This window comes from Pleomorphomonas oryzae DSM 16300 (genome assembly GCF_000422965.1).
GTDB lineage: Bacteria > Pseudomonadota > Alphaproteobacteria > Rhizobiales > Pleomorphomonadaceae > Pleomorphomonas > Pleomorphomonas oryzae.
On sequence record NZ_AUHB01000007.1, the window covers coordinates 57672 to 113941 of the forward strand.

Sequence of the window (56270 nt, forward strand, 5' to 3'; positions counted from 1 at the left end):
GAGTTCTATCATCTTGAGAAGATGTGGGCGCCCGACCCGGCCCCTCAAACCGGCCGTCGTTGAGGTGCCCGCCCGGAAAGATTCCGTCTTTCTTGGCAAAGCGGCTGCCTGAACTGGAACAAACCGCTCGGAGAAGCTTTCCGGAATTGCGGATGCTCCAAAACGGTTCGGAAGCTTCTCATGACCCCGACGCGCGGGGCCGTTGGCCCCGCCGATATGGCGCGTGCGCCTGATAAGACAGAGACTGATGCGCATCGCCATTCATGCTGTTGGAAAACTGAAGGCCGGCCCTGAGCGGGAGCTCGCCGACCGCTACCTCGACCGTGCCGACAAGGCTGGCCGCGCCATTGGGTTTTCCTCGGTCACCGCCCGCGAGATCGTCGAAAGCCGCGCACGCGAGGCAGTGCAGCGCAAGGAAGAAGAAGCACGTGAGCTTCTGACCGACCTGCCACCGGGCGCCCTGCTGATCGCCCTGGACGAACGGGGTGATTCGCCGACCTCCGAGCGATTCGCTCAAATGCTTGGTGAGGCCCGCGATCGCGGTACGCCCAACACCGTTCTGCTCATCGGCGGACCGGATGGCCATGGGCAAGAGCTGCTGTCACGCGCCGGCCACCGCATTTCCTTTGGCCGGCTGACTTGGCCGCATCAAATCGTCCGCATTCTTGCCGCAGAGCAGGTCTATCGTGCAGTCACCATCTTGAGTGGCCATCCCTATCATCGGCCCTGACCTGTCCGACGTTTGTCCCATCGATCCTTGGTTGACGAAGCGTTAACGGAAAGGCCGATAGGTTCGGCCGCTCGACCGCACAGCCACCGGACAGCTCATCGTCTATGCCGCCCCAAACGCGACGTCCCGGAGCCTGCCGCCTTGCCATCGCCGCCATCGTCGCGGCGATGCCTAGCTATGCCATGGCTCAGGAGGGCCTGCCGCCCGAGGCAACGGCTTTTGCGCCGGCAACCAGCTCAATCCGACCGGCCGCGTTGTCCAACAGCACCGTCGACTCCGATCAGGTAGAAGCCGAACGGGCACTGAAGGACCAGGAACTGGCCAAGCTTCGCAGTTCCATGGAGTTGTCGGCTGAAAAACAGGCGGAGATTGCCGCCGAAATCGCCGGCCTGTCCCGCGATCAGCAGGCTCTCAACGATCAGCTCGTCACCTCGGCAGCCCGTGTTCAGGCGCTTGAGCAGTCGATTACCGACAGCGAAGAGCGTCTGGCCCGCGGTGCCGATAATGAGGCCCGAATCCGCGCCTCGCTCGTTGCCCGCCGGGACGTGTTGATCGCCGTGCTGTCTACCGCCCAGCGTATTGGCCGCCAACCGCCGCCGGCGCTGGTCGTCAGCCCTGAGGATGCGCTGAAGGCCGTGCGCTCGGCGGTCGTGGTCGGCGCCGTGCTGCCGGAGATTCGGCTTGAAGCGGAAGCCCTGCAATCCGATCTCGATGCTCTCGTCACCGAAAGAACCCGCGCCGCCGCCGAACGCGATCGTCTCAGGGCCGATGCCGCGGCCATTGCCGAGGAGCGGCAGCGTTTAACGCTGCTCATTGACAAGAAAAAAACCGAGAGCGAAGCACGATCTGCCGACCTCGCGGCCGAGAAGGCCCGCGCCGAGGAACTGGCCAAGCATGCCCGCAGCCTCGAAGAGCTGATCGCCGGCATGAAGAAGGCGCTGCCGGCAAGCCGCATCGAATCATCTCCCCCCACGGCAGCTGCGCCTGGCAGCGGCCGTCTCGGACCGGCTATCGCCTTTGCAGACGCCAAGGGACGATTGATTCTGCCTGTGCGCGGCGTCAATCTGCAAACCTTCGGCGACGACAACGGCTTTGGAGGCGTCTCGCAGGGCCAGTCGATCGCTACTCGCGCCGGTGCTCGCGTGGTTTCGCCGGCCGATGGTCGCGTCGTCTACGCCGGACCGTTCCGTTCTTACGGACAGCTCTTGATCCTCGACGCTGGCGACGACTATCATATCGTGCTTGCCGGCATGGAACGGATCGACGTCCAGCTGGACCAATTTGTTTTGACGGGCGAGCCTGTCGGTGTCATGGGAAACCAGCGGCTGGCCAGCGCCGCCGCGCTGGATGCCAGCGTCACGCAGCCCGTGCTTTACGTCGAATTTCGCAAAGGTGGAACTTCGATCGATCCCTCCCCCTGGTGGGTCGCATCGCAGGATCGGAAGGTCAGCGGATGATCAAAAAACTGTCGCTACTCGCAGCGGGTGCCGTTCTTGGTGCCGGCGTTACCACCCTGACCCTCGAGCACCGTCTGCCCGGCTTCGGGTCTGCCGTGGCTGCTGGCGTCGATACCTATCGCCAGCTCAACCTGTTCGGCGACGTGTTCGAGCGCATCCGGTCCGACTATGTCGAGGAACCCAATGAGCCCGACCTGATCGAAGCGGCGATCAATGGCATGCTCACGTCGCTCGACCCGCATTCCAGCTATATGAATGCCAAGAGCTATCAGGACATGCAGGTCCAGACCAAGGGCGAGTTCGGCGGGCTCGGCATTGAGGTCACGATGGAGGACGGCGTCGTCAAGGTGGTGACGCCGATCGACGATACGCCTGCCACAAAGGCCGGTATCCGCGCCGGTGATCTGATCACGGCCATCGACGGTACCGACGTGAAGGGCCTCACCCTCAACGACGCAGTCGACAAGATGCGGGGACCGATCAACTCCTCGATCACCCTCACCATAGTGCGCGGCACCGACAAGCCATTCGACGTCAAGATCGTGCGTGACGTCATCAAGATGCAGTCGGTGCGCTACGAGGTGAAGGACGATGTCGGCTATATCCGCATCTCCCAGTTCACCGCCCAGACCTTCGACGGTCTCAAGACGGCCATCGACAAGATCGACGCCGCCATCCCCGCGGACAAGCTCAAGGGCTATGTGCTCGACCTGCGCAACGATCCGGGCGGCCTGCTCGATCAGGCGATCGCCGTCTCGGACGCCTTCCTCGACAAGGGCGAAATCGTCTCGACACGCGGCCGCCACGATAGCGATACCCGCCGCTACGCTGCCAAGGCTGGCGAGCTGGTGGGCGACAAGCCGCTGATCGTGCTGATCAACGGCGGTTCGGCATCGGCGTCGGAGATTGTCGCCGGCGCGCTGCAGGATCACCGCCGGGCGACAATTCTGGGCACGCGTTCCTTCGGCAAGGGATCGGTGCAGACCATCATCCCACTGGGCTCGAACGGCGCCATCCGCCTGACCACCGCCCGTTACTACACGCCGTCCGGCAACTCGATCCAGGCCAAGGGCATCCACCCGGACATCGAAGTGCTCCAGGACCTGCCCGAGGACCTCAAGGATCAGGTCACCGAGACCAAGGGCGAAGCTTCGCTGAAGGGTCACCTCAAGAGCGAGACCGAGGGCGCTGAGGGGTCTGGCAGCCAAGCCTACGTGCCGCCCGACCCCAAGAACGACAAGCAGCTCAACCTGGCGCTTGACCTGTTGCGTGGGCTTCAGGCCAACGCCGCCTTCCCGCCGAAGGGCGACGACCCCGTCGCCAATTGACGGACCGATAGCCGAAAATGCCGGGCCGGAGTTCATCTCCGGCCCGTTGTCATTTCAGCGGCATACCGTGATGCTTCGGATTGAACTAAGCTGCTGCGGTTGACCGAATCAGGGCGGTCGCCAGTAGCCGGATCGCACGCGCCATGAACGACCTGACCAACCCCCTTGGCTTCGGCGGCCCCAGCGGCCGAAAGCTTCGCCTACCGGTGGGCGCCATTGCCGCCGTCATCACGGCGAGCCTGTTTGCCGGCCTTGCCGTCTGGCTGATGGTGGTGAGCGATCCGCTTGGTGGCGAGCCCTATGCCCGGGCCAAGATCGAGACGTCCGAGACCGGCTATGCTCGTGCCGATATCGCCACGGTGGGCGTCAAGTCGGGCACTGGTGAGTTGTTGCCGCCACCATCCGAGATCAAGCCGGACGCCGGCGTGATGGTTGAGGGCCCCACCGACGCCAAGGCGACGGTGGCGCTGCCGATCGAGGCCGACGCCGCGCTCATCGAGACATCGCCTTTCGGCCCGCTGCCGCGCGTTGCCGCCGATGGCCGCAAGCCGGTCGATGTCTACGCTCGCCCGGTTCCGAGCTTCGTTGGCGCTTCGCCGAAAATCGCCATCGTAGTCGGCGACCTCGGCCTCAGCCAGACCGGAACGCAGGAAGCGCTCGCCAAGCTGCCGGCCGAAGTGACGCTCGGCTTCGCCCCTTATGGCGCCAGCCTCGACCGCTGGACCGCCAAGGCGCGGCAGGACGGTCACGAACTTCTGCTGCAGGTGCCGCTCGAACCCTTCGACTATCCCGACAACGATCCCGGTGAAAACACGCTGCTGGTCGGCAAGGATACGCGCCAGAACATCGAGAATTTGCACCGGGTGATGGCCCGCCTCACGACCTATGTCGGCGTCGTCAACTATATGGGCGCTCGTTTCACGTCAGAAGCCGCCGCTCTCGATCCGGTGATGCAGGAGATCGCGCTACGCGGACTTCTCTATCTCGACGATGGCAGTTCGCCGCGCAGCGTTGCCGAACAGTCGGCAGGCAAGTCCAAGACGACTTTCGCCAAGGCCGATCTGATCATCGACGCGGTACCGACGCCCAATGAGATCACCGCTCGCCTTGCCCAGCTTGAGCAGATCGCCCGCACGCGCGGCCTTGCCGTTGGCGTTGCCAGTGCCCGACCGGCGACGCTGAAGGCGCTGGCAGATTGGACGGGCGGTCTCGACGGGCGTGGCATCACGCTGGTGCCAATCAGCGCCGTTCCCCACCAGAACTGAGATAATTTATGACTTCCCGAGCCGATCTTCCCTACCGCCCCTGTGCAGGGGCCGTGTTGATCAACCGCGCCGGCCTTGTTTTCGTCGGCCACCGTGCCGACCTCGAAGGCGCACCGGACGCTGCCCCCTGGCAGATGCCTCAGGGCGGCATCGACGACGGTGAAACCCCGTTCGATGCAGCGCGCCGTGAACTCTGGGAGGAGACGTCGGTCCGCTCGGTCGAACTCTTGGGCGAGGCACCGGAGTGGTACCGCTACGACATTCCCGACGCGCTCGCCACGGGCCGCTTTCAGCGGAAATGGCGCGGCCAGACACAGAAGTGGTTCGCTTTTCGCTTTCTCGGCGATGATAGTGAAATTGATATCCTGAAGCCGGGCGGCGGCGCCCATCCGGCCGAGTTCTCCCGCTGGGCCTGGAAGCCGCTCGCGGAGGTGCCAAGCCTCGTCGTCGCCTTCAAGCAGCCGATTTATGAGAAGCTCGCGGTCGCCTTCGCCGATCTGGCGGTGCCGGCATGACCGCTCGCCTGCCTGCCGCCCTCGCGCCGCCGGCCCCGGCGGAGCGCGACCCTCTCTCGCCCGACCTGCCCTACCGACCGAACGTCGGCATCTGCCTGTTCAACGCCGAAGGACTGGTATTTGCCGGCAGAGCCTACGCTAACCCGTTCGGCTGGCCCGATCCGGAGATTTTCTCCGACGGCGCCGACTGGGCGCTACCACAGGGGGGCATCGACGCCGGTGAAGATATCGTCGCCGCCGCGCGCCGCGAACTCTGGGAAGAGACCGGCGTCACCAGCGCAAAGCTGATCGCCGTGACCGATGACTGGTGGAGCTACGATTTCCCCGTTCGCGGCGCCAGAATCCACAAGCTCCATCCCTTCCGCGGTCAACGTCAGCGCTGGGCCGCCTTCCGCTTTACCGGCAGCGACGACGAAATTACGGTCATGGCCGCCCACACCGACGAGCCGCCGGAGTTTCTCGAGTGGCGCTGGCGGCCGCTCGCCGAACTGCCGTCGGTCGCCCCGCTGCATCGGCGGCCGCAATATGCGCGCGTGCTGAATGCTTTCGGGGATATCGGCCCGGTTTGAACCGTTATCGGCGGCGACGGCCAGCCGCCTGATCGGCGGCACGGGCCAGCGTCAAAAGCGTTTCGCCAACAATATCGGCGGCGAGCGCCTGATTGAGGCGCGCGTCGCGCGCGGCTTCGCCCAGCACGACAATCGCCCTGGCGAGCCGGGCGGGCGGCCAAAGGCCAAGCGCCACCTCAACCTTGCCTTTCCGCTTGAAGAACACCGGTGGCCGCGCGCCATTGACCGCATCGCCCGGAGACACGCCGGCGTCGACAGCGGCGCGCAGCTCGTCGAGCAGCATGAAATGCCGAAGCGCCGCGCCGGCGATCTGACCGGCGTCGACGCCTTCGGACCGCGCCTTGGCCAAGCCTTCGACCAGCACTGCCAAAGCTCCGCCAGCAGCAGCATCGATCACTTCATCGATCGCGAAGGTCGAGCTGTCTCCGATCAGCACCTCGACGTCGGCAGACGTGATGGCACCCCTGCCATGGGCATGCAGGCAAAGCTTCTGAATCTCACCACGCGTCATCAGCCGGTCGCCGCCGAGAAGCGACACCAGAAGCGCCCGCGCCTCCGGTGCGATGGAAAGACCGGCGGCCTTCACTTCCTCATCGACCAGCGCACCGACCGACCGTTCATCATCGACAAAGCAGGGGATGGCATAGGCCCGGCTTTCCTGCTCGAAAAGCACGCGAAGCGGATTGGATTTCTTGAGATCGCCCGCCTCGACGATGACGGCCGTATCAGGCGGCGGTTCCTTGAACAGCGCGCGGAAGCGGTTAGCGAGATCCGCGCGACCGCCTCCGTCCCTGAGAAGAATCGCCCGCCGACTTGAAAACATCGACACCGCGTATGCCTCGTCGGCGAGCCGCGTCGGATTGGCCGTCAGTTCGGATGCCTCGATGCGGACCAAGGCAAAGGGATCACCGGGATCGGAGAAGGCCGCGGCGATCGTTTTGGCCCGTTCGGAAACAAGGCCGGTATCCGGCCCGTAGACCAGATAGAAAGCCACGTCCTGCGGCGGCCGCGCAACGAGGCGATCGGCCTCCTGGGCGCGCGCGGCCACCATCGTCTCAAGCCTTCTTCTTGCCGATCAGCGCCGAAGAAAGACGCAGGCGAATATCGGCCGCCGCAGCACGAGCCGCCCGCTCCTCGGCATCCCGTTCGGCGCGAACGTTGGCATAGCGCTGCGAGGTCACGTCGAAGGAAGAGGTGGTGTAGACGTTGTCCGACGTGATGACCTGGCCGGTGGCAATTTCGGTCAACGTGTAGGTCGTTGTCAGGGATACCAGCTTGGCCACGGCAATATCTTCGCTGGCCCGAATGGCGAGGTCCGAAACCCGCGTCGTCAGGATGAGATGCAGGCGATATTTCGGTGTCACCAACGCGCTACCGCCGCGCAGCTGGAAGATCAGCTCGTTCATCAGAGCCTGCGGTATACGATCGGTCTGCGCCTCGACCGCGATCGAGGCGAGCTCGGTGATCATTGCCGGATTGTCGCCCATCGCCGACGAGCCAACCGGCGCGTAGACGGGCCGCACCTGGCAAGCGGCGACAAGGCTGACGACCGCGAGCAGCAGCGCGCTGCGGCGGAAGAGATCAGACGACCACATTGACGATCCTCTGGGCGACGACGATGATCTTCTTCGGACTCTTGCCGTCGAGCGCCTTGATCACGGCTTCGAGCTCCAACACCTCGGCCTCCACCTCGGCGGGCGAGGCGGTACGTGCCACAGTAACGTCGGCGCGCTTCTTGCCGTTGACCTGCACCGGCATGGTCACCTCGTCCTCGACGAGCAGCGCGCGGTCGACCGTCGGCCAATCGGCGAGCGCAACCAAGCCGTCGTGGCCAAGCGCCGCCCAGCTCTCTTCGGCAAGATGCGGCGTCATCGGCGCCATCATGCGGACGAGCAGGCCGGTCGCCTCGATCAGCGCGGCAGTGGCGACGCCGTCGGCAGCCAGCAGCGTCTTGTCATTGGTGAGCGCCGTAGCAAGCGCATTGACCAGTTCATAGATCTTGGCCAGCGCCACGTTGAAGCGCAATCCCTCAAGATTCTCTTCGACGGCGGCCAGCGCCTTGTGGGCCGCCTTGCGCAGAGAAAGCGCGAGCTTGTCGCCACCCTCGGCACGGTCGGCCGTCGGAACCAGTTCGGAGGCTTCCGAGACGATACGCCAGACGCGTTGCAAGAAGCGCGCGGTACCCTGAGCACCAGCCTCTGTCCACTCGACGTCACGCTCCGGCGGACTGTCGGACAGCATGAACCAGCGGGCGGTATCGGCGCCGAAGCTGTCGATGATGTCAGTCGGATCGACGATGTTCTTTTTCGACTTCGACATCTTCTCGATCGGGCCGATCTTGACCGGCGCACCGGAAGAAAGCAGCCGCGCCTTGCGCGCGCCGGCCTCCTCGATGACCTCGACGTCGGCCGGCGACAGCCATTCGCCGCTTTCCGACTGATAGGTCTCGTGAACCACCATGCCCTGGGTGAACAGGCCGCGGAACGGCTCGTCGAAGCCGACGTGGCCGCACTTTTTCATCGCGCGGGTGAAGAAGCGCGAATAGAGAAGATGCAGAATGGCGTGCTCGATGCCGCCGATGTACTGGTCGACCGGCAGCCAGGCATTGACAACGTCCGGCACGGTCGGCGTCTGGGCGCGCGGCTCGGTGAAGCGGCTGTAATACCAGGACGAGTCGACGAAGGTGTCCATGGTGTCGGTCTCGCGCCGAGCCGGCTTGCCGCACTCGGGACAGACGCACTTGGTGAAGGTCGGATGGCGGTCGAGCGGATTGCCGGGACGGTCGAACTCGACATCCTCAGGCAAGCGCACCGGCAGATCCTTGGCTGGCACCGGCACCACGCCACAGCTCTCGCAGTGGATGACCGGGATCGGACAGCCCCAGTAGCGCTGGCGCGAGATGCCCCAGTCCCGCAGGCGATAGTTCACCTGCCGCTTGGCCGCCAGCGCGCCGTGAAGCATCGTGGACTCGAGTTTGCTCGCCACGAGATCCTTGGCAGCCTCCACGTCCATGCCGTCGAGAAAGTCGGAATTGAACAGCTTGCCGTCGTCGGTATAGGCAACGTCGCCTACCGCAAAGGCGGCGGGATCGACGCCTTCCGGCAGCACCACCGGCGTGACGGTGAGGCCGTATTTGCGGGCAAAATCAAGGTCGCGCTGGTCGTGGGCCGGGCAGCCGAAGATGGCGCCGGTGCCGTAATCCATCAGCACGAAATTGGCGATATAGACCGGGTAGCTCTTGCCGTTGAACGGGTGCTTCACCGAAAGACCGGTAGCCAGTCCCTTCTTCTCGGCTGTTTCGAGCGCTGCCGCCGAGGTACCGATGCGCCGGCACTCCTCACAGAAGGCGGCAACTGCGGGATCCTTATCGGCCAGCGCCTTGGAAACCGGATGGTCGGCGGACAACGCCAGGAAGCTCATGCCGAACAAGGTGTCCGGACGCGTGGTGAACACCTCGATGGTCGGCTCGGCAGCAACCGCCGGTCCGTCGATCTCGAAACGAACCCGCAGGCCTTCCGACCGGCCGATCCAGTTCTTCTGCATGGTCCGAACCTTTTCCGGCCAGCGATCGAGCGAATCGAGGGCGGACAGCAGTTCGTCGGAGTAATCGGAGATCTTCAGGAACCACTGGGTCAGCTCGCGCTGCTCGACCAGCGCGCCGGAGCGCCAGCCGCGGCCGTCGATCACCTGCTCGTTGGCGAGCACGGTCATGTCGACCGGGTCCCAATTGACCTTGGATTTCTTTCGGTCGACGAGGCCGGCCTTCATGAAATCCAGAAACAGCTTCTGCTGCTGCGTGTAGTAATCCTCGTCACAAGTGGCGAACTCGCGGCTCCAGTCGAGCGACAGGCCTATGCTCTTCAGCTGGCCGCGCATCGCCGCGATATTTTCATAGGTCCACGTCTTCGGATGGACGTGGCCCTTCATCGCCGCGTTTTCGGCTGGCATGCCGAAGGCGTCCCAGCCCATCGGATGCAGGACATTGAAGCCCTTGGCGCGCTTGTAGCGGGCGACCACGTCGCCCATGGTGTAGTTCCGCACGTGCCCTATGTGAATGCGGCCGGACGGATACGGAAACATCTCTAGAACGTAATATTTGGGACGCGGATCGTCGTTCTTCGTCTCGAACACCCGGGCCTCGTTCCAGGCCCTCTGCCAGCGCGTTTCCGCTTCGCGCGCATTATATCGCTCGGTCGCCATCGTCTCGTCTTCTGCTCTGATCCACGCCAGTCGCGGGTCGGCGGCGCAAGGGCACGCGGCCGCGCGAAAAACTCACGGCATGACCATCATCAGAAACGGTCCCTAGGGTCAATGCTTTGGAGCATCGCAGCCGGCGTTTTCCGTCCGGCCACGGCAGGGTCGGATAAATTGAGCAAGAAAATCAGGCGCCGACAAAGTCGGTCGCGTGATCCTTGACGAAGGCTTCAAAGAAGCGAGGCGGCCGGCCGGTCATCTTCTCGACGGCTGGGCTGACGATCGATGCCTTGCCGTCCCGGATGGTGTCGAACTCGGCAATCCGCTCGGCAATCTGCTGCTCCGGCACGCCTTCAGCGGCAAGCCGGGCCTCATAATCGGCAGCGGCGATCGGCCGGAAGGTGACTCGACGACCCGTGACATGACTCATCACTTCTGCGGCGCGCGACAACGGAAGGGCCGCGGGGCCGGTGAGCACCAGGGTTTGCCCATCGAAGTCGGAACTGATCAGCGCGATGGCGGCCGCCGCCGCCACATCACGACCATCGACGAAGCTGATCAGCCCCTCGTCGGTCGGCAGCGCCAGTTCGCCCTTGTTCACGTCGTCCTTCCAGACTGTTCGGAAATTGTCGGCGAACCAATTGGCCCGGAGGATGACGAAAGGAAGACCGGAGTTCTCCAGGACCTGTTCGAGACGGCGATAGGGATTGTCCTCCGACGCGTCGGCGGCGATGGTGGACAGGAGCACGGCCTTGATTTTGCGGTCGACCACATGCCGCATCACCGGCATCAGCGCGGCGATGACGTCGAGCGGCGCCGATGGCATCAGAACGAAGACGCGATCGACCCCTTCGAACAGCGGCGCGATACTTGTGGGATCGCGGAAATCGAACCGCAACACCTCGGCATTGGGATGCGTCTGCCCGTCCAGCGCGGCCGCCTTCACGGTTTCGCCTTTCGCCACCAGTTCGGAAACGACCAACTGGCCGATGGTGCCGGTGGCGCCGAGAACGAGGATGCTGTCTGCCATGGGGGGGCTCCATCAGAAAGTTCGTTCCGACCGGACGGCCGGCACAAGAAACAACGCCCTCACCCCATGTCGGGTTCCCGCTACGCTTCGCTTCCGATCGCCGCCGCAAGACGATCGATCTCGTGGTCGGCGTAGACGCCGATGCCATGCGCGGCGAGAAGTGCGGCGGTGACGCCGGCTCCGACCAGCCGTCGCCCAGAAAAAGTGCCGTCGTAGATTTGGACACTGCCGCATGACGGGCTACGGTCGATGAGAAGGGCGTGAGCGCAGCCGCTGCGACGGGCAAGATCGAGCGCCGCCTTGGCGCCGGCAATGAAGGCGGCCGTCACATCCTCGCCTGTGGCAGTCACCACGCGCGCCCGTCCGGCCAGTACGTCGGCGCCGGAGCCGCCGGCGATTTCCGCGGCCGGCCGAGGCACGGAAAGCTCACCCAGCAGTTCGGGGCAGACCGGCACCAGCCGCCCTTCGGCCTGCCAGCGGTCAAGGCGCGGATCGTCAAGCCGCTTGCCATTGCCGTCGTAGCGAACAGGCCGGCCAAGCAGGCAGGCGGAAATCAGAATACGGTCCATCGGCATCACCGCTGGTATGAAAAAGGGCGCCTTCCCGCTTGAGGAAGACGCCCTTTGTCTCGTTCATCAGCGCCGCCGTCAATCTTCCTCGGCGCGCATCAGGATTTCGCGCTTGCCGGCATGGTTGGGCGGGCCGACCAGCCCTTCCTTTTCCATTCGCTCGATGAGCGAGGCGGCCCGATTGTAGCCGATGCCAAGCCGACGCTGGATATAGCTCGTGGTGGCGCGCTTATCGCGTAGCACCAGCGCCACTGCCTGATCGTAGAGATCGGCATTCTCATCGAGTGGAGCGGCGTCGCCGCCGCCGCTTTCTTCCTCATCGTCCGCCGTGATGGCATCGAGATAGTCGGGCGTTCCCTGGGTCTTGAGATGGGCGACGATCGCTTCCACCTCGCCATCGGAGACGAACGGACCGTGCACGCGCTGGATGCGGCCGCCGCCCTGCATGTAGAGCATGTCGCCCTGCCCCAGCAGTTGTTCGGCCCCCTGCTCGCCGAGGATGGTCCGGCTGTCGATCTTCGACGTCACCTGGAAGGAAATGCGCGTCGGGAAGTTGGCCTTGATGGTACCGGTAATGACGTCCACCGACGGACGCTGCGTCGCCATGATGACGTGAATGCCGGCAGCGCGCGCCATCTGCGCGAGGCGCTGTACCGCCCCTTCGATTTCCTTGCCGGCCACCATCATCAAGTCGGCCATTTCGTCGATGATGACGACGATGAACGGCAGCGGCTTGAGCTCCATCTCTTCGGTTTCGAAGATCGGCTCGCCGGTTTCCTTGTCGAAGCCGGTCTGAACGGTGCGATTGATGCTCTCGCCGCGTTCGATCGCTTGCGCCACGCGGGCGTTGAAGCCCTCGATGTTGCGCACGCCGACCTTGGACATCTTCTTGTAGCGGTCCTCCATCTCGCGGACCGTCCACTTGAGCGCCACCACCGCCTTGCGCGGATCGGTGACCACCGGCGTCAGAAGGTGAGGAATGCCGTCGTAGACCGACAGTTCCAGCATCTTCGGATCGATCATGATCAGCCGGCATTCCTCCGGCGTCATCCGGTAGAGAAGGCTGAGGATCATGGTGTTGATCGACACCGACTTGCCCGAGCCGGTGGTGCCGGCCACCAGCATGTGTGGCGTGCGGGCGAGGTCGATGATGACCGGTTCCCCGCCGATGGTCTTGCCGAGCGCCAACGCCAGCCGGCCCTTGAACTTCTCGAAATCCTGGCTGGCGATCAGCTCGCGCAGATAGACCATCTCGCGCCGCTGGTTGGGCAGCTCGATGCCAATGGCATTTTTGCCGGGGATGACGGCCACGCGGGCGGCGACCGCGCTCATTGAGCGGGCGATGTCGTCGGCAAGGCCGATGACACGGGACGACTTGATACCGGGCGCCGGCTCCAGTTCGTAAAGCGTGACCACGGGACCTGGACGAACGTTGAAGATTTCGCCCTTGATGCCGAAGTCCTCAAGCACACCCTCCAGCAGCCCGGCATTTTGTTCGAGACTGTCGGGCGTATACTGGACACCATTGCCGCCCTTGGGCTCGGCGAGCAGATCCATGGCCGGGAACTCGAAACGGCTCTCGTCGAGCAACGACAATTGCGTGCCGCCCTTGGCACGCTTGCCGGGCTGCATCGGCGGCGCCGGCGCTTTGACGCGTGCCGAGGGCTTTTCCGGCTGGGCTGCGGGCTTGCCGATTTTCGAAGCGGGGCCGCGAAGCGGGGTTGGGCGGGCCTCATAGGTACGCGGTGCCGGCGCCACGGCGACCGGCTGCGGTGGTGCGATCAACTCCGTCTCGTCATAGTCGGATAGACGGTCGTCCATGGCGAATGGCGGCGAATCCTCGTCGTCCTCATCGTCCAGGACCGGTTCCGGGGCCACTGCGGCGCGCGACCGTTCCGCCGGAGAGAAAGACGGCTCCACCCGGCCACCGCGCCGTTCGGCAATCGGCGGCTCATAGTCGTCTTCATCGTCCTCGACAGGCTGCGCGACCGGGCGCGACCGGGCGGCGAGCGTCGGTTCGGCTCTACGGGTCACCGGTGGCTCATAGTCGTCCTCGTCCTCATATTCCTCGCCTGGGTAGGCGAAGGCGGGACGACGGAACAGGCGGCGGGCCAGACTTGCGCGCAGCGTCAGCCACCAGTGGCCGGCAACGCCAATGAGAGCGCCCAGCCGGCTTTCGCGTCCTTCCTCATCCTCGTCATCGTCCTCATCATCAATGACGGCAGGCGCCTTGGTGCCGATGCGGTGACCAGGCACACCAGAGGCATAAATCATGGCGGCGAGCGCCAGGGGGCCCGTGATGATCAGCACGACAAGGCGTAGCGTGTCGGTCAGCACCCCATTGTTGAAAGCGGCCGGCAGTTGCAGCACGAGGTCGCCGATCGCACCGCCCAGGCCGGTCGGCAGCGGCCAACCGGTGGTGGGAGGCAGCGCCGCCATGAAGGCGGCACCAATCAGCGTGCCGATCAGCCAACCGATCAGCCTGTTCCGGGCCACATGCGGGATGCGACCGATGGTCAGCTGCCAGCCCCAGATCACCACCGGCGCCAGGAACAGCGCGGCGTTGAGGCCGATGAGCTGCATGATCAGGTCGGCGGTTACCGCACCGACCGAGCCCATGACGTTGCGGGTCGGCCCGTCGGCGATATGGCTCCAGCTCGGATCGTCGACCGACCAGGTGGCAAGCGCCGCTGACAGGGCTGCAACGCCGGCGATCAACAGCAAACCGGAGGCACCGGCTATATTGCGCAGCATCGCCTGCCGCATGCGGTCCTCGCGGGTCGGCGCCGCACGCCGCATCCGCTGGTCGAGGTCCTTCAGATTGGCAGCACGGCGCGCATTGACAGGACGTGGCTCGTAAGGCCCATCGAGCCGGTTGCCGGCCTCGCGAAGGCGGGGACTGGTTCTCATCTCTGCTCTCATGACAGAACCTCCGAGAGACGGCTCAGCGCCTCGCGACTCGTCTCAAGGCTTTCGACCATAGCGATTCGAATGAAATCGCGGCCCGGATTGATACCATTGGCATCGGTGGCCGACAGATAACCGCCGGGCACCACTTTGACGCCCTTCTCTTTCCAGAGCCGAGCCGCCACATCTTCACCACCGCCCCAGCGACCGACATCGAGCCATAGAAAGAAGCCACCGGGCGGCACGAGATCGGGGAATCGGTCGCCGAGAATCTGCTGAGCGACGTCATATTTCAGATCGTAGAGACGACGATTTTCAATGACATGCGCCTCGTCGGCCAGTGCGGCGACGGCCACTGCCTGGATTGGCATCGGCACCTGCGGCGCCGTGACGTTGCGCAGGGCCGCCCAGGCCTTCAGGAAGGCGGGATCGCCGATGGCGAAACCGCATCGAGCGCCGGCAAGGTTGGAGCGCTTGGACAGCGAGTTGAAGGCGATGACGCCCAAGAGATTTCCTCCGGCATCGAGCGCGGCGGACAACACACCGTCCGGCGCCCGACCGCGCCAGATCTCCGAATAACATTCATCGGAAAACAGCAGGAAACCGTAATCGCGGGCCAACCGGACAAGGCCCTCGAGCCTCGCGCGATCGGCCACCGCCCCCTGCGGATTGGCCGGGCTGGCATGAAAGGCAGCAACCGTGCGGGCAAGCAGATCGGCCGGCAGCCTTTCGAAACGCGGGAGAAAACCGTCTTCCTGACCGGCGGCGACCAGCACCGGTTCGGCGCCGGCCGCCTCAGCGGCGGCGGCATAGACGGCGTAAAACGGGTTGGGCAGCAGGATGGCCGGACGCGGTCCCTTGCTCGTCCCGGCAAGCCGAACGGCGGTCAGCGTTGCGTGAAATAAACCCTCACGCGACCCATTGAGCGGCAGCACGCCGTCATCGCGATCGATCGTGCCATCGGCAAGCCCAAATCGCCGCTCCGCCCAGCCGGCAACGGCAGCGCGGAAGGCGGGCGTGCCTTTGATTGGCGGGTAGCGGACGAAATCGGCCAGGGCGCCGGATAGCACCGGGCCGACGAAATCCGGCACCGCATGACGCGGTTCGCCCACCGACACATCGATCGGCGAACAGCCCGGCTCGACGCCGGCAATCAGCCGGCCGAGACGCTGAAAAGGAGAAAGAGGAAGCGGCACACTGGACGACATGAACACCAGAGCTCGGGCAACGGGTGATTCGGCCCACCACCCAAGAGCGGCCGGACCTTTTCATTCTGCCGGCCACTCTAGGCATCCATGGTTAAACGCGCTTTAACCTTGCCGTCGTCCTCGCCTCAGAGTGCTTCTTCATCCTGCTCGCCGGTGCGAATGCGCAAGGCTCGCTCGATGGAATAAACGAAAATCTTGCCGTCGCCGATCTGGCCGGTTTTGGCCGCCGCCGCGATGGTTTCCACTACCTTTTCGGCTTCGACGGCCGGCACTGCCACCTCGATCTTCAGCTTGGGTAGAAAGCTGACGGCATATTCAGCGCCGCGATAGATTTCGGTGTGGCCTTTCTGGCGACCGTAGCCCTTGACCTCGGTGACCGTCAGGCCATGAACACCGAGCGAGGTCAAGGCGTCTCGAACCTCGTCGAGCTTGAAGGGCTTGATGATGGCCATCACGATCTTCATGGGGCACCTCTTTATAGTCTGTCTCGCGATTGCAGGCGGTGGCGGATCGCCTCCGGTCGATAGTACGACCATAGCGTGACGAACGCATGCGCCAAGAGGGAAATAGGGCGAAAGCCATCCTATCCGCGAACTTCCGTGGCGATTGCGCCCAAAGGATGAGCCCCTTCAATAATCTAACCCTAAAAGCCGACGGGCGGACCCCTTTCGGAATCCGCCCGCCAATGTCCTCGAGGTGGTGAGGCTCAGTTGTAGGCGCGCTCGCCGTGGGTGGTGACGTCCAGACCCTCGCGCTCGGCCGTCTCGGTGACTCTGAGACCGACAATCGCCTTGACGATGGTGAGAGCAATTACCGACACGACGCCAGAGACCACGATGCAGACGATGACAGCGACGATCTGCGCGGTGACCTGGGTACCGAAGCCGGGGTAGCTGGCATAGATGCCACCGAGCGACGGATTGGCGAACACGCCGGTCAGGATGGCACCGACGATACCACCGACGCCATGCACACCGAACACATCGAGCGCATCGTCATAGCCGAACTTGGACTTGACCCAGGTTGCGGCCCAGAAGCAGATCGCACCGGCGGCAAGACCAATGATGATCGCGCCGAACGGGCCGGCGGTGCCGCAAGCCGGGGTAACGGCGACGAGACCGGCGACCACACCCGAGGCGCCGCCCAGAAGCGAGGCATGACCGCGGGTCAGCCACTCGGCGAACGGCCAGGCGATACCGGCCGCAGCGGTGGCAACGATGGTGTTGACAAGCGCGAAGCCGGCGACGCCGTCAGCGGCAAGTTCGGAGCCGGCGTTGAAGCCGAACCAACCGACCCACAGCAGCATGGCGCCAATATAGGTCAGCACGAGGTTGTGCGGGGCGAAGTTGTCGCGGCCGAGGCCGATACGCTTGCCACCCATGATGGCGATGACGAGACCAGCGATACCGGCGTTGATGTGCACCACGGTGCCACCGGCGAAGTCGAGGGCGCCCCAGGTGCTACCGAGATAGGAGCCGGCGCCACCCCAGACCATGTGAGCCATCGGCAGGTAGGCGAAGGTGAACCACAGGATCAGGAAGAAGATGATCGCCGAAAACTTAACGCGCTCGGCCGAGGCACCGATGATCAGCGCCGGCGTGATGCAGGCGAAGGTCATCTGGAAGGCCACGAAGACGATTTCTGGAATGGAACCCGAAACCGAGGCGGGCGTGATGCCGGCCAGCATGACCTTGTCGAGCGTACCGATGAACGGCGACAGGCTGGTCGGTGTGCCCGGCATGGTGAAGGCGATGGAGTAGCCGTAGGTAATCCACAAAATGGCCATCACGGCAAAGCCGACGAGGCATTGCATCAGGATCGACAGCACGTTCTTGGAACGCACGAGACCGCCGTAGAACAGCGCCAGCGCCGGCACCGTCATCATGACGACCAGAACGGTGGACACCAGCATCCAAGCGGTGTGACCGGGATCGGCGGTGGGAACCGGAGCAGCCGCCGCCGCAGGCGCCACAGCGGCGTCCTGGGCAAAAGCCGCGGCGGCCGAAAGCGCCAGTACCGGCGCAGCCGCGAGAAGTGGCTTGAGATATTTCATCAAAATCCTCTTGGATCGGTTATCGACTTTCCGCCCGACGGTCGTGCCTCAAGACAAGAGCGAAGGCGGCGTGCCTCGGAAGCCCGACCGGGCCTCCCAAATGGGTCAGAGCGCTTCGCCGTCGGTCTCGCCGGTGCGAATGCGGACGGCGTGTTCGATGGAAGTCACGAAGATCTTGCCGTCGCCGATCTGGCCGGTCTTGGCAGCCGACGAAATGGCTTCGACGACCTTGTCGACCTGATCGGTGGCGACTGCCACCTCGACCTTCAGCTTGGGCAGGAAGCTGACGGCATATTCGGCGCCGCGATAGATTTCGGTATGGCCCTTCTGGCGGCCATAACCCTTGACTTCCGTCACCGTGAGCCCGTGCACGCCGAGGGCGTTCAGCGCATCGCGTACCTCGTCCAGCTTGAAGGGCTTGATAATGGCCATGACGATTTTCATGGGGTTCCTTCCATCGATTGGTCCCTCGGACCGAACGCGCACCCCCGCGATGCGCCCCGTCGTGGAACTCGATGCCCTCAATAGAATCAATCTTTGTGCCAAGCCGACCGTTGACGCGGCAGATTCTGCTTTCCCTTAACCAAACGCCTTGTTTTCGCCGGTTTTGTCGGCGCCCCGGCGAGCCTCTATGACCAATTCCCCGGCAAAAATCCGAATGTGCTCATCCTGAAATCAGGGAGTAGGCCTGCGCTTGCCTAATTGATGGGCAGTAATTGCCCGTATGGAGCGCCATCGCTGGCCAATCCGTTTGAAGCCGCACACAAAGTCACCACCTTTGCTTGGCCATGATCCGCAATCCTACTATGCTGGTCTGGTCATCAGGCCAAAACAAAGGGAAAACGAGATGACCGAAACAGTCGACAAGGTGGACGTGCTGGTCGCCGGTGGCGGTTATGTCGGTCTTTCGGCAGCCCTGGCGATCGCTGCCTCGGTACCCGGCGCCCGGGTGGCGTTGGCCGACCCGCGTCCTTGGCGCGACGCATCGGGCGATCTGCGCGCTTTCGCCGTCGCTGCGGCCGGTCGTCGTATGCTGGCTGCGCTCGGCATCTGGGACAAACTCGTCGACGAGGCCGAACCGGTCCGCGAGATGATCGTCACCGATTCTCGCCTCGACGATCTGATCCGGCCGGTTTTCCTGACTTTCGAACGGCAGGACGATGGCGAACCCCTCGCCCATATGCTGCCGAACGGCCCACTGGTTGCTGCGCTCGGCGCCGCGGCCGAGACGGCCGGGGTCCGATTCCTGACGCCGGACAGCGTTCTGGCGACCGAACCGGCCTCAGGCGGCCGCCGCGTTACGCTGACCTCTGGCAAGACGCTCATCGCTTCGCTGGTGGTGGCCGCCGATGGTGCCCGCTCCCGCCTGCGCGCCGAAGCCGGCATTGGCATCAATTCCTGGAGCTATGGTCAGTCGGGCATCGTCGCCACCATCGAGCACGACCGGCCCCACGAAGGACGCGCCGAGGAACACTTCCTGCCGGCCGGCCCCTTCGCGGTCCTGCCGCTCAAGGGCGGCACCCGCTCGTCTCTGGTCTGGAGCGAACGAACTGACATCGCCGAGCGTCTGGTTGCCGGCGCTCCCTTCCTGTTCGATGCCGAGTTGGTTCGCCGTATCGGTCACCGCCTTGGCGAACTGCGCGTCGTTGGCCGGCGGCAAGCTTTTCCGCTCGGCTTGACGCTCGCTCGGCGCTTCACCGCCGATCGGCTGGCGCTGATCGGTGACGCAGCGCACGCCATTCATCCGATAGCCGGTCAGGGGCTGAATCTTGGCTTCAAGGACGTGGCGGCATTGGCCGAAGTCGTGGCCTTGGCCTTGCGGGCCGGTCGTGACCCCGGCACCGTCGACATACTCGATGACTATCAGCGCTGGCGCGGTTTCGACACGCTGCGCATGGCCGCAATGACCGATGGACTGAACCGGCTGTTTTCCAACGACTTTGCGGCCTTGCGGCTGGTCCGCGACTTCGGCCTCGGCCTCGTCGATCGATTGCCGCCGATGAAACGCATTTTTGCCAATGCCGCGGCCGGCGCGCCGGGACCATCGCCCCGCCTTGTTGCCGGTGAGCCGATCTGAGAGGCGGGCCGCTAACCGAAAGCGATCGATGTCCGCGTGGATAGTCGTGGCAGCAGCCTCAACATGTCGGCGCGGCTCAGCGCAAGACAACCGGCGGTCGGTCGGAAGTCGGCCTGCGCGACATGAAAGAAGATGGCGCTGCCGCTGCCTCGAACGCGGGGCCTCAGATTGAAATCCAAGACCATCACCACGTCATAGGCGTGATCGTTGCGCCACATCGCCTCATGACTTCCCGGATAGGGGCGGCGAACCGGTCGATTGTAGTTCCGGTCGCTGGGATCATCGCACCAACCATCGTCCGGCCGGAGCGGAAGCAGCGGCACGCCGGCGCGCGGCCGCACCCTGAAGCGATCCGGTCGGTAAAAGCCGCCGACGATGCGAAATTGACCGCGCGGACTTGCTCCGTCGCCCTCGCGTTTCCGGGCCGTCAGCCCCGATCGGCCAATGGCGGCCGCCAGATCTACCCCTGCACCGATGAAGCGCCCAGACGAGGCGCGGTCCGACCTCACGCGAACGTGAAGGAGCGTGACCGCAGACCGCTTCGGTTTCAACTTGCCGTGCATATTTTCCGCCTTGCTTGACAGATGGTCGCGAAGGACCGACAGACGGTATAATTTTGTGAAGTATCCGGCCCGCCGTGATAATCTGGCAGAGATCGGATGAATCGCCAAGCCGGCGCGATGCACCTCGAAGACGAGAGGCGGGCCACCGGAGGCGATCGTCTTTGACGGGGATGACATGACCGCTCGAAAAATTCTGATCGTCGACGACGACCCGGACCTTCGTGAAGCGCTGCTCGAACAGCTTTCGTTGTTCGACGAATTCGAGCCGATCGAGGCGGAAACCGCGACCAAGGGCATGCAGCTAGCGCGCACGGCTCACGTCGACCTGGTGCTGATGGATGTTGGCCTACCCGACATGGATGGTCGTGAAGCGGTCAAAATCCTCCGAAAGGGCGGGTTCGCTGCGCCGGTCATCATGCTGACCGGCCATGACACCGACAGCGACCAGATCCTGGGCCTTGAGGCCGGCGCCAACGATTACGTCGCCAAGCCCTTCAAGTTCGCTGTTCTTCTCGCCCGTGTGCGCGCCCAGTTGCGCCAGCATGAGCAGTCGGAAGAGGCCGTGTTCACCATCGGGCCCTACACCTTCCGCCCCTCGGCCAAGCTTCTGGTCGATAGCAAGGGCGGCAAGATTCGCCTGACCGAAAAGGAAACTTCAATTCTGAAGTTCCTTTATCGTGCCGGCGACAAGGTGATCACCCGTGACGTCTTGCTGCACGAAGTCTGGGGCTACAACGCCGGCATCACTACCCATACGCTCGAGACGCACATCTACCGGCTGCGCCAGAAGATCGAAAAGGACCCGGCCAACGCCCAGCTCCTGATAACCGAGGGCGGTGGCTACAAGCTGGTGCCCTGACGCCCAGACCCTTCGGGGTGGAAAACCCAGCCTGCGCCAGCGGGCTGGGGATTGGGCGGTTAACCTTCTGCGAGCGGCATGCTAGGGAATCTGCGTCGCGTGCCGTGTGGGCGGCACGTGATTGACAGGTTCCGTCGCTTTATTTGACCCGCCCGCGCCAGGCCTTCCATGAGTCTCGAGTCCGATATCAAGCTGCTCGGCACGGTGTCCATGCTCTCCGATTTCACGGAGGACAAGCTGCGCCTGCTCGCCTTCTCGTCCGAGAATCGCGATTTCCGGGACGGGCAGCGCCTCTATTCGGCTGGCGATCGGGCCGATTGCGCCCATGTGGTGTCTTCGGGCGAAGTCGCGCTGTTTCCGCCGGGGGATGCCGAAACTGCAGCCGAGGTGGTAGGCCGCGGCGCGCTTCTCGGCGGTCTCGCACTGATCGTCGACGGCGAGCGGACGATGACTGCGGTGGCACGTGGCCGGGTCGAGACCATTCTCATCCGCCGGCCGCTGTTCCGCCGCATGCTGGACGAGTTTCCAGAAATTGCCGCTGGCCTGCACCGCCGCCTGTCGGCAAACGTCCGCGACACCACCTCGCGGCTGATGACGGTGCGTGATCGCCTCGACCGGCTCGGCAAATAGTCCCGATCAGACCTCGATATTGACCATTACCGGCGCATGATCGGATGGACGATCCCAATCGCGCGCATCCTTTAGAATCCGGAAGTCGCTCACGCGTTCGGCCATATCGGGATGAGCCCAGATATGATCGAGCCGTCGGCCCTTGTCGGCCGCGCGCCAATCCTTGGCGCGATAACTCCACCAGGAATAGAGCTTCTCCTCGAGTGGTACGAACCGTCGGGCAATATCGACATAGCCAACCGCTGCCCGGACTGCCTCGAGCTTTTCGCATTCGATCGGCGTGTGGCTGACGATCTTGAGAAGCGCCTTGTGCGACCAGACGTCGTGTTCGTGGGGAGCAACATTGAGGTCGCCCACCACCACGTCTGGCAGACCATCCGTCGCCGTCGGCAGGAAGTCCTTCATCTCGTCGAGGAATCGCAGCTTGTGATCGAACTTCGGGTTGATGTCGATGTCCGGTTCGTCGCCACCCGCCGGAACATAGAAATTATGGACCCGAAAGGCGGAGTTTCCCTCGCCGATCACCGCGGAGATGTGACGGGGATCACCCACCTTTTCGCAGAACTCGCGAACCTGGACGTCACCGAGCGGCAGACGCGACACGATGGCCACGCCGTGGTAACCACCACGGCCACCATTCAGCGCAATGTGCTCATAGCCGAGCTTGCGGAAATCGGCAGCCGGAAACTGGCCGTCCTGGCACTTGGTTTCCTGCAGGAACAGCACGTCGGGCTCCGCCTCATTGAGCAGCCGCTCGACGATGAGGCGGCGCATGCGGACGGAATTGATGTTCCAGGTGGCGATCTTGACCTGTCTCATGGGCTTTCGGGATCTCCGGATGCGAAAAGGCCCGCGTGCAAAGCGCGCGGGCCCGGAACGATCAATCAGCCGTGGGCTGAGCTCACTTGTCGGCCTTGGCAGCGTCGTTGAGCTTGCGGGCGCGGGCATTGGTCGCCTCGAAGATACGGGCCGCCTTGCCGCGCAGATCGCGCAGATAGTAGAGCTTGGCCCGGCGCACCTTACCGCGGCGCACCACCTCGAGCGAATCGATCATCGGCGAGTAGACCGGGAAGACGCGCTCGACGCCCTCGCCGTAAGAAATCTTGCGAACGGTGAAGCTCTCGTTGAGGCCACCACCCTTGCGGGCGATGCAGACGCCTTCGTAGGCCTGCACGCGGGTACGGGTACCTTCCGTGACCTTCACGTTGACGCGAACGGTATCGCCGGGGGAGAACAGGGGCAGCTCGCGCTGGGCCTTGACCACGGCCATCTGCTCGGCCTCGAGCTCCTGGATGATCTTGCTCATCTTTGGATTCCTTCTTTTTCCTGAGCCGACCAGAGCGCCCGAAACATCGTCACAGCGAACGAAGGGGCGTTACGTCAATCAACTATGGGCGGGGTTCCTACACGAGGCCGACAGGTTTGTCGACCACTTCCGCCCAGATTCTTTGCCCAAAAGCCATCATTTCCGGCCTTTGGTCGCGCGATGTACCGCCCAGAGGTCAGGCCGTCGCTCCGCCGTCACCTGCTCGGCGTCGGCGCGGCGCCAGGCGTCCACTTTCGCGTGGTCGCCGGACAGCAGCACCGGGGGGATAACCTCGTCCTCGAATACCGGCGGCCGGGTGTATTGGGCATGCTCGAGAAGGCCTTCCTCGAAGCTCTCGGCGAGACCGGAAAGGTCGTTGCCCATCACGCCCGGCAGCAGACGCACGACCGCGTCGAGAAGCACGATGGCCGCGACCTCGCCGCCGGAAAGCACGTAATCGCCAATCGACACCTCTTCGAGCCGCCGACGGCTGATCACCCGCTCGTCGACGCCCTCGAAGCGGCCACAGATGATCACCACACCTGGACCGGCGGCGAGTTCGCGCACGCGTGCCTGCTTGAGCGGAGCTCCGCGCGGCGTCATCAGAAGGCGCGGCCGAGAATCGTCCGGTGGTGACACCGCATCGATGGCGCGCGCCAGCACGTCGGCGCGCATCACCATGCCGGGGCCGCCACCGGCCGGCGTATCGTCGACGTTGCGGTGTCGGCCTTCCGCGAAGTCGCGGATCTGAGTGGCCGTGAGCTGCCAGCCGCCTTCGCCGAGTGCCCGACCGGCAAGGCTCACGCCCAGCGGGCCGGGAAACATCTCCGGATAGAGCGTCAGCACGTCGGCGGCAAAGCCGGTCACGGGGTCTCCTCCTCGTCCGGTTCACCACCCTCTTCGAGCAGACCTTCCGGCGGCGCGATGATGGCCTTGCCGGCGGAAAAATCGAGGGTGGGAACAATGGCGCGGGTAAAGGGCACATAGACCGACGTACCACCTGGGCGCCGCACGTCGAGGAGATCGTCGGCCCCGAAGTTGACCACCTCTGTCACGGTCCCGACCGCTTCCCCAGCCACCGTCTCAACGGCAAGACCAATCAGATCGACATGATAGAACTCGTCCTCGTCGGGCGGCGGCAGTGCCGAGCGATCGACATGAAGCTTGGTGCGATTGAGCTTTTCGGCCGCGGTGCGGTCGGTTACCCCCTCGAAGGTGACAACCAGCATGTCGTCCTTGAGATGCCGCAGCGACTTGACGCGGAAGATGCCGCCCCGGTTGTCATACAGAGGCCCGTAGTCGGCTATTGCCAGGGGATCGGCGGTATGCGCCTTGACGCGCACCTCGCCACGGATGCCATGCGCGGCGCCGATCTCGGCGATCAGAACGGACTTTTGCGGCTCGGCCACGGCGGGTCTCCGGCAATGAAAAGGACCGCCCCGCGGGGCGGGACGGTCCCTTATGGGATGATATCAGACCGAAATCACTCGGTCGGAGCTTCGGCGGCGGCAGCCTTCTCGGCACGCTCGGCAGCGCGCTCCTTGGCCTTCTCGCCCTGCTCGGCCTTCTTCGGGTTGCTGCGAGCCGGACGGTTGGCCAGACCGGCCTTGTCGAGGAAGCGCAGCACGCGATCGGTCGGCTGAGCGCCCTGGTCGAGCCAGTACTTGGCGCGATCGGCGTCGAGCACGACGCGGTTCTCGGCGTCGTCGGCCAGCATCGGATCGAAGGTGCCGATCTTCTCGATGAAGCGGCCGTCGCGCGGCGAGCGGGCGTCCGCGATGACGATCGAGTAGTGCGGGCGCTTCTTGGCGCCGCCGCGGGCGAGACGCATTTTGAGGGACATTGGGGGTACTCCAGCTTGGTTTGTCTTAAGGTGGGGGAGGCGCCGCCTAGCGGCGAAGCGCCTCGTGGTGCCTGATCACTTCCGTGATGATGAAGTTCAGGAATTTCTCGGCAAAATCCGGATCGAGCCGGGCATCGGCAGCCAACGCCCTCAACCGTTCGATCTGGACCTTCTCCCGCGAGGGGTCGGCCGGCGGCAGGCTATGCTCGGCTTTGAGCCGGCCGACCTTTTGCGTGCACTTGAAACGCTCGGCGAGGAGATGAACCAACGCCGCGTCGATATTGTCGATCGAGCCGCGCAGTTCCAGGAGCTCGGCCATCACTGGATCAAGCGTCGTCATTTCTTCGGCCCTTTCGGCAAGCCGGGAAGCCCCGGCAATCCTGGCAGACGACCTCCCGGAAGGCCGGGCAGACCGGAGAGGCCGGGTGGCAATGCACTTGGCAAGCCAGGCGGCAGACCGCCCTTGCCACCAAGACCGCCGCCCATGCCCATGTCGCGGGCCATCTTTTCCAGTTGGGCCGGATCCATCTTCGAAGGATCGGGCATGCCGCCACCCATCATGGCGCCGAGCTTGCCGAGGCCGCCGAACAGGCCACCCTTCTGCTTGCCCATCGCCTTCATCATGTCGGCCATCTGCCGGTGCATTTTCAGCACCTTGTTGACGTCGGAAACGTCGGTACCGGAACCGGCGGCAATACGCTTGCGGCGCTTGGCATCGATAAGGGCGGGCTTGGCTCGCTCCTTCTTGTTCATCGACTGAATGACGGCGAGCTGGCGCTTCAGAAGGTGGTCGTCAAAGCCGGCAGCGGCCAGCTGGTTCTTCATCTTGCCCATGCCGGGCATCAGGCCGAGGATGCCGTTCATGCCGCCGAGCTTCTGCATCTGTCCGAGCTGATCGGCGAGGTCGTTCATGTCGAACTCGCCCTTGCCCATCTTGGCGGCCATCTTGGCCGCCTTCTCGGCGTCGATATTGGCAGCAGCCTTTTCGACCAGCGCCACGATATCGCCCATGCCGAGAATGCGATCGGCCACCCGCTGCGGATGGAAATCCTCCAGCGCGTCGGCCTTTTCGCCAACGCCCATCAGCTTGATCGGCTTGCCGGTGACGGCGCGCATGGACAGCGCCGCACCGCCGCGGCCGTCGCCGTCGACACGCGTCAGCACGATACCGGTAATGCCGATCTGGCTGTCGAAGGCGCGCGCCGTATTGACGGCGTCCTGGCCGGTCAGCGCGTCGGCAACCAGCAGCACTTCGTGCGGCTGGGCGATGCGCTTGACGTCGGCCGCCTCGTTCATCAGCGCGTCGTCGACGGTGACACGGCCGGCGGTGTCGAGCAGCACCACGTCAAAGCCGCCGAGCCGGGCCGCCGTCAGCGCCCGCGCGGCAATTTCCTGCGCCGACTGTCCGGCCACGATCGGCAGCGTATCGATGCCGTTCTGCTCACCGAGAACCTTCAGCTGCTCCATGGCCGCCGGACGCCGGGTGTCCAGCGAGGCCATCAGCACTTTCTTGCGCTGGCGCTCGGTGAGGCGGCGGGCGATCTTGGCTGTCGTCGTCGTCTTGCCCGAGCCCTGCAGGCCGACCATCAGGATGGCCACCGGCGCCGGTGCTTCAAGATCGATCGGCTGAGCGTCCGAGCCAAGCATCTCCACGAGCTGGTCGTGGACGATCTTGACCACCATCTGGCCTGGCGTGACCGACTTCACCACATCGACGCCGACGGCGCGGTTCTTCACCTTGTCGATGAAGGACTTGACGACATCGAGCGCCACGTCGGCTTCAAGGAGAGCCCGCCGCACCTCGCGCATGGCTTCCGCGACGTCGGCCTCCGACAGCGCACCGCGACGGGTGAGCTTGTCGAAAATGCCGGCAAGGCGATCGGAAAGGCTTTCAAACATCGGCGGTCCTCGTCGAACGGTCTGTCGGACCGCTCATATGGCCTCGGCCTCCACGAAACCCAAGCGCCGCGAGCATCCGCGGGCGCGACGCGCTGGCGGATGTTGACCTCCGAGATCGTGCCCCGGTCGGCGGCTCGGCTGTCGTAACAGGACGAGAATGGACGGCCATTAGCGGCAAGGCGGCGCCGAGTCAAGGAAAACCGGTCATTTGTGCCGGGCCTCAGTCACCGGCGGCGACATCCGTCGCCTTGGCTTTCGCACTTCATGCGGGCGCCCGCTTGGCGCCGGAAGCCGCATGTGCGACTTCGAACGATACCGGCCCGCTTCCGCTGTCGCCACCAATCGGCTAATGATGGCAGAGAATTGAGAGAACGGCGATGAGCATCCCCTACGTCAAGATGAATGGCATCGGCAACGAGATCGTCGTGCTCGATCTGCGTGGCCGCCCGGAGACCGTGACGGCCGACGCCGCCCGCGCCATCGGCGCCCAGGAGCCATTCGATCAGTTGATGGTTCTCTACGCCCCACGCCGACCAGATACGCTCGCCTATATGCGGATCTTCAACATCGATGGTTCCGAGAGCTTTGCCTGCGGCAACGGCACGCGCTGCGTCGGCACGCGCCTGTTCCAGGCGGGAGTACCCTCGCCCTGCTTTGTCGAATCGCGCGCCGGTATCCTGCGCATTGCCCAGGCTGACAACGGCCTTGTCACCGTCGACATGGGCGAACCGCACTTTGCCTGGAACGACATCCCGCTCGCCGAGCCGTTCGCCGATACCCGCGCCATCGAGTTGCAGATCGGGCCGATCGACGCGCCCATCCTGCATTCGCCTTCGGTTGCCAACATCGGCAACCCTCACGCCATTTTCTGGGTGGACGATGTCGAGGCTTACGACCTTGCCGCCATCGGACCCATGCTGGAAAACCATCCGATCTTTCCCGAGCGCGCCAACATCTCGCTCGCCCACGTCACATCATCCGACACGCTAACGCTGAAGGTTTGGGAACGCGGCGCCGGGCTGACGCGCGCCTGCGGCTCGGCCGCCTGCGCGGCTGCCGTCTCGGCCGCCCGTACGCGGCGTACCGGCCGCAAGGTGCGCGTGACGCTTCCCGGAGGCGACCTCGTCATCGACTGGACGGCGGAAAACCGCATCCTGATGACCGGGGCCACCGAATTCGAGCACGACGGCCTGCTGCCGGACGTTATCTTCGAACCCGCCGTCGCCTGACGTGGCTTATTTTATGGAGGCGGTTCCTTGGAACACCGCACCGCCAGTAACACAGCCCAAGTCGTCGCAGCCCTGCGCGCAGCGCACCAGACCCAAGACGACGGCCGGATATTCCGCGATCCATTCGCCGAGGACATGCTCGGGCCGGAAGGCGCTCCATTGATGATGGGCCTTCCGATCATCCCCGGCTATCGGACGATGCGCTTCCTCATGGCCGCCCGCAGCCGATATGCCGACGATGCTTTGGCTGAGGCGGTGGAACGCGGCTGTCGGCAGGTGGTGATACTCGGTGCCGGCCTCGACACCCTCTCTCTCCGCAATCCCCATCGCGCAGCGGGCCTTCGCATCTTCGAGGTCGATCATCCGTCAACCCAGGCCGACAAGCGCCGCCGCCTCTTGCGCTTCGGACCGAGGCTGCCGGCCGGTCTCACGCTGATACCGGCGATATTCGGCGAGAATGACATTGGCGCGGCGCTGGCAGCGGCCGGCTGGCAGGCAGGCGAGCCAACCTTCTTTCAAATGCTCGGCGTCGTCATTTACCTGCCAACAGCAGTAAGACAGGCGGTTTTTCGTTTTATTGCCAACCTCCCAGGCTCCGAAATCGTCCTCGACTATACGACGACGCCGGAAGACCAGGACCCCAGAGGTCGTGCCGTCACCGAGAAACTGATGGCCGAGGCAGCCAAGACCGGCGAACCCTGGCTCGGTCTCGTCACGCCGGCGACGCTTGCCACCGAACTCGCCAATTTCGGGCTGTCCGATATCGAAGATCTCGACCTGCAAGGGCTTCGGCAGCGCTATCTTGGCGAGCCCTCGACGGACGGCGGGGAATTCGGCCCGCATGTCCTGCACGCTCGTCGTCCGGCGTGAGCCGCCCTGGCGTGCGGTTTCCGCTCTGGCAATTTCCGCGCCTTTCCGCCATATAGCCGGTCTGAACATCAGCATCGGAACGAAAGCATGGCGATCGAAGTGATCACTTTCGGCTGCCGCCTCAACACGGCGGAATCGGAAGTGATGCGACAGAAGGCGGTCGAGGCGGGCCTTTCCGAGGCCGTGCTAGTCAACACCTGCGCCGTTACCGGCGAAGCCGTGCGCCAAGCCAAACAAGCGATCCGCCGCGCGCGACGCGCCAATCCCGCTGCCCGCATCGTCGTGACCGGCTGCGCCGCCCAGACCTCGCCCGAGCTGTTTGCCGGCATGGCCGAGGTCGATCTGGTGGTCGGCAACGCCGACAAACTCACCGAGGCAGCCTATCAATCGATCCCTGATTTTGGCGTTTCGGCAGAGGAAAAGACCCGCGTCAACGACATCATGAGCGTGCGCGAGACGGCGCTGCACCTCGTCGACGGATTCGAAGGCCGCACCCGCGCTTTCGTGCAGGTTCAGAACGGCTGCGACCATCGCTGCACGTTCTGCATCATCCCCTTCGGTCGGGGCAATTCCCGCTCGGTGCCGATGGGCGACGTGGTGGCCCAGGTGCGCCGCCTCGTCGAGAATGGCTACGCCGAGGTGGTGCTGACCGGCGTCGATCTCACCTCCTATGGCGACGACCTCCCCGGCATCCCTCGCCTCGGCCGCCTGACCCGGTCCATCCTGAAGGAGGTGCCGGAGCTTTCTCGCCTGCGCATCTCGTCCATTGATTCGATCGAGGCCGATCCTGACCTGATGGCGGCCATCGCCGAGGAAGAGCGGCTGATGCCGCATATGCATCTGTCGCTCCAGCATGGCGACGACCTGATCCTGAAGCGCATGAAGCGCCGGCATCTGCGCGCCGACGCCATCCGCTTCTGCGACGAGGCGCGGCGCCTCAGGCCCGATATGGTGTTCGGCGCCGATATCATCGCCGGCTTCCCGACCGAAACCGAGGCGATGTTCCAGAACTCGCTCGCCATCGTCGACGACTGTGGCCTTACCCACCTTCACGTCTTCCCCTATTCGCCACGTCCAGGTACGCCGGCTGCCCGCATGCCACAAGTAGAGAGGGCGGAAATAAAGCATCGCGCCTCCAGGTTGCGCGATAAGGGCGACATCGCGTTCCGCGCCCACCTCGACGCCGAGGCCGGCCGGCATCACGCCGTGCTGGTCGAAAAGGACGGACTGGGCCGTACCGAACAGTTCACGCTCACCGAGATCGACCGTGGCGTGCCCGGCGAAATCGTGCCGGCCGTCGTGACTGGTCGTACCGACCGTACTCTCATTTCCAAAGCCGCCTGAGGCGAAGGACGAACGACATGTCGGACGACAAGAAGCCGGGTCTCATCGGTCGTTGGTTTGGTGGTGGACGCGAAGCGCCAGATACACGTGAATCACAGGCGGAACCGGTGGCGCCGATCGTGGTTGAACGCACGTCCTGGTTCCAGCGTCTCACGAGTGGCATGTCGCGCTCCTCACAGGCGATCGGCGGCGGCATCGTCTCCATTTTCACCAAGCGCAAGCTCGATGCCGACACGCTGGAAGAGCTTGAAGATGTGATGATTCAGGCCGATCTCGGTGTCGCCGTTGCCTCGGCCATCACCGCCCGTCTGTCAGCCGAACGCTACGGCAAGGACATTACCGACGAGGAAGTGAAAACCATCCTTGCCGCCGAGGTGGAGAAGGTCCTGGTGCCTGTGGCCGTACCCTTCGCACTGAAGGCCGACAAGGCGCCTCAGGTGGTGCTGGTGGTAGGCGTCAACGGCTCAGGCAAGACGACCACCATCGGCAAGCTGGCTTCCAAATTCACCGTCGAAGGTAAAAAGGTCATGCTGGCCGCCGGTGACACCTTCCGCGCCGCCGCCATCGATCAGCTGAAGGTATGGGCCGGTCGGGCGAACGTGCCGATCGTTGCCCGTGACGTCGGTGCCGATTCGGCCGGCCTCGCCTTCGATGCGCTGACCCGGGCAAAGGCCGAAGGCATCGACGTGCTGATGATCGACACGGCCGGCCGCCTTCAGAACAAGGCCGAGCTGATGGCTGAACTCGAGAAGGTCGTCCGCGTCCTTCGCAAGATCGATCCCACGGCGCCGCACGACGTGCTGCTGGTGCTCGACGCCACCACCGGCCAGAATGCCGTTTCCCAGGTCGAGGTCTTTGGCCGGACGGCCGGTGTCACCGGCCTCGTCATGACCAAGCTCGACGGGACCGCCCGCGGTGGCATTCTCATCGCCATCGCCGAGAAATTCGGTCTGCCGGTGCACTTCATCGGCGTCGGCGAAGGCATCGACGACCTGGAGCCTTTCGAAGCTCGCGATTTCGCCCGTGCTATCGCCGGTCTCGGCGATTGATGCTACGCCTAGAGGCTCAATGCCCCCTGAACCGCTGCGGATTGCCGGCCATTGACGAAATCGCTATGTGTGCAATCCGGAATACGTCGAAGCCGCGACTGGCGCCTGGCGCCCCGCTTTGAGGCAAGCATGTCCCTCTCCGACCTGGCCAACCCTACCCGTTTTCTGACGCTCGCCGGCCGTTTGATTCCTTGGCTCGCCGGCCTCACTCTCGTCCTGTTTGCCGTGGGTCTCACGCTGGTCGCCCGCTCACCGGCCGACTATCTCCAGGGTGAGACCGTCAGGATCATGTATATCCACGTGCCCTCGGCCTGGCTGTCCATGCTGACCTACACCATCATGGCAGTCTCCGCGCTTGGCACGCTGGTCTGGCGGCATCCCCTTGCCGACGTGGCCGCTCGCGCCGCCGCGCCGATCGGCGCCACGTTTACCGCGCTCGCCCTGGTGACCGGCTCGCTGTGGGGCCGGCCGATGTGGGGCACCTACTGGGAGTGGGACGCGCGACTGACTTCGGTGCTGGTGCTGTTCATCATGTATCTGGGACTCATCGCTCTCTGGCGCACCATCGAAGATCCGACGCGGGGGGCTCGTGCCGCGGCGATCCTGATCCTGGTCGGCTCCGTCAACCTGCCGATCATCAAGTTTTCCGTCGATTGGTGGAACACGCTGCATCAGCCCGCCTCGGTATTCCGCCTCGGCGGCCCTACCATCGATGCGACCATGCTGGTGCCGCTCGCCGCCATGGCCCTTGCCTTCACCTTCCTTCTCATCACCCTGCATCTGGCCGCCATGCGCAACGAGATCCTGCGTCGACGCATCCGCGCCCTTGGCCTGACCGCTGCCGGAGCCATCCGATGATCGCCGCCCTCGGCCCCTACGCCGGTTTCATCCTTTTGAGCTATGGCGCGGCAATACTCGCCGCCGTTGGCCTAACCCTCTGGGTCATCCTCGATCATCGTCGGCTCAGGAATACGCTTGCCGCGCTCGAAGCACGTGGCCTTACGCGCCGGTCGGCGCGCTCCGCCGCCCGTCTGGCGCCTGAGACACCCCTGGAGACCCAAGCGTGAGCAAGCCATCGCGCCGCGTCGGGTTTCTGGCGCTCGTCCCGCTCGCCTTGTTTCTGGCGCTCGCAGTCCTGTTCTATGCCAGGCTTAGCGCTGGCGATCCTTCGGAAGTTCCGTCGGCGCTGATCGGCAAGCCGGTACCGGATTTCCGGCTTGACGGCATTGCCGGCCTGACGCGGGATGGGGCGCCGGTTGCCGGGCTTTCGAGTGGCGATCTCGCCAAAGGCGTCTTTGTCGTCAATGTCTTTGCCAGTTGGTGCGCGCCCTGTCGCGCCGAGCATCCGCTCCTGACGGACTTGGCAAAAGACCAGCGGATCCGCCTCTACGGCCTCAACTACAAGGACGCCGACGACCAGGCGCTGCGCTTCCTCAACGGGCTCGGTAATCCTTACGCCGCCATCGGTGCCGACCGGAACGGCCGTGTCGGCATCGACTGGGGCGTCTATGGCGTGCCGGAAACCTTTGTTGTCGCCAATGGTCGCATCACCGCCAAACTGGTCGGCCCTCTCACGCCGCAACGGATTTCGGCCGAGTTGATGCCGGCGATCGACAAGGCAATTGGCACTCAGGCGGCCCCGTAGTCGCGGTTGCCGAAGATGGCGCTGCCGACGCGCACATGTGTCGCGCCCTGCCCGATGGCCGTCTCATAGTCCGACGACATGCCCATCGAGCGGAAGGCGACGCCGGCTCGCCGCGCCAATTCATCGAGCAGCGCGAAATGCGGCGCCGGTGGATCGCCAGCCGGCGGAATGCACATCAGGCCGGCGATGGTAAGACCATGCACCTCACGGCACCGCTTGACGAAGTCGACCGTCTCACGCGGGGCAACGCCGGCCTTCTGCAGCTCTTCTCCGGTATTGACCTGAACGAACAGTTTGGGGAAACGGCCCTGCGCCTGCATTTCCTTGGCAAGGACTGCGGCGATTTTCTCGCGGTCGACACTATGGATGACATCGAACAAGGCGACCGCCTCGTGTGTTTTGTTCGATTGCAGCGGCCCGATCAAGTGCAGTTCCACCGCCGGAAAGTCCGCCTTCACCTGCGGGAACTTGGCCGCCGCCTCCTGCACACGATTTTCGCCGAACACCAGCTGCCCGGCAGCGATAGCCGCCCGGACGTCCGCCTCGGGAAAGGTTTTGGAAACGGCGATTAGCGTCACTGAACCAGCCGGCCGCCCAGCCTCCTCTTCAGCACCCTCGATCGCCGCCCGTACCCGTCCAAGCGCTTCGGAAATGGTCATGTTTTCCTCCATTCTCCGTCGAGGTCACCCAGGCCGGCGGCCAGAGCATGCCAAAGCAGCGGCCTTCATTGCACTGCCCCGCCATGCCTGTCTTTGGCGTCGCCGGCCGTCTTGTCAAGACGATGGCGGAAGCTCCACCTTGTTTCGCCATCATCTGGTCTTTAAGTGAAGAGAATCGTTTGCCGAAACGTCCCGCACCGGCGCGGGAGCCGACAAAGGAGAAGGTGTCCGCGATGTATCAGACCCAGAGGATGGGGCGCCGAGCGTTCCTGAATAGCGTTGGCGCTGCCGGCCTGACGCTGGCGCTCACGGCAGCGGCAATTCCCGTTGCGGTAACGGGTGCGGTTGCCAAACCTAACCTCGCCAATCTCTCGCCTGAGCAGCTCACCACGGTGCAGGCGGTCAACCGCTATTTCAATTCGATCACCACCTTCGAAGGCAAGTTCCTGCAGACGGCGCCCGATGGCGGCGAAACCACCGGTTATTTCGTCATCGATCGACCCGGCAAGATGCGCTTCCGCTACTATCCGCCGGCCCAGCTCGACATCACCGTCGACGGCCGGACGGTAGCTGTCGACGACAAGGCGATGCAGTCGCAGACGCTTTATCTGCTGTCTGAGACCCCATTGCGTTTCCTGCTCGACAAGAACATCGATCTTCTCGAGGAGGCGGTGGTGCAGTCGGTCAGCGCCGATTCCGACTTCATTGTCATTCGCCTGCAGGATCCCGGCACCTTCGTCACCAATCACCTGACGCTTTATTTCGACGCCAAGACCACCGAGCTGAAGCAATGGACGGTGACCGACGATCAGGGACTGGACACCACTGTCGCGATCTACGAAACCAAGATTGGCACCCCGACCAATCCCGAGTGGTTCCAGATCAACTATTCGAAGTACAAATAGTCCGCCAGGAGCGATCGATGACCGACCTGCCCGCCGCTGGCCGAAAGGCCGAGAACCCCTGGCTCAAGCTCGGGCTGGAACTCGGACCCCTTCTGGTCTTCTTCTTTGCCAACGGCCGCTTCGGCATCTTCGCCGCCACAGGCGCTTTCATGGCCGCAATGGCTGTAGCGCTCGTTGCATCCTGGATGATCAACCGGCGCCTCGCCATTATGCCGCTGGTGACGGGCATCGTCGTTGCCATCTTCGGCACGCTGACCTTGGTGCTGCACGACGATACCTTCATCAAGATGAAGCCGACCATCGTCAATTCCTTGTTCGGCGGAGCGCTCCTCGGCGGTCTCCTGTTCGGCAAAACGCTGCTCGGCTACGTTTTCGATGGTGCCTTCCATCTCGATGATGATGGCTGGCGCAAGCTGACGATCCGATGGGGCTTGTTCTTTTTCCTTCTCGCGATCCTCAATGAGGTCATCTGGCGCACCCAGACGACGGAATTCTGGATCGCCTTCAAGGTCTGGGGCATCATGCCGCTCACTCTGGCCTTCTCGGTCGCCCAGTTGCCACTTCTATCGCGCCATGCCGTCGAGCAGCCGGGCGCTCCCAAGGAGTCCGCATGAGCCGGACCATTTCCAGTTTGGCGCTGCTGGTAGCCGATTATGACGAGGCGATCGCCTTTTACGTCGGTAAGCTCGGATTTTCGCTTCTCGACGACACGCCGCTGGGCGATGGCAAGCGCTGGGTGCGGGTCGCTCCGGCCGAAGGTGGCACTGCCCTGCTGCTCGCCCGTGCCGATGGCCCGGAACAGGCCGCGCACATTGGCGATCAAACAGGCGGCCGCGTCTTCCTTTTCCTCGAAACCGACGATTTTGCCCGCGACCACGCACTCTTCCTGAGCCGGGGCGTGGGCTTCCTCGAAAAACCACGATTCGAAGCCTATGGCACCGTCGCCGTCTTCGAGGATCTCTATGGCAACCGCTGGGACCTCATCGAGCCCAAGCGAGCCTGACAGCTTTCCTTCTTGCCACGCCATACCCATCCAAAGGCTGGATCAAATCCGGCCTTTGGGTCTAGTGTCGTCTGATCTGTCTCTAGCGTAAGGACTTTTGTTCATGGCTGTCCACGACTTCGATACCGTCCTCGACCGACGGCAGGTACCCACCTCGAAATGGGACCGCTATCCGGAGGGCGTGCTGCCGATGTGGGTGGCCGACATGGACTTCCCGGTTGCCGAGCCCATCGCCGCTGCCTTGCGCGACCGCCTGGGACATCCGGTATTCGGCTATGGCGGACCCGGCCCGGCGACGCTCCGCGACGTAATAGCCGCTGACATGCGGGACCTCTACGGCTGGTCCATATCGCCAGCCGACGTGGTGTTCCTGCCCGGTGTGGTCCCCGGCTTCAACCAGGCGCTTAAGGCCTTCACTGAGGCTGGCGACCGCCTGGTGGTGGAGACGCCGGTCTATCCGCCGATCCTCTCCGCTGCCGACAACTGGGGACTTACGCGCGTCGATGTGCCGGTTCTGCCCGTCTCCGAAGGGACTGCCGTCGATATCGGTCGGCTCACCGCTGCGCTGGCCGACGCGAAAGCGTTCCTGCTGTGTAATCCACATAATCCCACCGGCAAGCTGCGGACACGAACCGAGCTCGAAGCCATCGCCAAAGCCTGCCTTTCGTCAGGTGCGGTAATCATTTCGGATGAGATTCATTGCGACATCGTCTACGGCGGTAAAAGGCATGTACCGATCGCCGCGCTGTCGCCTGAGGTCGCCAGCCATACCATCACGCTGATGGCTGCCAGCAAGACCTACAACATTGCCGGTCTGAAGACTGCCTATGCCATCATTCCGGACGCCGAGTTGCGGCGCCGCTTCGCCGCCGCCAACCTCGGCATGAGCGAAGGCGCCAATGTACTCGGCCTCGTCGCCACCGAAGCAGCGCTCAAGCACGGTCGTCCATGGAAACAGGCGCTGCTCGCCTACCTCGAAGCCAATCGCGACCATCTGATCGCCCGCCTTGGCCGAGAGATTCCGGAAATCCGTATCAACGCACCGGAAGCAACCTACCTCGCTTGGCTGGATTGCTCCGCGCTCGAACTCGGCGACGCCTATCGCTTCTTTCTTGACATGGCCAAGGTTGCCTTCAATCCAGGCTCCAGTTTTGGTGGCGACGCGCAGCATGTTCGGCTCAATTTCGGCTGTCCACGCGCTTTGCTCGATGACGGTATCGACCGCATGGTAAAGGCGCTATCGCAACGCTGATGACATGTATCGCCATCGTTTCGCTTTAGCTTTCAAAGTGATGGGATAAAAAACGGATCCGAAATACAAACGCCCCCGGCGAGCAATCGCCGGGGGCGTTTCGTTATCGACTCTTTCGGCTCCGAATCGAAGTCCGGGCGCTCAGGCATCCAGCCGGCGAATGATCTCATCGAGCTGGTCGAGGTTTGAATATCCGAGGCGCACCTCACCGGACCCATTGGGTTTGTGGCGGATCTCGACGGATAGTCCCAACGCGTCGGAAAGGCGCCTCTCAAGGGCGCGCGTATCGGCGTCCTTGTCCGGCTTTGCCGCCCTTGCCCGGCCATGCGGCTCGGAAATGGTCGCCTGCGCCAACGTTTCAGCCGAACGAACCGTCAAGCCTTCGTCGACGATGCGTTTGGCCAGCGCCACCGGGTCGGGGGCAGCGATCAGCGCACGAGCGTGGCCGGCTGTCAGCGCGCCGTCGTTGAGATATTGCTTCACCGGTTCCGGCAGCTTGAGAAGACGCAGCGTATTGGCAACGTGGCTGCGGCTCTTGCCGATCACCGCGGCAAGGTCGTTCTGGGTGTACTCGAATTCCTGGATGAGCTGATCGTAGCCCATCGCCTCTTCCAGCGGGTTGAGATCCTGCCGCTGGACGTTTTCGATGATGGCGATTTCCAACGCCTCACGGTCGGTGACGTCCTGAATGACGACCGGGATTTCGTGCAGGCCCGCCTTCTGTGCCGCGCGCCAGCGACGTTCGCCGGCGATCAACTCGTAACCGTTGCCGCCATTCGGCGCCGGCCGCACCACCACCGGCTGGATCATGCCATGCTGACGGATGGAGCCAGCCAGTTCGTCGAGTTCCTCTTCCTTGAACAGCCGGCGCGGGTTTTTGGGATTGGCCTTGATGAGGTCAATCGCCACCTTGCGAAGGCCGCGCACCCGCTCCACCACCTCAAACTCGGAACTGGCGTCGCCGATCAGCGCCGCCAGTCCTCGGCCGAGCCGCCGACGTCCGCTTTCGTCGCTGACGCTGCTCATGACTTCCCCTTCGCTCTCGTTGACCTCTGCATTCGCTAAAGGCCCTTATGTTCCGTTGTCCTGCGTTCCGTCCGAAATGCCTCGTTTCGGACCAGAAACGCCTTAAGCCGCCACCGCCCGGAAGCGCCGCTCACGCTGAATGATCTCAGACGCCAGCTTCAGATAGGCCTGGCTGCCACTGCACTTGAGATCGTAGAGCAGCGCCGGCTTTCCATAAGATGGGGCTTCCGAAACCCGGACGTTGCGCGGAATGATTGTCTCGTAAACGGCGTCGCCCATATTGGTGCGAACGTCCTGCACCACCTGGGCGCTGAGGTTGTTGCGACCGTCGTACATGGTGAGCACGATACCATGAATGCCCAGCTCTGGGTTCAGGCTGCGCTTTACTTGCTCGACGGTCGACAAAAGCTGCGACAAACCCTCCAGCGCAAAAAACTCACATTGCAGCGGCACCAGGATGGAGTGCGATGCCGAGAGGGCGTTGATGGTCAAAAGATTGAGCGACGGCGGGCAGTCGATCAGCACGTAGGTGAAGCGCTTTTCTCCTGCATCCTCGACCGCCTCGACATGCCGGGCGATTGCCTTTCTGAGGCGATAGGCACGGTCCCCGGAACTGGCGATTTCCAGCTCGACACCCAGGTTATCCAGCGTTGAAGGCGCCACCGTCAGGCGCGGCACCGCCGTCGGCACCAAAGCGTCCCGAAGTTCCGCTTCGCCGATCAGCACGTCATAGGTCGACACCTTGCGTGACTTGCGATCGATACCTAAGCCGGTCGATGCGTTACCCTGCGGGTCGAGGTCGATGATCAACACTTCCTCGCCGATGGCGGCCAGCGCCGTGCCGAGGTTGATGGCCGTCGTTGTCTTGCCAACGCCACCCTTCTGGTTCGCCAGCGACAACACGCGAGGACTTGTGGGAAGGCGGTTCATCGGCGGGCATCCTGCTCTGGAAAGCCGGCAGTCGGCAGCCGGCGGACGTTATCGACGAGGATTATGCGGCTGTCGGGTTCGATCCGGCTCTGATGTTCTACCAGATCGAAGCCCCACGAGAGAGCGGCTTGCTGGCGCTCCGTAGCAAAATCCTGTCCCTTGTGGAAAACGCCGGTTGCCCCAGCCGTCAGCCAAGGCTCGGCATAGACGAAAAGCCTGTCGAGCGACGCCAGGGCGCGCGCCGAAACGGCATCGAATCGACCATCGCCGGCTGCCAATCGTTCCGGTATCGACTCGATCCGTTCGCAAAGGATCTTGGCGGGCAATTTCAGCTCTCGAGCCACGGCTTGCAAGAATGCCGCCTTACGGCCATTGGATTCCACCAACGTAACTGAACCGCCCTCGGTGTCGGCCAGCAGAATGGCAGTCACAAGGCCCGGAAAACCAGCCCCCGAACCAAGGTCAAGCCAGCGTTTTGCCGCAGGCAGCGCGGCGAAGGCCTGTGCTCCGTCAGCCACGTGCCGCCGCCAGATATCGGGAAGCGTCGATGGTGCTACCAAATTCTTGATCGGCTGCCACTTCCGCACGAGTTCGACATAGGCAACGAAGCGCCTTTCCATGGCGGCGTCGAGCGGGAGAATGGCCCGTACGGCATCCAAACCGTCGGCATCGTTCTTCACAGATGATACAGCTGCCTTGCCGGCCATCAGGCAACCTCCCCTGTCGGCCGCGCCGCGAGCTTACGCAAGTGGGCGAGCAGCAAGGTCAGGCTGGCCGGCGTTACGCCATCGATACGGCCAGCTTGACCGAGCGTTGCTGGCCGTACGGCTGCAAGCCTCTGCCGCACCTCGTTGGAAAGACCGGTTACCATTCCGTAATCAAGGTCGGCAGGGAGTGCACGGGCCTCGTCGCGCCTGAAGGCGGCAATGTCCGCTTCCTGCCGATTGAGATAAACGGCATAAAGCGCCTCGGTTTCTAGCGCCACCGTTGTTACGCCATCGAAACGGCCGAGCTCCGGCCAAATGGCGGCGAGGCGAGCAAGCGACATATCCGGATAAGCCAGCAACTCGTAGGCAGTCCGGCGCACGCCGTCCTGATTGAGCGCAAGACCATGCCCTTCCGCCTCGCGCGGACTGAGAGACAGCGAGCGAGCCAACTGGCGTGCACCCTCAAGCGCCACCATTTTGGCCGAGAAAGCCGCATTGCGCGCCGAACCGACGATGCCGAGGTCAAGTCCACGGGTGGTCAGACGCTGATCGGCGTTGTCTGCCCTCAGCGATAACCTGTATTCAGCCCGCGAGGTGAACATCCGATAGGGCTCGCTCACCCCCTTGGTGACCAGATCGTCGATCATCACGCCGAGATAGGCTTCGGCGCGATCGAAAGTGACACCGTCGGCGCCGCCAGCCCGTCGAGCTGCGTTGAGGCCGGCCACCAACCCCTGCGCCGCCGCTTCCTCATAGCCTGTGGTGCCGTTGATCTGGCCGGCCAGAAACAAACCGGTCAATTTCTTGGCTTCCAGCGTCGGCTGCAGCTCGCGAGGATCAACGTGATCGTATTCGATGGCATAGCCATATTGGACGATGCGCGCATGTTCGAGACCGGGAATGGAGGCAATGATGGCATCCTGCACGTCCTCCGGAAGAGAGGTCGAGATACCGTTCGGATAAACGAGATCGCTGTCGAGGCCTTCTGGCTCCAGAAAAATCTGGTGGCCATCACGATCACCGAAGCGAACAATCTTGTCCTCGATGGACGGACAGTATCGTGGTCCACGGCTGCCGATCTGCCCCGAATACATCGGCGAGCGATGAACGTTATCCCGGATCACCCGATGGGTGGCCTCGCTGGTTCGGGTGATATGGCAGGCCACCTGCGGCTGAGTAATCGCGCCTGTAAGAGTCGAGAAAGGGTCCGGCTCGTCATCACCCGGCTGCGCCTCCAGCATGGCGTAATCAATCGAGGAACGGTCGAGGCGAGGTGGCGTGCCGGTTTTAAGGCGGCCGAGGCGCAGCCCAACGCGCGCAAGCGTTCGGGATAGCCCGAGGGCCGGCTTCTCGCCAATACGTCCAGCGGGCGTCGTTTTGGGACCGAGATGAATCAGGCCGGATAAGAAAGTACCGGTCGTCAGGACGACTGCGCCGCACGCCAGACGGCGACCATCGGCCATGACGACCGCCGCAACCTGCCCATTCGACACGTCGATATCGTCCACCTCCCCTTCGATCACCCTCAGGTTCGTTGCCGCCGAAATCTCGGCCTGCATCGCCGCTTTATAAAGTTTGCGATCGGCTTGGGCGCGGGGGCCACGTACCGCCGGTCCCTTGCGCCGGTTGAGCAAACGGAACTGGATGCCGGCAGCATCGGCCACGCGACCCATCAGGCCATCGAGAGCGTCAACCTCGCGCACCAAGTGCCCCTTGCCGAGGCCACCGATCGCCGGGTTGCAGGACATGGCGCCAATGGTCGAAAAAGCGTGCGTTATCAATGCGGTTCTGGCCCCGCTGCGCGCAGCGGCATGCGCCGCCTCGGCACCGGCGTGACCGCCGCCAATAACAATCACGTCGAAGCGTTCAAAATCGCCCACCATGGCTCCGATATCTGTCGATGCCCCACCTAAAGGGGCGAATCTTCATTGTGGTAAGGCTGTCGCTGTTTATCCACCCGCGCTCTCTGCAGGGTTTGCGTTGGAACTCGCGATTCAGGACGGCCTTAATAAGGCAAGTTGGCCCATAAGGTCAAAGCCGAAGCGCCGTTTTCTGCGCTTTCTCGGTCGTCCTTTGGCCGGCCAGGCCGTTTTCCGGATTCGGTTCGGATGCGAATCCGACTGTTTATCCACAGGCTGTGGAGTGTTTCACGTGAAACACCGTTAATTTTTTGCAACTCCACCCGCGATTTGTCGCCACATCTATCATCGAAAACGCGGTCGACCAGAATGTAATCGCGCTACGATTCGTTTCGGATAGGAATCGGTTATTTACCGATACAGAACGTCGAGAAGATCGAGCCAAGCACTTCCTCAACGTCAATACGACCGGTCAGGCGACCAAGCGCTTCGCCGGTCTGGCGCAAACGGTCTGCTACGATCTCGGTTGGAAGATTGACATCTTCCGCGCCGTGGAGCGCCTCGACCGCCTGTTGCAGGCATTGTCGCTGGCGGGCTCGGGTAACCAAGGGGGGCTCGCCCCCGAGACGGTTGGCCGCTTCCCCTGCCACCTGCCGGATGAGGGCATCAATGGTTGTTCGGTCTCGAACTGAGACCGACAGCTCTTTCCTCTCACCCAACCGGAGATCGGCTTTTGTCTGAACGGTGAAAATCTTGACGCCAAGCGCGTAGATATCCTGCGGCGGCCTATCGCCATTCTCAGTCAGCCAGAGAATAAGATCCGCCGCCGCTGCGCGCGCCCGGCCCCGTCGCATGCCCTCGGCTTCAATGACATCGCCACCATCCCGGAGGCCGGCGGTATCGACCAGCGTGACGGCGTAACCATCGAGATCGAGACGGACTTCAAGAAGGTCGCGCGTGGTGCCTGGTATGTCGGTGACAATGGCAACGTCTCGCTCGGCCAATGTATTAATGAGGCTGGACTTGCCCGCATTGGGCGGGCCGAGCACCACCACCTCAAAGCCATCGCGGATTCGCTCGCCGCGCTGGCCGGCCGTCAACTCACGCTCCATCTCGCTCCGCAAAGCAGCAACACCGATGCCGACCATGCTGGAAACACCTTCCGGCACGTCTTCCTCGTCAGAAAAATCGAGGTCGGCTTCTACGTGCGCCCTGAGCTCAATGAGCCGCTGACGCCAGCCCTCAGCGCGCGAGCGGAATGCGCCGCCCGCCAAGCGCAAGGCAAGACGCCGCTGGGCTTCAGTCTCGGCCGCGATGAGATCGGCTAGCCCCTCGGCTTCCGTCAGGTCAAGGCGGCCGTTTTCGAAGGCACGACGGGTGAACTCACCAGCCTCAGCCAGTCGCAGCCCGGGCTGGCTTCCGAGAAAGCCAAGAAAAGCCGATACCACCGCGCGACCGCCATGTAGGTGAAATTCGGCAACGTCTTCTCCGGTAAAGCTGCCCGGTGCCGGAAAGAACAACACCAGGCCCCGATCGACGACTTTGCCATCGTTGCCCCGTATTGCCTTCAACACTGCCCGGCGCGGATCGGGCAATAAGCCGATCGTTGTTTCGAGTACGAATCGAACGCTGGGTCCGGAGACGCGTACGATGGCGACACCGCTCGGCGTCGCCCCTGACGACAAGGCGAAGATCGTATCGGTCACGACTCAATCCTCTCGGTCATCCATGGAGGGGTCGAGTGAGTTTGGCGCCAGAGAGAGCGAGTGCTCACGGGAGCCACAAAAGCAACAAAGGGCCCAGCGGGCCCTTTGCAACCGTTCCTGAATCAAATTGGAACCGAATCGATGGTCCCAATGATTCACGTGAAACACCCTGACAATCTGTCAAGTGTTCATGGAATCGAAGAAGTCGCCGTTGGTGCGCGTCTGCCGGAGCTTGTCCAACAGGAACTCGGTCGCATCCGTGGTACCCATCGGGTTGAGAATGCGGCGAAGCACAAAGGTCTTCTTGAGCTTGTCCGGCACCACCAGCAGATCTTCCTTGCGGGTACCCGAGCGCTGAATATCGATGGCCGGGAACACGCGCTTGTCGGAAATCTTGCGGTCGAGAATGATTTCCGAGTTACCGGTGCCCTTGAACTCTTCGAAGATGACTTCGTCCATGCGGCTACCGGTATCGATCAGCGCCGTGGCGATGATCGTCAAAGAGCCACCCTGTTCGATGTTACGAGCTGCGCCGAAGAAGCGCTTGGGGCGCTGCAGCGCATTGGCATCGACACCACCGGTCAGCACCTTGCCCGAAGACGGCACCACCGTGTTGTAAGCGCGACCGAGACGCGTGATCGAGTCGAGGAGAATGACCACGTCGCGGCCATGCTCGACGAGACGCTTGGCCTTCTCGATGACCATTTCCGCCACCTGGACGTGGCGCGTCGCCGGCTCGTCAAAGGTCGAGGAAACCACCTCGCCCCGCACCGAGCGCTGCATGTCGGTCACTTCCTCCGGACGCTCGTCGATCAACAGAACGATCAGATAGCATTCCGGATGATTGGTGGTGATCGAATGGGCGATGTTCTGCAACAGAACGGTCTTGCCGGTACGCGGCGGCGCCACGATCAGAGCGCGCTGACCCTTGCCGAGCGGCGCCACGATATCGATGACACGGGCCGAGAAATCCTTCGACGGCACGCCCTCGACTTCCATGCGGAAGCGCTCGTCGGGATAGAGCGGCGTCAAATTGTCGAAGTGCACCTTGTGGCGTGCCTTCTCGGGGTCTTCGAAGTTGACGGTGTTGACCTTGAGCAGCGCGAAATAGCGCTCGCCTTCCTTGGGGCTGCGAATCTGCCCTTCGACGGTGTCACCGGTCCGGAGCGAAAAGCGACGGATCTGCGCCGGTGAAATGTAGATATCGTCGGGACCCGGCAGATAGTTCGCGTCGGGCGACCGCAGGAAACCGAAGCCGTCCTGCAGCACTTCGACGACGCCCTCGCCAATGATATCGACCTCTTGTTCAGCGAGCTGCTTCAGAATGGCAAACAGCAGTTCCTGCTTGCGCATGGTCGAGGCATTCTCCACCTCGACCTCTTCCGCAACGGCGAGGAGTTCGGTGGGGGTCTTCTTCTTGAGATCCTGGAGTTTCATCTCCGACATGGACAAGGCATCTCTTGGCTGGAAAAAGGGAATCGAAGTCGAAAACAGAAAATTCCCCAACCGGGGATACGCATCGACGATCTTTTCCGAAGGACGCGGGCTGGCAGCAACGGTGGGGAACCGCCGCGGGAGAAACTTTCCAAACCTTCTCGGTCGGAAGACGCCTGTCCGCGAAGTGAGGGGACGGTTTCGCTATACCCTGTTCCGCCCGTCGCGGCAAGACGGCAGGCTACCCTCGCCCATCGCCTTGTGTTTCAGAAAGGCTTCAGCACAACCAGAACCAGGATGGCGAAAAGGAGAAGGGTCGGCAGCTCGTTCATCATCCGAAAGAAGCGGGAGCTATGCCGATTGACGTCGCGCTCAAAAGCCTTCCGCCACGCGTCCAGTTGGTAATGATAGACGGTCAAGCCCAGCACCAGCAGCAGCTTCAGCCAAAGCCAGGAGGACGCGGAAAACCAACCGCCTTTCACTCCCAGCCATAGGCCAAAGATCCAGGTGCCATACATGGCTGGCCGCATGATGCCCTTGAACAGCCGGCGCTCCATGACCTTGAAGGTTTCCGACTGAACGGATCCTTGCTCGGCGTCGGCGTGATAGACGAAAAGACGCGGCAGATAAAAGATGCCGGCCATCCAGGCGATCACCGAAAACAGATGGCCGATCTTGATCCAATCATAGCCGAGCCCCATCATCGTCCCCCAGCACCACGCACTCGTGCCACCATACGGGCGACGTTTTCGATCGAACCATCCGGCGTGATGCCGTGGCCGAGGTTGAAGATCAGCCTGCCCTCGCCCAACCGGTCGAGAATCCGATCGATGGCGGCGTCCAACATCTCCCCGCCGGTCACCATATGCAACGGATCAAGATTGCCCTGCACGGGAACAAGCGGCTGCACATTGTCGCGTATGAAATCAAGGGATGCCTGCCAATCGATGCCGACAGCGTCCACGCCGGTCTCAGCCACGAAAGCCGGAAGGTGACCGCCTGCACCTTTCGGGAAACCGATAATCCGAGCGCCGGGTATCTGAGCCCTTACGCCTTCGACGATCCGCCTGGTCGGCTCGATTACGAACCGACGAAAGCCGGCATCGTCCAGCACCCCGGCCCAGGTGTCGAAAATCTGCACGGCATCGGCACCCGCCCGGAGCTGCGCGGCAAGATAGGCGATGGAAGCATCCACCAGCATATCGACCAGCCGATCAACACCGCTTGGATCGGTCAGAGCGGCTCGCCGCGCCGGCATCTGGTCGGGCGTACCCCGTCCGGCAATCATGTAGGTGAGAAGCGTCCACGGCGCACCGCAGAAGCCGAGGAGCGTGGTCTCGTCGGGAAGCTCTGCGCGGATGCGTGAAACTGTCTCGATGACCGGCTCAAGCCGTGTGAGCAGGCGATGCGGTTCGAGATCAGGTTTGGCCAGATCGATCGGGTCCAATCGAGGACCTTCCCCCTCGACAAACCATACCTTCTGGCCAAGAGCGTCCGGCACCACGAGGATATCGGAAAATAGGATCGCCGCGTCAAAGCCGAAACGCCGGATCGGCTGCAGCGTCACCTCAGTGGCAAGCTCGGGCGCATAACAGAGATCCAGAAACGATCCGGCCTGCGCTCGCGTCGCCCTATATTCGGGAAGATAGCGGCCCGCCTGGCGCATCATCCATACCGGCGGTGGCCATAGCCGTTCTCCAGCGAGAACCCTGAGAAGGCGTCGTTTCTCAGCCGCCTTGTCCGTCTTCGTCGTGTTCGCGCCGTCCGCCGTATTCAAGTTAAGAATCCTATTTGAAGAGATTTTCTTTTTCTTATTGCCGAGGGATAGCAGGGATTGTCGCCTCTCCACAATCGGAACCATGAGAGGCTCTTCCGGCCGGCCAGTCCGGCCTCATCCGAGCCCTCAGCCTGTGGCTTTTGTGGAAAACTTTAACGGATGGCGGAATGCCGCAAGTCTTAACGAATGGTTAATGGGGATGACTGCCGAAGAGTTAATGAACCGTTAAGCACCAGCTTCGCTTTTGCACACCACCCACAGACCACGTTAAGACGGTACCCATTCGCCTCTCCTGTTGATGGTTTGAAGGCTTACCCACAGGGGTCCGTCCGGCTCTGATTTTCCGCTGCTTTTGTCCACCTTCGTCCAAGCGATGTCGGCATCCCTGTGGATTGTCCCCCGACAAGATAGGCCAAGCCATTGATCGGAAGCGGTAAAAAAGAACTCGCCAAGCACGGTGCCATCTGAGATGCTGGCTCGCCGTTCTTTCGGAGCACGCCGGCCATGAAGCGGGGCCAGACTTATTTCCATATCCATCTCGTCTCCGATTCCACCGGCGAGACGCTGCTCGCCGTTGGCCGGGCGGCTACCGCGCAATATGAATCGATGGTGGCGATCGAACATATCTACCCGCTGGTCCGCTCGGTGCGGCATATCGAAAGGGTCATTGCCGATATCGAGGCGGCCCCCGGCATCGTTCTCTACACTCTGGTGCAGCAGGACCTCGCCATTCGGCTCGAGGAAGCTTGCCAGGCGGCCGCCATTCCCTGCATCGACGTGTTGCGGCCGGTGTTCGACGTGTTTCGCTCCTTTTTCAAGGTGCAGGCGATCGGCAAGGCCGGCGCCCAGCACGCCATGGACGCCGATTATTTCAAGCGCATCGATGCGCTGAATTTCACGCTGGCGCATGACGATGGCGCTCTGCCCGATGACATCGAGGAGACCGATGTCATTCTGATCGGCATCAGCCGCACCTCGAAAACGCCGACATCGATCTATCTCGCCAATCGTGGCATTCGCACCGCCAATGTTCCGCTGGTACCTGGCATTCCCATTGCTGAAAAAGTCGTTGCCGCCCGGCGGCCTCTGGTCGTTTGCCTGATTGCCACGGCGGAGCGTATCATGCATGTGCGCCAAAATCGTCTATTGGCACTAGCTGACCAGAACCAGAACTCGACCTACGTGGACAAGGCGTCGATCGCCCAGGAAATCCTCTATTCCAAGCGCCTCTGTACCGAGCACGGCTGGCCGATGATCGATGTTACCCGCCGCTCGATCGAAGAAACCGCCGCCGCTATCCTGGCCCTCTGGGACCAGCACCGGTATGGCAAAATGCTCGATCCCTTTTCCGATGCCGGCTGAAAAATGAGCCTTGTTCTTGCCTCGGCGAGCGCTGCCCGCGCCGCCCTACTGACCAGTGCCGGCCTTATCTTCAAGCGGGTCCCGGCCGATGTCGACGAGCGGCTTATCGAGGAGGATCTCGTCGGTCTTTCCGCAGCCGACGTGGCGCAGGCGCTTGCCGACGTTAAGGCGGTCGAGGTATCGCTTCGCCGGCCTGGCGATCTCGTCATCGGGGCGGACCAAACGCTGTCGCTCGGTGACGAGCGTTTCCATAAACCCCACGACCGCCAGGAAGCCAGCCGGCAACTTGCTCGTCTTTCCGGCCGCACCCACGAGCTTCATTCCGCCTTGTCTCTTGCCCGCAATGGTGAAGTCCTTCATCGCGCCGTCGACAATGCAAGGCTAACGATGCGACCCTTGTCGACGCGCTTCATCAGTCACTACCTCGCGGTCGTTGGTGAAGCGGTGTTGGGCTCGGTTGGCGCCTATCAGCTCGAAGGCTATGGCGTTCAGCTGTTTGAAGCCATCGACGGCAATCATTTCACCATTCTTGGATTGCCGCTGCTGCCGCTGCTTGAGTTCCTACGTGAGGAAAGGATGATCGAACAATGATTCGCGCTGCCGTCGTCGGTTGGCCTGTCAGCCAGTCGCGGTCGCCGTTGATCCACGGTCATTGGCTGAAACAATTTGGCATCGACGGCGATTACGGTCGCATCGCCGTTGAACCCGAGCGAATCGATCGTTTTTTTGCCCGCTTCGCCGACAGTGGGCTTGCCGGCTGCAACGTGACCATCCCTTACAAGGAAATAGCCGCTCGCCTGGCAGATCATCGAGAGCCGGTCGTCGAGCGGATTGGTGCTGCCAATACCCTCTGGATCGAAGATGGCCAGCTATGTGCCGACAATACGGATGGTGTTGGCTTTGCCGCCAATCTCGACGACCGTGCACCCGATTGGGACAAGCAGCGCGGCGAGGCGCTCGTGCTTGGCGCCGGTGGTGCCGCCGCCGCGGTGGTGGACGCATTGATCGAACGCGGCTTTACGGTGCGTATCGTCAATCGGACTCTTTCTCGGGCCGAGTCGCTCGCCGGGCGCTATCCCGGCCGGGCTTCGGCGGATGTTATTTCGGCAGCGAATCGATATGCGGCAACGGCCGGATTTGTCGTTAATGCCACCTCGCTTGGCATGAAGGGCGACGGTGTCGTCGACCTCGACATGAGCGTCATCCCCAGCGATGCGGTGGTGACTGACATCGTCTACGTGCCGCTCGTCACCTCGTTTCTGGACGCTGCCGCGGCAAGGGGCCTCCGGACCGTCGACGGTCTTGGCATGCTGCTCCATCAAGCCGTACCCGGATTTACGCGCTGGTTCGGTCGCCGGCCGGCCGTAACGCCAGAGCTTCGCACGCTGATCGAGGCCGACCTTTGATCGTCATCGGCCTCACCGGATCGATCGGCATGGGCAAGACCACCACCGCCGATCTGTTCCGGCAGGCAGGTCTGCCGGTGTTCGACGCCGACGCGACCGTACATGCTCTTTATAACGGTCCCCTCGCGGCCGAAATTGAGGCGGCTTTTCCAGGGACTACGGTGAAAGGTCAGGTGGATCGCGCCAGGCTCGCCGGTAGGCTCTCGGGCGACGCCGACGCTTTCCAGCGATTGGAGGCCATCGTCCATCCAGCGGTACGGCGAGCGGAGGCCGGGTTTCTTGATGAAGCCCGTGCCGCCGGCGCACCGGCAGCGGTGCTCGATATTCCTCTTCTCTTCGAAACCGGCCGCGCCAACGAGGTCGACAAGGTGGTTGTCGTTTCGGCACCAGCCGACACGCAGCGGGCTCGTGTCCTCGCCCGTCCGGGTATGACGGCGGAAAAATTCGAGACGCTTGTTGCCAGGCAGCTTTCCGATGCCGAAAAGCGGGCGCGCGCCGATTTTGTCGTGCCCACCGGCGACGGCCTTGCAGTTGCCAAGGCAGCAGTTGCTGCATTTCTCGGTCAACTGCATTTCTGAGCAATTGCCGGGGGACAAGCGGACCGGATTTCCTTGAAATCCTTGTCGCGGGCGGGCAGGATTCGCCTATGCGTGAAATCGTCTTCGACACCGAAACCACTGGACTCGATCCTAAGACCGGCGACCGCCTCGTCGAAATCGGCTGCGTGGAAGTGGTCAATCGCTTCCCAACCGGACGTAATTTTCACGTCTACATCAATCCAGGCCGGTCTGTACCGAAGGAAGCCTTCGACGTCCACGGTCTATCCGACGAGTTTCTGGCCGATAAGCCACGCTTTACCGATGTCGCCGATGACTTCGTCGCCTTTGTCGGCGACGCCCAGCTGGTTGCCCATAATGCCAGCTTCGATATGGGTTTCATCAATTTCGAACTGAAGGCGACGGGACGGGTAACTTTCGGTCCCGAGCGTGTGGTCGACACGCTGATGATGGCGCGGCGCAAGCATCCTGGCGCACCGGCCAGCCTCGATGCGCTGTGTAATCGCTATGGCATCGACCGCTCGAAGCGTATCAAGCATGGCGCTTTGCTCGACGCCGAACTTCTGGCCGAAGTCTACCTCGAGCTGACGGGTGGACGGCAGGCTGGCCTCGATCTCAGCGTCTCGGTACAGTCGGCCTCGACGGGCGTCTCGGGTGGCCGAGTTGCGCTGCCACCACGGCAGACGCCTTTGCCGTCACGGGTGACTGCCGCCGAGGCTGAGGCGCACGCCGCCTTTATTGCCAAGATCGGTGAAAAGGCATTGTGGAATATCTATTTGAGCGAGAGCGAGCAGGCAGAGACCGCCTGAATAGGCCCGTTGATCCGGAATTCTCCCAGCCGGTCTGGTCTGGGTATTATTAGCCGGCGAATTATGGCATAGAGCGCGTCTGCGCTCATTCCCAACCGTTTGGCATGGAGAGGCGCTTGGTGGTGAAATCTCCAAAGGGGGCGGTTGTGGCGAAGGCGACGCTTGAGAAATTCCGGCAGGTCGCCGCCCTACCCTATCGTCTCACGCCGCACGGCTATGAGGTGGTGATGATCACCACCCGTGACAGCGGGCGCTGGATATTGCCCAAGGGGTGGCCGATCAAGGGGCTTACCCGTCACGAGAGTGCCGAAACCGAGGCCATGGAAGAGGCCGGCCTGATCGGCAGTGCCGAGCCGAAACCCGTCGGTCGCTTCACCTATGTCAAACAGTTTCCCAAGCGCCAGGAAAAGGTGCTGGTCGATGTCTTTCCGCTCGCCGTCGAAAAGCAGCTCGACGACTGGCAAGAGAAGGGTCAGCGCGAGGTGCGCTTCTTCAATCCGGTCGACGCGGCGGCCCTGGTATCCGATGCTGGCGTCGGCGATCTGATCCTGGCTTTCTTCGTCGGCCTTGCTAAAAGAAAGGCGGCCGGCACATTGAAGGTACCAGCCGCCGATAAGCCGTCCGGCGAACCGGATGCGGGTCAGGCCAGTCCCTCGAAGAGCGCCGTCGACAAGTAGCGCTCGGCGAAAGACGGTACGATTACCACGATGGTCTTGCCGGCATTTTCAGGCCGTTGGCCAAGCTTGACCGCCGCCGCCAACGCTGCGCCGGAGGAAATACCCACCGGCACTCCTTCCAGCTTTGCCACCTGACGGGCGGTCGCAAGCGCTTCTTCGGACGGAACCTGCAAGATTTCGTCATAGACCTTGGTGTCGAGGACGGCGGGAACGAAACCGGCGCCGATACCCTGAATCTTGTGCGGCCCCGGGGTTCCGCCCGACAGAACAGGGCTCTCGGTTGGCTCGACGGCGACCACCTTCACATCGGGCTTGCGCTCTTTCAGCACGCGGCCAACGCCGGTAATCGTGCCGCCCGTACCAATGCCGGCGACGAAAAGGTCGACCTTGCCCTCGGTATCGTTCCAGATTTCCTCGGCCGTGCTGATCCGATGCACTTCTGGATTGGCCGGATTTTCGAACTGCTGCGGGATGATGGCGCCGGGAATGCTGGCCGCCAGTTCGGTGGCCTTGGCGATTGCGCCCTTCATTCCCTTGGCCGCCTCCGTCAATTCAAGCTCGGCGCCCAGCAGCTTCAGCATTTTGCGCCGCTCGATCGACATGGATTCCGGCATGACCAGAATGAGGCGATAGCCTTTGGCGGCGGCAACAAAGGCCAGCGCAATGCCCGTATTGCCCGACGTCGGTTCGATCAACGTGGATTCGCCGGGCTTGATCTTTCCCTGCGCTTCCAGCGCTTCGATCATCGCCACACCGATGCGGTCCTTGACCGAGGCGATCGGATTGAAGAACTCCAGCTTGCCGAGAATGGTCGCCTTGACGCCATTTTCCTTGGCGAGCTTGTCGAAGCGGACAAGCGGCGTGTCGCCGATGGTGTCCGTGATGGAGGCGTAGATCTTGCCGCGACCGCGGCGGGAAAGATCACTCATGGGAATCCTCGTTGATGCAGGCCCTGTGGAAGTGGCGCCATTCTACCGGCGGCCGTAGAACGCTGCCAGTCAACCGAGGTCGCAACGGGCGATCGGATTGGAAAATGATCCCATTAAAAGGTCGCAATGAAGAACAAATTACTTCTTCTTCAGGAGCGACCGGTCGATCCGAAACCGCCGGCACCGCGATTGGTGGTATCGAGCGTCTCGCTCTCGACAAGGCGGGCGCGGCTGACAGGCGCGATGATCATCTGCGCGATCCGGTCACCCCGGTGAATGGTGAATGGCGTGTCCGAAAGGTTAATCAGGATCACCTTCACCTCGCCGCGGTAATCCGCATCGACGGTACCAGGCGAGTTGAGGACGGTAACGCCGTGTTTGGCGGCGAGCCCCGAACGCGGCCGCACTTGGGCTTCATAACCGGACGGCAGCGCCATGGCGAGACCGGTGGGAACCAGCGCCCGCCCGAGCGGCGGCAGGGTCAACGGCGCTTCAACGGCGGCGATCAGGTCAAGACCGGCAGCATCTTCGCTTTGGTAGGCAGGTAGAGGTAGATCATGAGCATGTGGCAGGCGCAGAAGAGCGACGTCGACCATTGAAAGCCTCGAGAATGCTGGTTCGTTGCGGGTTCGAATCGAAAGGTCAGCCGAGCCTCTTGGCGATCAGGCCTATCAGCCGATCGGCGACTTCTTCCTTGGCAAGCGTTGGCCAAGCCTCGACGCCAGCCGATGACAACACATAAACGCTGTTGCTGTCGCCGCCAAACACGCCGCTGGCTGCCGACACGTCATTGGCGATGATATAGTCGGCACCCTTGGAGACCAGCTTACGGGCGGCATTGCTTTCGACATCGGTCGTTTCGGCAGCGAATCCAACCACCAATTTCGGCCGACGGTTGTCATGGCCGAGCGTTGCCAGGATGTCGGGATTTTCAAGGAAAGACAGCGGTGGCGGCGCGCCTGCGGCCTTCTTGATCTTTTCACCCGCCACCTCGGCCGGTCGCCAATCGGAAACGGCGGCCGCCATCACCGCCGCGTCGGCTGGCAAGGCGGCGAACACCGCGTCGAGCATTTCGCGGGCCGTTTCGACATGGACGACGTCGACGCCCCTTGGGTTCGGAACTGAAACCGGGCCGGAAATGAGCGTCACGCGCGCGCCGGCTCGGGCGGCCGCGGCCGCTATGGCATGCCCCTGTTTGCCCGAGGAACGGTTGGTGATGAAACGCACCGGGTCGATCGGCTCGATGGTCGGGCCGGAAGTCACCAGCACATGCCGGCCGGCCAGCGGTTTCGGCTGCGTCGCCTCAGCAAAGAAGGCCTCAACGCCGGCGACGATATCCATTGGCTCGGACAGGCGGCCGACGCCTGCCTCATTGCGCTCCGCCATGCGTCCTTCGGCCGGACCGATAAAGCGGACGCCGTCAGCTGCAAGCTGCGCCGCGTTGCGTTGGGTTGCTGGATGCGCCCACATGCGCTGGTTCATGGCCGGGCAAACGATGATGGGCGCGGCCGCGGCCAGCAGACTCGCCGTGGCCAGCTCGTCGGCAATACCATTGGCCATGCGGGCGATGAGATTGGCGGTGGCCGGCGCTACAAGGATCAGATCGGTGTCGCGCGAAAGCACGATATGGCCGATATCCTGCTCCTCGGTGGGATCGAACAGATCGCTGAACACCTTCTCACCGGAGAGGGCACCTACCGTCATCGGCGTCACGAACTCCTTGCCTGAACGCGTCAGGATCACCCGCACCTCGGCACCACGCTCTTTGAGGCGCCGGATCACTTCCAGTACTTTATAGGCGGCGATGCCGCCGCCGATGACGATCAGAATGCGCTTGCCCGCCAGCATGTCAGGCCCTCTTCCACACGATTGGAGGGGACCCTAGACTATCGGCCAGCGGAGCGTAAGCGGCAAAAACGGCTGGGAGCATCCCGTCTGGCGCAACAGCAATCGTTCAGGCGGACGCGAACTTTTCATCAAAGGAATAGCCCGAGCCACGCACCGTGCGGATGGGATCACGGACACGGCCTCGATTGATCGACTTTCTGAGGCGGCCGACGTGAACGTCAACCGTGCGCTCATCGACGTAAACGTCATGGCCCCAAACGCCGTTGAGAAGCTGCTCCCGTGAAAACACCCGCCCCGGCGATTGCATGAGGAATTCCAGCAAGCGGAATTCCGTTGGTCCGAGATGAATTTCGCGTGCAGAGCGGCGGACACGCCGCGTCTCACGGTCGAGTTCGATGTCGCCGGCCGTCAGAAGGTTGGACACTGTTTCTGGTTTGGCACGCCTCAGCATCGCCTTGACGCGGGCAATCAACTCGGGGACCGAAAAGGGCTTCACGACATAGTCGTCGGCGCCGGTGGCGAGCCCTCGCACACGTTCCGATTCCTCACCGCGCGCCGTCAGCATGATCACCGGCAGCCGCTCGGTTTCCGGCCGCGCTCTGAGACGGCGGCACAATTCGATACCAGAGAGACCGGGAAGCATCCAATCGAGCAACAGCAGATCGGGCGTGATCTCCTTGAGGCGAATGTCAGCTTCGTCGCCACGGAAAGCCTGCTCGACCTCGAAACCCTCAGCTTCGAGGTTGTAGCGCAGCATCAGCGACACCGCTTCTTCGTCCTCGACGATCATCACCTTAGCCATGGTGGTTTTCAGCTCCGCAACTCACGACCCAGCGATGGTGCTGGCGATTGAAGCATCGGCCTTCGGCCGCTCGTCTTCGTAGGATCGGCCCGTCACCACATAGTGCACCGATTCCGCGATGTTGGTGGCATGGTCGCCAATACGCTCGATGTTTTTCGCGCAGAACAGCAGGTGGATGCAGAAGGTGAGGTTGCGCGGATCCTCCATCATATAGGTGAGGAGCTCGCGAAACAGGGAGGTGTACAGGGCGTCGATTTCGTCGTCGCGCTGGCGCACGGCGTTGGCGGCCTGGTCGTCCTGGCTGGCGTAGGCGTCGAGCACCTTCTTGAGCTGCTGGAGCGCGATCTCGCAGAGATGTTCGACACCGGTGATGAGCTGCTTGTGCGGGAATACGCCGTTGATGGCGACGACACGCTTGGCAATGTTCTTGGCGAGATCGCCGACACGCTCGATGTCGTTGGCGATACGCATGGCACCGACGATCTCGCGGAGATCGCTGGCCATCGGCTGCCGGCGAGCGATCACCAGGATCGCCTTGTCCTCGATCTCGCGCTGGAGCCGGTCGAGTTCCTTGTCACCGAGGATCACCCGCTGAGCAAGGTCGATGTCGAGACGGGTCAGTGCCTGAACTGCATCGCCGACTGCGCGCTCGGCGAGACCACCGATCTCGGTGACCATGCGGGCGATCGACTTGAGGTCGTCGTCATAGGCGGAAACTGTATGTTCCATGGAAATCTCCTGCCGTTTCCGGTCAGCCGAAGCGGCCCGTGATGTAGTCCTGCGTCCGCTGTTCGAGCGGGTTGGTGAAGACGTGGTCGGTGGGGCCTTCTTCGATCAGATGCCCGAGATGGAAAAAGGCGGTGCGCTGCGACACGCGCGCGGCCTGCTGCATCGAATGCGTCACGATGACGATCGTGAAATTGGCGCGCAGCTCGTCGATCAGCTCTTCCACCTTGGCGGTGGCGATCGGGTCGAGCGCCGAACAGGGCTCGTCCATCAGGATCACTTCCGGCGATACGGCGATGGCGCGGGCAATGCAAAGTCGCTGCTGCTGACCGCCGGAAAGGCCGGTGCCCGGCTCGGCCAGACGGTCCTTCACCTCGTTGAAAAGCGAGGCCTTCTGCAGCGAGGTGACGACGATCTCCTCGAGATCGGCCTTGGAGCGAGCAAGGCCGTGGATGCGCGGCCCGTAGGCGACATTGTCGAAGATCGACTTGGGGAACGGGTTAGGCTTCTGGAATACCATGCCGACCCGCGCCCTGAGTTCGACCACGTCGAGATCCGGATCGTAGATGTTCTGGTCGTCAAGCTTGATGGTGCCTTCGACACGAGCGCCGGCGATGCTGTCGTTCATCCGGTTGATGCAGCGCAGGAAGGTCGACTTGCCACAGCCCGACGGACCGATGAACGCGGTGACCGCCTTCTCGGCGATATCGATGGAAACCCCGTGCAGGGCTTGCTTCTGACCGTAGGTCACCTTGAC

Annotated in this window: 58 protein-coding genes and 3 pseudogenes (2 of these 61 cut by a window edge); 27 read left to right on the forward strand and 34 right to left on the reverse strand. The window is 63.0% G+C overall.

The features are described from left to right. The 7 genes from rsfS to G522_RS26715 form a co-directional block, all read left to right on the forward strand. Positions 1-63, forward strand: the end of a protein-coding gene (gene rsfS / locus G522_RS0113060) for a ribosome silencing factor (RefSeq protein ID WP_084633162.1). The gene continues 357 nt to the left of window position 1, outside the view; 63 of the gene's 420 nt are visible here — the last part of the coding sequence; its start codon lies beyond the left edge, outside the window; its stop codon occupies positions 61-63. Between the two features lie 184 nt (positions 64-247). Continuing rightward, positions 248-730 (forward strand): 23S rRNA (pseudouridine(1915)-N(3))-methyltransferase RlmH, encoded by a 483-nt coding sequence (gene rlmH / locus G522_RS0113065; RefSeq protein ID WP_026791429.1) that lies wholly within the window; start codon positions 248-250, stop codon positions 728-730. Positions 731-834: 104 nt separating this feature from the next. Further along, a complete protein-coding gene (locus G522_RS0113070; protein ID WP_036839224.1) occupies positions 835-2187 on the forward strand; it encodes a murein hydrolase activator EnvC family protein in 1353 nt (450 codons plus the stop codon). Further along, positions 2184-3515, forward strand: a complete 1332-nt coding sequence (locus tag G522_RS0113075; RefSeq protein ID WP_026791431.1) for a S41 family peptidase — start codon at positions 2184-2186, stop codon at positions 3513-3515. Before G522_RS0113070 ends, G522_RS0113075 begins: the two co-directional genes overlap by 4 nt. Positions 3516-3658: 143 nt before the next feature. Further along, on the forward strand, positions 3659-4780 hold the full coding sequence (locus G522_RS0113080; RefSeq protein WP_051228600.1) for a divergent polysaccharide deacetylase family protein: 1122 nt from the start codon (positions 3659-3661) through the stop codon (positions 4778-4780). Between the two features lie 8 nt (positions 4781-4788). Then, a complete protein-coding gene (locus G522_RS0113085; RefSeq protein WP_026791433.1) occupies positions 4789-5295 on the forward strand; it encodes an RNA pyrophosphohydrolase in 507 nt (168 codons plus the stop codon). After that, entirely contained in the window at positions 5292-5864 is a 573-nt protein-coding gene (locus tag G522_RS26715) for an RNA pyrophosphohydrolase (protein ID WP_051228601.1), read from the forward strand. Before G522_RS0113085 ends, G522_RS26715 begins: the two co-directional genes overlap by 4 nt. Before the next feature lie 4 nt (positions 5865-5868). Here G522_RS26715 and holA read toward each other — a convergent pair whose 3' ends face one another. From holA to G522_RS0113140, 11 genes and pseudogenes are all read right to left on the reverse strand, one after another. After that, positions 5869-6915, reverse strand: a complete 1047-nt coding sequence (gene holA, locus G522_RS0113095; RefSeq protein ID WP_026791434.1) for a DNA polymerase III subunit delta — start codon at positions 6913-6915, stop codon at positions 5869-5871. A gap of 4 nt (positions 6916-6919) precedes the next feature. Then, positions 6920-7459 (reverse strand): LPS assembly lipoprotein LptE, encoded by a 540-nt coding sequence (gene lptE, locus G522_RS0113100; RefSeq protein ID WP_026791435.1) that lies wholly within the window; start codon positions 7457-7459, stop codon positions 6920-6922. Further along, complete coding sequence (gene leuS / locus G522_RS0113105; protein WP_026791436.1) at positions 7446-10064, reverse strand: leucine--tRNA ligase; 2619 nt, start codon at positions 10062-10064, stop codon at positions 7446-7448. Before leuS ends, lptE begins: the two co-directional genes overlap by 14 nt. Positions 10065-10245: 181 nt before the next feature. Continuing rightward, entirely contained in the window at positions 10246-11088 is an 843-nt protein-coding gene (locus G522_RS0113110) for an NmrA family NAD(P)-binding protein (protein WP_026791437.1), read from the reverse strand. Between the two features lie 80 nt (positions 11089-11168). After that, a complete protein-coding gene (locus G522_RS0113115) occupies positions 11169-11657 on the reverse strand; it encodes a 2-thiouracil desulfurase family protein (RefSeq protein ID WP_026791438.1) in 489 nt (162 codons plus the stop codon). Positions 11658-11735: 78 nt separating this feature from the next. After that, positions 11736-13163 (reverse strand): annotated as a pseudogene (locus G522_RS30775) (DNA translocase FtsK); the annotation flags it as partial. An 801-nt stretch (positions 13164-13964) separates the two neighbouring features. Then, positions 13965-14579, reverse strand: a pseudogene (locus tag G522_RS30780) (DNA translocase FtsK 4TM domain-containing protein); the annotation flags it as partial. Continuing rightward, positions 14576-15772 carry an aminotransferase class I/II-fold pyridoxal phosphate-dependent enzyme gene (locus tag G522_RS0113125; protein WP_026791439.1) on the reverse strand — a complete coding sequence of 399 codons (1197 nt, stop codon included), beginning with the start codon at positions 15770-15772 and terminating at the stop codon, positions 14576-14578. The pseudogene G522_RS30780 and the gene G522_RS0113125, both read right to left, overlap by 4 nt. A 125-nt stretch (positions 15773-15897) precedes the next feature. Further along, the gene (locus tag G522_RS0113130; protein ID WP_026791440.1) at positions 15898-16236 is read right to left on the reverse strand and encodes a P-II family nitrogen regulator; all 339 of its coding nucleotides are present in this window, start codon (positions 16234-16236) and stop codon (positions 15898-15900) included. A gap of 242 nt (positions 16237-16478) precedes the next feature. Then, positions 16479-17825, reverse strand: coding sequence for an ammonium transporter (locus G522_RS0113135; protein WP_026791441.1), 1347 nt, complete (start codon positions 17823-17825; stop codon positions 16479-16481). 105 nt (positions 17826-17930) lie between these two features. After that, a complete protein-coding gene (locus G522_RS0113140) occupies positions 17931-18269 on the reverse strand; it encodes a P-II family nitrogen regulator (protein WP_026791442.1) in 339 nt (112 codons plus the stop codon). Positions 18270-18672: 403 nt separating this feature from the next. On the opposite strand from G522_RS0113140, the gene G522_RS0113145 reads away from it, so the two are divergent. After that, entirely contained in the window at positions 18673-19902 is a 1230-nt protein-coding gene (locus G522_RS0113145; protein ID WP_026791443.1) for a ubiquinone biosynthesis hydroxylase, read from the forward strand. Between the two features lie 11 nt (positions 19903-19913). Here G522_RS0113145 and G522_RS0113150 read toward each other — a convergent pair whose 3' ends face one another. Then, a complete protein-coding gene (locus G522_RS0113150; RefSeq protein ID WP_036839236.1) occupies positions 19914-20465 on the reverse strand; it encodes a L,D-transpeptidase family protein in 552 nt (183 codons plus the stop codon). Between the two features lie 175 nt (positions 20466-20640). Here G522_RS0113150 and G522_RS0113155 point away from each other — a divergent pair, with 175 nt between their 5' ends. Together G522_RS0113155 and G522_RS0113160 are read left to right on the forward strand one after the other, a co-directional pair. Beyond that, positions 20641-21324, forward strand: a complete 684-nt coding sequence (locus tag G522_RS0113155) for a response regulator transcription factor (RefSeq protein ID WP_026791445.1) — start codon at positions 20641-20643, stop codon at positions 21322-21324. 168 nt (positions 21325-21492) lie between these two features. Then, on the forward strand, positions 21493-21954 hold the full coding sequence (locus G522_RS0113160; RefSeq protein ID WP_026791446.1) for a Crp/Fnr family transcriptional regulator: 462 nt from the start codon (positions 21493-21495) through the stop codon (positions 21952-21954). A gap of 6 nt (positions 21955-21960) precedes the next feature. Here G522_RS0113160 and G522_RS0113165 read toward each other — a convergent pair whose 3' ends face one another. The 7 genes and pseudogenes from G522_RS0113165 to ffh form a co-directional block, all read right to left on the reverse strand. Further along, on the reverse strand, positions 21961-22773 hold the full coding sequence (locus G522_RS0113165; RefSeq protein ID WP_026791447.1) for an exodeoxyribonuclease III: 813 nt from the start codon (positions 22771-22773) through the stop codon (positions 21961-21963). Positions 22774-22864: 91 nt separating this feature from the next. Continuing rightward, positions 22865-23260 (reverse strand): annotated as a pseudogene (gene rplS / locus G522_RS26725) (50S ribosomal protein L19); the annotation flags it as partial. Between the two features lie 156 nt (positions 23261-23416). Further along, entirely contained in the window at positions 23417-24127 is a 711-nt protein-coding gene (gene trmD / locus G522_RS0113175) for a tRNA (guanosine(37)-N1)-methyltransferase TrmD (protein ID WP_026791448.1), read from the reverse strand. Then, positions 24124-24669, reverse strand: coding sequence for a ribosome maturation factor RimM (gene rimM, locus G522_RS0113180; RefSeq protein ID WP_026791449.1), 546 nt, complete (start codon positions 24667-24669; stop codon positions 24124-24126). Before rimM ends, trmD begins: the two co-directional genes overlap by 4 nt. A gap of 74 nt (positions 24670-24743) precedes the next feature. After that, positions 24744-25103 (reverse strand): 30S ribosomal protein S16, encoded by a 360-nt coding sequence (gene rpsP / locus G522_RS0113185; protein WP_026791450.1) that lies wholly within the window; start codon positions 25101-25103, stop codon positions 24744-24746. A gap of 46 nt (positions 25104-25149) precedes the next feature. Continuing rightward, positions 25150-25443, reverse strand: a complete 294-nt coding sequence (locus tag G522_RS0113190) for a chorismate mutase (protein ID WP_026791451.1) — start codon at positions 25441-25443, stop codon at positions 25150-25152. After that, positions 25440-27002: a signal recognition particle protein gene (gene ffh, locus G522_RS0113195; protein ID WP_026791452.1), complete on the reverse strand. Its 1563-nt coding sequence runs from the start codon at positions 27000-27002 to the stop codon at positions 25440-25442. The genes G522_RS0113190 and ffh overlap by 4 nt, the downstream gene beginning before the upstream one ends. Positions 27003-27379: 377 nt before the next feature. Between ffh and dapF the strand changes: the two genes are divergently transcribed. The 7 genes from dapF (at position 27380) to G522_RS0113230 (ending at position 33139) form a co-directional block, all read left to right on the forward strand. Further along, complete coding sequence (gene dapF, locus G522_RS0113200; RefSeq protein WP_026791453.1) at positions 27380-28231, forward strand: diaminopimelate epimerase; 852 nt, start codon at positions 27380-27382, stop codon at positions 28229-28231. A gap of 27 nt (positions 28232-28258) precedes the next feature. Further along, complete coding sequence (locus tag G522_RS0113205) at positions 28259-29101, forward strand: class I SAM-dependent methyltransferase (protein ID WP_026791454.1); 843 nt, start codon at positions 28259-28261, stop codon at positions 29099-29101. An 87-nt stretch (positions 29102-29188) separates the two neighbouring features. After that, positions 29189-30445, forward strand: a complete 1257-nt coding sequence (mtaB, locus tag G522_RS0113210; RefSeq protein ID WP_026791455.1) for a tRNA (N(6)-L-threonylcarbamoyladenosine(37)-C(2))-methylthiotransferase MtaB — start codon at positions 29189-29191, stop codon at positions 30443-30445. A 17-nt stretch (positions 30446-30462) separates the two neighbouring features. After that, positions 30463-31494, forward strand: a complete 1032-nt coding sequence (gene ftsY / locus G522_RS0113215; protein WP_026791456.1) for a signal recognition particle-docking protein FtsY — start codon at positions 30463-30465, stop codon at positions 31492-31494. A 129-nt stretch (positions 31495-31623) separates the two neighbouring features. After that, positions 31624-32352 carry a heme ABC transporter permease gene (locus G522_RS26730; RefSeq protein ID WP_036839239.1) on the forward strand — a complete coding sequence of 243 codons (729 nt, stop codon included), beginning with the start codon at positions 31624-31626 and terminating at the stop codon, positions 32350-32352. Next, positions 32349-32561: a heme exporter protein CcmD gene (ccmD, locus tag G522_RS0113225; RefSeq protein WP_026791457.1), complete on the forward strand. Its 213-nt coding sequence runs from the start codon at positions 32349-32351 to the stop codon at positions 32559-32561. Before G522_RS26730 ends, ccmD begins: the two co-directional genes overlap by 4 nt. Beyond that, entirely contained in the window at positions 32558-33139 is a 582-nt protein-coding gene (locus G522_RS0113230) for a DsbE family thiol:disulfide interchange protein (RefSeq protein ID WP_026791458.1), read from the forward strand. The genes ccmD and G522_RS0113230 overlap by 4 nt, the downstream gene beginning before the upstream one ends. On the opposite strand, the gene G522_RS0113235 is transcribed toward G522_RS0113230, so the two are convergent. After that, positions 33124-33798, reverse strand: a complete 675-nt coding sequence (locus G522_RS0113235) for a YggS family pyridoxal phosphate-dependent enzyme (RefSeq protein WP_036839331.1) — start codon at positions 33796-33798, stop codon at positions 33124-33126. The two genes, G522_RS0113230 and G522_RS0113235, sit on opposite strands and share 16 nt — an antisense overlap. Positions 33799-34031: 233 nt before the next feature. Between G522_RS0113235 and G522_RS0113240 the strand changes: the two genes are divergently transcribed. The 4 genes from G522_RS0113240 to G522_RS0113255 all read left to right on the forward strand — a co-directional run bounded on the left by G522_RS0113240 (position 34032) and on the right by G522_RS0113255 (position 36958). Further along, positions 34032-34703, forward strand: a complete 672-nt coding sequence (locus G522_RS0113240; protein WP_026791460.1) for a LolA family protein — start codon at positions 34032-34034, stop codon at positions 34701-34703. A gap of 17 nt (positions 34704-34720) precedes the next feature. Beyond that, the gene (locus G522_RS0113245) at positions 34721-35317 is read left to right on the forward strand and encodes a septation protein A (RefSeq protein WP_026791461.1); all 597 of its coding nucleotides are present in this window, start codon (positions 34721-34723) and stop codon (positions 35315-35317) included. After that, positions 35314-35706, forward strand: coding sequence for a VOC family protein (locus G522_RS0113250; protein ID WP_026791462.1), 393 nt, complete (start codon positions 35314-35316; stop codon positions 35704-35706). Before G522_RS0113245 ends, G522_RS0113250 begins: the two co-directional genes overlap by 4 nt. A 103-nt stretch (positions 35707-35809) precedes the next feature. Beyond that, positions 35810-36958 (forward strand): MalY/PatB family protein, encoded by a 1149-nt coding sequence (locus tag G522_RS0113255; RefSeq protein WP_026791463.1) that lies wholly within the window; start codon positions 35810-35812, stop codon positions 36956-36958. Positions 36959-37099: 141 nt separating this feature from the next. Here G522_RS0113255 and G522_RS0113260 read toward each other — a convergent pair whose 3' ends face one another. The 8 genes from G522_RS0113260 to hemE form a co-directional block, all read right to left on the reverse strand. Then, complete coding sequence (locus G522_RS0113260) at positions 37100-37984, reverse strand: ParB/RepB/Spo0J family partition protein (protein ID WP_026791464.1); 885 nt, start codon at positions 37982-37984, stop codon at positions 37100-37102. A 102-nt stretch (positions 37985-38086) separates the two neighbouring features. Continuing rightward, positions 38087-38914 (reverse strand): ParA family protein, encoded by an 828-nt coding sequence (locus G522_RS0113265; protein ID WP_026791465.1) that lies wholly within the window; start codon positions 38912-38914, stop codon positions 38087-38089. Next, the gene (gene rsmG / locus G522_RS26735) at positions 38911-39621 is read right to left on the reverse strand and encodes a 16S rRNA (guanine(527)-N(7))-methyltransferase RsmG (protein ID WP_210162922.1); all 711 of its coding nucleotides are present in this window, start codon (positions 39619-39621) and stop codon (positions 38911-38913) included. Before rsmG ends, G522_RS0113265 begins: the two co-directional genes overlap by 4 nt. Then, positions 39621-41504, reverse strand: coding sequence for a tRNA uridine-5-carboxymethylaminomethyl(34) synthesis enzyme MnmG (gene mnmG / locus G522_RS0113275; RefSeq protein WP_026791466.1), 1884 nt, complete (start codon positions 41502-41504; stop codon positions 39621-39623). Before mnmG ends, rsmG begins: the two co-directional genes overlap by 1 nt. A gap of 383 nt (positions 41505-41887) precedes the next feature. After that, on the reverse strand, positions 41888-43186 hold the full coding sequence (gene mnmE / locus G522_RS0113280) for a tRNA uridine-5-carboxymethylaminomethyl(34) synthesis GTPase MnmE (protein ID WP_026791467.1): 1299 nt from the start codon (positions 43184-43186) through the stop codon (positions 41888-41890). A 180-nt stretch (positions 43187-43366) separates the two neighbouring features. After that, positions 43367-44632 (reverse strand): transcription termination factor Rho, encoded by a 1266-nt coding sequence (rho, locus tag G522_RS0113285; protein ID WP_026791468.1) that lies wholly within the window; start codon positions 44630-44632, stop codon positions 43367-43369. Between the two features lie 254 nt (positions 44633-44886). Further along, positions 44887-45321: a protoporphyrinogen oxidase HemJ gene (gene hemJ / locus G522_RS0113290; protein ID WP_026791469.1), complete on the reverse strand. Its 435-nt coding sequence runs from the start codon at positions 45319-45321 to the stop codon at positions 44887-44889. Beyond that, positions 45321-46397, reverse strand: coding sequence for a uroporphyrinogen decarboxylase (gene hemE, locus G522_RS26740; protein WP_051228604.1), 1077 nt, complete (start codon positions 46395-46397; stop codon positions 45321-45323). Before hemE ends, hemJ begins: the two co-directional genes overlap by 1 nt. A gap of 504 nt (positions 46398-46901) precedes the next feature. Here hemE and G522_RS26745 point away from each other — a divergent pair. From G522_RS26745 to G522_RS26750, 6 genes are all read left to right on the forward strand, one after another. Next, positions 46902-47759 (forward strand): pyruvate, water dikinase regulatory protein, encoded by an 858-nt coding sequence (locus tag G522_RS26745; protein ID WP_036839243.1) that lies wholly within the window; start codon positions 46902-46904, stop codon positions 47757-47759. Between the two features lie 3 nt (positions 47760-47762). Continuing rightward, positions 47763-48350 carry a Maf family protein gene (locus G522_RS0113305; RefSeq protein WP_026791470.1) on the forward strand — a complete coding sequence of 196 codons (588 nt, stop codon included), beginning with the start codon at positions 47763-47765 and terminating at the stop codon, positions 48348-48350. Beyond that, on the forward strand, positions 48347-49165 hold the full coding sequence (locus tag G522_RS0113310; RefSeq protein WP_026791471.1) for a shikimate dehydrogenase: 819 nt from the start codon (positions 48347-48349) through the stop codon (positions 49163-49165). The genes G522_RS0113305 and G522_RS0113310 overlap by 4 nt, the downstream gene beginning before the upstream one ends. After that, positions 49162-49743 (forward strand): dephospho-CoA kinase, encoded by a 582-nt coding sequence (gene coaE, locus G522_RS0113315; protein ID WP_026791472.1) that lies wholly within the window; start codon positions 49162-49164, stop codon positions 49741-49743. Before G522_RS0113310 ends, coaE begins: the two co-directional genes overlap by 4 nt. A 68-nt stretch (positions 49744-49811) precedes the next feature. Next, the gene (gene dnaQ, locus G522_RS0113320) at positions 49812-50531 is read left to right on the forward strand and encodes a DNA polymerase III subunit epsilon (RefSeq protein WP_026791473.1); all 720 of its coding nucleotides are present in this window, start codon (positions 49812-49814) and stop codon (positions 50529-50531) included. A gap of 119 nt (positions 50532-50650) precedes the next feature. Continuing rightward, the gene (locus tag G522_RS26750; protein WP_169453523.1) at positions 50651-51208 is read left to right on the forward strand and encodes an NUDIX hydrolase; all 558 of its coding nucleotides are present in this window, start codon (positions 50651-50653) and stop codon (positions 51206-51208) included. Here G522_RS26750 and cysK read toward each other — a convergent pair. The 6 genes from cysK to pstB form a co-directional block, all read right to left on the reverse strand. Continuing rightward, entirely contained in the window at positions 51172-52137 is a 966-nt protein-coding gene (gene cysK / locus G522_RS0113330; RefSeq protein ID WP_026791474.1) for a cysteine synthase A, read from the reverse strand. The genes G522_RS26750 and cysK overlap by 37 nt on opposite strands. A gap of 149 nt (positions 52138-52286) precedes the next feature. Next, positions 52287-52733: a dUTP diphosphatase gene (gene dut / locus G522_RS0113335; RefSeq protein ID WP_026791475.1), complete on the reverse strand. Its 447-nt coding sequence runs from the start codon at positions 52731-52733 to the stop codon at positions 52287-52289. Positions 52734-52779: 46 nt separating this feature from the next. Next, positions 52780-53985 (reverse strand): bifunctional phosphopantothenoylcysteine decarboxylase/phosphopantothenate--cysteine ligase CoaBC, encoded by a 1206-nt coding sequence (gene coaBC, locus G522_RS0113340; protein WP_026791476.1) that lies wholly within the window; start codon positions 53983-53985, stop codon positions 52780-52782. A gap of 106 nt (positions 53986-54091) precedes the next feature. Then, complete coding sequence (phoB, locus tag G522_RS0113345) at positions 54092-54787, reverse strand: phosphate regulon transcriptional regulator PhoB (RefSeq protein ID WP_026791477.1); 696 nt, start codon at positions 54785-54787, stop codon at positions 54092-54094. 21 nt (positions 54788-54808) lie between these two features. Then, entirely contained in the window at positions 54809-55516 is a 708-nt protein-coding gene (gene phoU, locus G522_RS0113350) for a phosphate signaling complex protein PhoU (protein WP_036839245.1), read from the reverse strand. 22 nt (positions 55517-55538) lie between these two features. Then, positions 55539-56270: the 3' portion of a phosphate ABC transporter ATP-binding protein PstB gene (pstB, locus tag G522_RS0113355; protein WP_026791479.1), read on the reverse strand. The gene runs 87 nt beyond the window's last position; 732 of the gene's 819 nt are visible here — the last part of the coding sequence; its start codon lies beyond the right edge, outside the window — the gene reads right to left on this strand; the stop codon is at positions 55539-55541.

Coding starts and splice junctions, on each gene's coding strand:
- rlmH (WP_026791429.1), top strand. CDS start 248: ATGCGCATCGCCATTCATGCTGTTGGAAAACTGAAGGCCGGCCCTGAG.
- G522_RS0113070 (WP_036839224.1), top strand. CDS start 835: ATGCCGCCCCAAACGCGACGTCCCGGAGCCTGCCGCCTTGCCATCGCC.
- G522_RS0113075 (WP_026791431.1), top strand. CDS start 2,184: ATGATCAAAAAACTGTCGCTACTCGCAGCGGGTGCCGTTCTTGGTGCC.
- G522_RS0113080 (WP_051228600.1), top strand. CDS start 3,659: ATGAACGACCTGACCAACCCCCTTGGCTTCGGCGGCCCCAGCGGCCGA.
- G522_RS0113085 (WP_026791433.1), top strand. CDS start 4,789: ATGACTTCCCGAGCCGATCTTCCCTACCGCCCCTGTGCAGGGGCCGTG.
- G522_RS26715 (WP_051228601.1), top strand. CDS start 5,292: ATGACCGCTCGCCTGCCTGCCGCCCTCGCGCCGCCGGCCCCGGCGGAG.
- holA (WP_026791434.1), bottom strand. CDS start 6,915: ATGGTGGCCGCGCGCGCCCAGGAGGCCGATCGCCTCGTTGCGCGGCCG.
- lptE (WP_026791435.1), bottom strand. CDS start 7,459: ATGTGGTCGTCTGATCTCTTCCGCCGCAGCGCGCTGCTGCTCGCGGTC.
- leuS (WP_026791436.1), bottom strand. CDS start 10,064: ATGGCGACCGAGCGATATAATGCGCGCGAAGCGGAAACGCGCTGGCAG.
- G522_RS0113110 (WP_026791437.1), bottom strand. CDS start 11,088: ATGGCAGACAGCATCCTCGTTCTCGGCGCCACCGGCACCATCGGCCAG.
- G522_RS0113115 (WP_026791438.1), bottom strand. CDS start 11,657: ATGGACCGTATTCTGATTTCCGCCTGCCTGCTTGGCCGGCCTGTTCGC.
- G522_RS0113125 (WP_026791439.1), bottom strand. CDS start 15,772: ATGTCGTCCAGTGTGCCGCTTCCTCTTTCTCCTTTTCAGCGTCTCGGC.
- G522_RS0113130 (WP_026791440.1), bottom strand. CDS start 16,236: ATGAAGATCGTGATGGCCATCATCAAGCCCTTCAAGCTCGACGAGGTT.
- G522_RS0113135 (WP_026791441.1), bottom strand. CDS start 17,825: ATGAAATATCTCAAGCCACTTCTCGCGGCTGCGCCGGTACTGGCGCTT.
- G522_RS0113140 (WP_026791442.1), bottom strand. CDS start 18,269: ATGAAAATCGTCATGGCCATTATCAAGCCCTTCAAGCTGGACGAGGTA.
- G522_RS0113145 (WP_026791443.1), top strand. CDS start 18,673: ATGACCGAAACAGTCGACAAGGTGGACGTGCTGGTCGCCGGTGGCGGT.
- G522_RS0113150 (WP_036839236.1), bottom strand. CDS start 20,465: ATGCACGGCAAGTTGAAACCGAAGCGGTCTGCGGTCACGCTCCTTCAC.
- G522_RS0113155 (WP_026791445.1), top strand. CDS start 20,641: ATGACCGCTCGAAAAATTCTGATCGTCGACGACGACCCGGACCTTCGT.
- G522_RS0113160 (WP_026791446.1), top strand. CDS start 21,493: ATGAGTCTCGAGTCCGATATCAAGCTGCTCGGCACGGTGTCCATGCTC.
- G522_RS0113165 (WP_026791447.1), bottom strand. CDS start 22,773: ATGAGACAGGTCAAGATCGCCACCTGGAACATCAATTCCGTCCGCATG.
- rpsP (WP_026791450.1), bottom strand. CDS start 25,103: ATGTCCCTCAAAATGCGTCTCGCCCGCGGCGGCGCCAAGAAGCGCCCG.
- G522_RS0113190 (WP_026791451.1), bottom strand. CDS start 25,443: ATGACGACGCTTGATCCAGTGATGGCCGAGCTCCTGGAACTGCGCGGC.
- ffh (WP_026791452.1), bottom strand. CDS start 27,002: ATGTTTGAAAGCCTTTCCGATCGCCTTGCCGGCATTTTCGACAAGCTC.
- dapF (WP_026791453.1), top strand. CDS start 27,380: ATGAGCATCCCCTACGTCAAGATGAATGGCATCGGCAACGAGATCGTC.
- mtaB (WP_026791455.1), top strand. CDS start 29,189: ATGGCGATCGAAGTGATCACTTTCGGCTGCCGCCTCAACACGGCGGAA.
- ftsY (WP_026791456.1), top strand. CDS start 30,463: ATGTCGGACGACAAGAAGCCGGGTCTCATCGGTCGTTGGTTTGGTGGT.
- G522_RS26730 (WP_036839239.1), top strand. CDS start 31,624: ATGTCCCTCTCCGACCTGGCCAACCCTACCCGTTTTCTGACGCTCGCC.
- ccmD (WP_026791457.1), top strand. CDS start 32,349: ATGATCGCCGCCCTCGGCCCCTACGCCGGTTTCATCCTTTTGAGCTAT.
- G522_RS0113235 (WP_036839331.1), bottom strand. CDS start 33,798: ATGACCATTTCCGAAGCGCTTGGACGGGTACGGGCGGCGATCGAGGGT.
- G522_RS0113240 (WP_026791460.1), top strand. CDS start 34,032: ATGTATCAGACCCAGAGGATGGGGCGCCGAGCGTTCCTGAATAGCGTT.
- G522_RS0113245 (WP_026791461.1), top strand. CDS start 34,721: ATGACCGACCTGCCCGCCGCTGGCCGAAAGGCCGAGAACCCCTGGCTC.
- G522_RS0113250 (WP_026791462.1), top strand. CDS start 35,314: ATGAGCCGGACCATTTCCAGTTTGGCGCTGCTGGTAGCCGATTATGAC.
- G522_RS0113255 (WP_026791463.1), top strand. CDS start 35,810: ATGGCTGTCCACGACTTCGATACCGTCCTCGACCGACGGCAGGTACCC.
- G522_RS0113260 (WP_026791464.1), bottom strand. CDS start 37,984: ATGAGCAGCGTCAGCGACGAAAGCGGACGTCGGCGGCTCGGCCGAGGA.
- G522_RS0113265 (WP_026791465.1), bottom strand. CDS start 38,914: ATGAACCGCCTTCCCACAAGTCCTCGCGTGTTGTCGCTGGCGAACCAG.
- rsmG (WP_210162922.1), bottom strand. CDS start 39,621: ATGGCCGGCAAGGCAGCTGTATCATCTGTGAAGAACGATGCCGACGGT.
- mnmG (WP_026791466.1), bottom strand. CDS start 41,504: ATGGTGGGCGATTTTGAACGCTTCGACGTGATTGTTATTGGCGGCGGT.
- rho (WP_026791468.1), bottom strand. CDS start 44,632: ATGTCGGAGATGAAACTCCAGGATCTCAAGAAGAAGACCCCCACCGAA.
- hemJ (WP_026791469.1), bottom strand. CDS start 45,321: ATGGGGCTCGGCTATGATTGGATCAAGATCGGCCATCTGTTTTCGGTG.
- G522_RS26745 (WP_036839243.1), top strand. CDS start 46,902: ATGAAGCGGGGCCAGACTTATTTCCATATCCATCTCGTCTCCGATTCC.
- G522_RS0113305 (WP_026791470.1), top strand. CDS start 47,763: ATGAGCCTTGTTCTTGCCTCGGCGAGCGCTGCCCGCGCCGCCCTACTG.
- G522_RS0113310 (WP_026791471.1), top strand. CDS start 48,347: ATGATTCGCGCTGCCGTCGTCGGTTGGCCTGTCAGCCAGTCGCGGTCG.
- dnaQ (WP_026791473.1), top strand. CDS start 49,812: ATGCGTGAAATCGTCTTCGACACCGAAACCACTGGACTCGATCCTAAG.
- cysK (WP_026791474.1), bottom strand. CDS start 52,137: ATGAGTGATCTTTCCCGCCGCGGTCGCGGCAAGATCTACGCCTCCATC.
- dut (WP_026791475.1), bottom strand. CDS start 52,733: ATGGTCGACGTCGCTCTTCTGCGCCTGCCACATGCTCATGATCTACCT.
- coaBC (WP_026791476.1), bottom strand. CDS start 53,985: ATGCTGGCGGGCAAGCGCATTCTGATCGTCATCGGCGGCGGCATCGCC.
- phoB (WP_026791477.1), bottom strand. CDS start 54,787: ATGGCTAAGGTGATGATCGTCGAGGACGAAGAAGCGGTGTCGCTGATG.
- phoU (WP_036839245.1), bottom strand. CDS start 55,516: ATGGAACATACAGTTTCCGCCTATGACGACGACCTCAAGTCGATCGCC.